This is a genomic window from Pseudomonas sp. MWU12-2020 (assembly GCF_023100605.1).
In the GTDB taxonomy this organism is placed as follows: domain Bacteria; phylum Pseudomonadota; class Gammaproteobacteria; order Pseudomonadales; family Pseudomonadaceae; genus Aquipseudomonas; species Aquipseudomonas fluorescens_H.
The window spans coordinates 50536-107875 of sequence record NZ_JALMEX010000015.1 but is presented as its reverse complement, the minus strand read 5'-3'; the positions used below and the strand labels follow the sequence as shown (position 1 = coordinate 107875).

The following is a 57340-nucleotide window of genomic DNA, read 5'->3' as shown; positions in this document are numbered from 1 at the left end:
AGGCCGGGTTGATTGGCAACGCCGCTGCCGGTGCCGAATTATTGCGCGAGTTGCAGAACACCAGCCTGTCCGGCACCTACAGCGCCTACAACTACTACCTGCAATCGGCGATCGACGCCGGCACCCTCGGCGGTGTCGAGTCCCAGGTCGGTGGCCAAGTTCACGCCGATGCCGCCAGTTACCTGCTGCGCCAGAATGCAATGATCGAACAAGCCGCCGCACCGTACGCCAGCGGCTCCGATCTGAAAGTCGGGCAATACCGTTTGTGGACCACCGCGCTCGCCGGTTACCTCGGCACCGACGGCTCGTCCCACGCCGAGAGCAGCAACGAACACAGCCAGGGCCTGATGGTCGGCATCACACAGCGCTTCTCCGAACAACTCAGCGCGCGTGGCGGTTTCGGCTACAGCAAAGGCACCGTCGGCGGCGCGGGTGGCGAGGCCGATACCGACTTCACCTTCTTCAACCTCGGCACGCGCTACGGCTTCACCAGCCTGGAACGGGGCTTGTTCGTCGACGCCAACGCCAGCGCCGGCTACGTCGATTACGACAGCAAACGCGAACTGGGCGGCGGCCTCGGCACCGCCAAGGGCGACACCCACGGCAACCTCACCGGCGCGACGCTGGCGCTGGGTTACCGCGCACCGGTCAACGGCATGATCCTCGAACCAAGCCTCGGCCTGCGCCTCAGCCACCTAGACCTCGAAGGCTTCAAAGAGAAGGGCAGCGAACTGTCCCTCGACGTCGACGACAACACCGCCACCCGCCGCAGCGCCGTCGCCAACCTCAACGTGGCGTTCGCCCCGGTCACGATGGGCGCCTGGCAACTGGTGCCGGGCGTACAAGTCGGCTACGAACGCACCCTGGGCAACAACGACGTCAACAGCCAGAGCCACCTGCTGGGCCTCGACATCGAACAGCGCGCCGCCTTCGACAACCGCGACCAGTTCAGCGGCGGCGTCAACCTGATGGCCAGCCTCGGCGCCGTCAGCGTCGGCGCGGAAGTCGGTGCCAGCGGCGGTGGTGACAGCCACGGTTTCAGTGGCAGCCTGAAGGCCAGTTACGCGTTCTAAAGAGGGGAGGACTAACAGGTCAAGGATGACCTCAATCCTCAAGGCACGCCAAAAACAGAAGGTATCCCCCGAACCTGTGGCGAGGGAGCTTGCTCCCGCTGGGCCGCGAAGCGGCCCTGAAAACAAGCCTTGTCAAACACACCCAACCAGCTCACCGACCTGACCATTCAGTACCGCAATCCCCCCATACCGCTCCCCAACAAACCCCAAAAACTCCCCCGCAGACATCGGCTTGGCAAATAACCAACCCTGCCCGAAATCCACGCCACGACTGCGCAGATAATCCAGCTGCGCCTCCGTCTCAATCCCTTCAGCCACCAGCTTCAAACGCAAACTCTTGGCCATGTCGATGATATGCGCGGTCACCGAACTCGCCTCCGGATCACGCCCGATAGTGTCGACAAACGACTTATCGATCTTCAACACATCCAGCGGCAGCTGCTGCAAATGCTGCAGGCTGGAAAACCCGGTGCCGAAATCATCGATGGCTGCCAGATGCCCCGCCTCGCGTGCCTGATTCACTGTCTGCCGCGCCGATTCGATCTGCACAAAACCGCGCTCCGTGGCCTCCAGCCAGATCTGGCTCGGCCACACATCAGCCTTGCTCATCGCCGACTTGAGCCGTGGCAGAAAGCGCCCGCTGCTGATATCCGCCGCCGCCAGATTGATCGCCACATGCAGGCTGCGTTCTTTCACCAGCAGCGGCCCGAGATCCTGCATGACGTGATCGATCACCTGATCAGTGATCGGCAGAATCAGCCCACTCTGCTCAGCCAGCGGAATGAACAGATCTGGCCGTACCAGGCTGCCGTCCGGATGCCGCCAGCGCACCAGCGCTTCGGCCCCGACACAAGCGCCATCGCTCAAATCAATGATCGGCTGATAGTGCACGATGAACTCACGATTGCGCACCGCCAGTTCCAGCTCGGCCAGTGGCGACAACCGCTTGCGCGTACGCCGCACAATCACCAGCGCAAGCATCCCGGCAATCAACCCGCCGATCGGCAGCAACAGCATCTCCCGGCGCACCAGACCCAGCAGCAACTCATGGCGCGACACCGCCGCAATCGCCACCCAATCACCGCTGTGCACCAGCGTATACAGATAACCGTCCTCCAGCGCCGAAGCGGGGCCCCGGTGCACCCGACTCATGAAGCGCTCCGCCCCCGGCCGCGACACGCCGACCAGTTGCCCGGCAGCGGTGCCGACCATCAAATGCACATCGTCCTCAACCAACACCTGCAAAAACTGCTCAGGGTCGACCAGCACATTGAACGCCGCATACTGCAGCGCCATCATCGGCTTGGCCGGCACAATCCGCGCCTGCACGCCGAGCGACACGCGCACCCCGTCAGCGGTGACAAAATCTTCCTTCCATGGCGTCACCCGATGGCCCACCGGCCCCCACGAACCGCAGGCATAAACCTCTTCCTCGACATAGCCGATCGACTTCACCGCAAACGTGTTGATCGTCAGCAGACGCATCTCGTCGATGCTCTCCGGCGTACACGGCGCAAGGCTCGACGCGGCGACGCTCTTCAGCACTCCGGCGGCTTCTTGGAAAGTATTGTTGGCGCGGCTGGATGCCACGCTGGCCAGCGATTCGAGACGTTGCTGCGCCGCTGCCAGGTTCAACACCCAGGCGACGTAACCCATCAAAAGTACTGGAAGCAAGACACACGGAAGGCCCAGGAGAATGCTCCCCCAGACAATGCGTTTTTTGTTCATTTGACGCCACCTTGGCCCACGGCCCGTGACGTGCGGCTGCACGGCTGTTTAATCAGCGACTACAGATTAGCGCTGGCGCCATCGGCCGATCTTGCCGCAGATCAATACTTCTGACGCCTACGCCTGTCAGCGTCGCGGGCGCGCGCCCGAACGCAAATCCGCCGGACTGACCCCATACGCCTGCTGAAAATACTGACAAAACCGTCCGACATTACTGAAGCCAAAGCGCAGCGCCACCTCCGTCACCGACGCCGAATGCCGCTGCCTCAGCGCCTCGAAAGCGCGCTCCAATCGCACCTGCCGCTGATACGCCACAATCGACGTCCCGACAAACCGCCGAAACCCCTCCTGCAATGCGCGCTGACTGACATTGCTCAACCGCGCCAACTCAACCCCACTCACCAACTGTTCGGGATGCGCCTGAATAAACTCCACCGCCAACTTCACATGCCGCGGCGCCACCCTCGGCGCGGGCTGGCGCAACGCCTCGGTAAAATTGTGCGGCCACGCCTCCAGCACCGCATCAATCAACATCTCGCGCAACCGCGACGGCATCAGCGTGCCGCTGTTGAGCAACAAATCAAACTCCGTCCCCGTCGCCAGATCAATCAACGCCTTGATCCCCTGAAACGCCGCCGAGTGCAGATCCACCACCGGCTCAAACACAATTCTCTGCACAATCGGCCGCCCCAACAACGCCGCCAACCGCTCCGTGAGCTGCCCCCGATTCACCGAAATCCCGTGCTGCGCATGATTGTCGAGAAACCGCATCGAACGGATATCCGCCTTATCAATCGCCAACCCCACCTGGGCCATGCCGACGGACTCGGTGCGGTGGTTGAACACAATCTTGCCCGCCGTGGGAATCACGAACGTGATCTCATCCTGCGGGTCGGGGAAGGTGACGGTGAAATCGCCGTGGTAATGCATGCGCCGGAAACTGACGCCGTCGTGTCTGCCGTAGACGCCGCCGATGATGATGTTGGAGGGGAGTGGCGGAGAGTCGGCGTAGCGATTGCCGAAGAGCCGGGAGAAGAGGGCGCCGAAGTCTTCGGAGTGGAGGTTTTCGGAGCGGAGGATGATTTTTTGGTGGGGTGGGGCGACGGAGTACACCTTGGGGCACCTTTTGTTGGGGCTCTTGGGGAGGAGGCGCAGGGAGGTTAGCAGGTTGGGGGTGACAGGTTTGTGACGGAAGATTGAGTCACTGGAGGCAGGTTTCCTTTCGACCAATAACCCCCAGGTATATCCAGCAGCAGTGGGCAGATACTTCAGGTTGTTCTTGCTTAGGTTTTATCTAAGGGTTTTTAAATATCTGTTCTGTCATTTTTTTGGTTGGAATGATCAATGACTTTGTGTAATAAGTTTTATATCCATGCGCGGTAATGCGTACCTTGCAGGGTATGAAAGCTTTATTGGCTAGTAGCGGTCGGACGGCTCCGTAATCATTCAGATCGAGTTGCGTCCCATCGGGTCTTGTATTGTAAAAAACAAGTTCTAAATCCACTGTTGAAGTAAATTTCACAGTGAAAAGATTATTTCGTTGTTCTTGCTAATTTTTCTGCATTCTGGGGCTAATACCATTAGTAAGATAAGATATAGCAGTTATGACGAATAGATATAAAAACCTGTCAAATGTGACAGGTGTAGTAAGTCCTGAACTACGCGAGAATTGGCCTGTCGATTTTATCCACTAAGCTGCCAAGAGGATAAATGACCATCATCACTGACAGGTTGCGCTTGAAGTTAAATCTACGAAACGAAGGAGGATTTCATCGTGATAAGTATCAGTAGGAGTTTTTTTCGTAATCTTGGGTTTCTTGCGGTACCTGTCTTGGCAGTATCAAGTTACAGTCATGCAGGCGATGCTCAAAAAACATATACGAGTGAGCAGATTGAGAAACGCGTTCCTATGGAGGATTGCTTGCTGGAGCTTGAAGGAAAAATGAGAAATGTATATCCAAAATATATTGGAATCGGCCCCGAAAAGGCTGATTTCTTTAATGGATGCATTGGTAGAATATACCCGAACGTAAAAATTACGGGGGAAGAAACCGTTGATACTATAAGGTATTACCTAAGAAACGTGAGAATCGGTCCTGAACCTGAATATGTTAAATCCGATCGTCAAAAGCGCATCGAGGCAAGATATACAGTAACGCAGCGTGAAAAAGGAGTTCCTATCAGCGATTGCTTGCTTAGTTTTGAAGGGGATTGGAAATTTGATGCCGCGGCAGATAATGTTAGATCCGAAATTATTTATATAAAGTCCGAAAATTTTGATGCTATTGCTCAATGTATTAATGAATGGTATCTGAATGAAATGGAAATTCCGACGAAAGTTAAGGATAAGGATGTTAGTTCCGTCGAGACTGCTTCTTTTTATACTGGGGTTACTCTAAATAAACCGATTGGCGTTTTAAATGTGCTTGGTTATAGATATGAAAGGATACCCGCCTACCCACATATGTGTGATGAGGTTAAGGATCCCATATCCAAAAAATTCTGCACGGGAGAACTCAGTTTTACCGGTTACAAAAATATCTCACATACGTGTGTTAATTCTTTAGGTGACGAATGCGGTACTAAGTATATAAGGACACGTGCTGGTTACGTAATTAAGCGCTAATAATGTGTCTTTTCACTTATTCAGGGCGCTGATGGAAAGCAGCAAAAACATTCGCCATGAAATCCATGAAAACGATGGCTCGTTGAGGCAGCAGCCTATCAGCCAGGTATACGATTTGGATCGGGACGGGTGGTGCCGTACTAGATCACCCCCCGCAGCAGAAAAACAACCTGTCTCGACAGCGCGAACAAAACAGCTCATCAGTAACAACCGGTCCATCACGCCCCTATTCATGCGGATTTCGCATGAGATCTATTCCGAGTTTGTACATGCTGCTTCCTGCCCGGAAGCAGCAGTTGTAGAAATAACAATGGGTATCCAAATGTCGCAATCACAGCTCACGCTTGATAGCTACGGGGTTGTCCGTTTGTTCAGCGAGTGGCTGTCATTACTGAACTCAAGCCGAGAGAAACTCCAGGCTGTCGAGATTGATTTCGGCATAGATCTCGAGTTCGCGCTTGTAGAGGGATACTCTGGATACTCCCAGCTCAGATTGTAGAAAACCAACGAGTACCCTGAGACTTGAGTGTTTGGACATGCTTGTTGGATGCACCACGGTAGCCTTGCCGGGCTCATCGTCGTAGGTTCGGATCATAAAAGTGTCTTCGCCGTTCTGGATGACGTAGTTAACCCCACGGTATTTATAGCCAGCGTCATGGTCGACATCATCGAAACGAGTAGCGGTTGTTATTTTCAATGTAGATTTCCGTTGAAGTTGACTCGTGGCAGGTAGCTTTTCGAACCGTTCGTGTTGATGTCCATTAGCCAATACCCTCTGTGGCACCAGGCTAGCTAGCGGCCACAGAGGCCTTACGAGTTACTGCGTCGGCACAAAATTATCCAACGCCTGATTCACCGCCAGTTCCCCCAACATCACCACCTGCGCAATGCCCAGCAGCGTCTTGCGAATCGGCCCCTCAACCAGCGCCGCGACATCCCCCAACATCACCGTCGCCGAACCCAGTGATTCACTGGCGTTCGCCAATAATTCCTCGGTGGCAATTTTGGGGTTTGCAATGAACATCGCGTTGGGTGTGTAGGGCGTGGCCATGATTTGGCTGGCGGGGTTCAGGTAGTGGTCGAGGGCGCGCTCGGCGGCTTCGCTGAGTTTTCGGGAATCGGGGGATTCGTAAGGGGAGACCGTTTCGGTTACGGGTGGGTTTGGTGTGACTTTGAACATGATGTAACTCCTGGGAAAACGATTAAGGAGCCATCACGCTTCGCTACCAAACGAAGGGTGGCGGCCATGCACAGGTTGGTAGACCGGCCCAGGAGCCCGGCGCGCCCGAAGACGCCCTACGCATGACCACCATAAAACAGGGACGAAAAATCGACCTCTGCAAAAGGGGAATTATGCGACCTGGAAGTGCCGGGCTACCAAACCCGATCGCTGCTTTTCAGCGACCGACCCACGATAGAACCCGCACCCTGGGCGCACAAGCCGGCGGATTCTGGCGTAGTCGTAGGCAATGGCGCAAGGCGTTGTAGCCTTGGGGACGTAACACCGGGTGTCATATAAACAACTCTGTTTAAACGCGTCATCGCGCGCCATTGGTAGGGTCGCCCTCGGCCAGCATGTGTTTCATGTATTCGCGTTCTGGCGCGCCGGGCAGGACGCCGGTGGTGATAGCTTCGAGCACGGTGATGTGTTGTTCGTTGAAGACGCTGACTTCGGCTGTTGCGTGGCCTCGCTCGTCGATGCTGGTGATGAGCCAGTGGCAGGTGATGGTTTCGCCGGGATAGACGGGGCGCTTGAACTGGAGGTTCATGCCGGTGGCGAGCCAGCCGATCTGGCCGCCGATTTCGGTCATCAGGCTGGCCGTGAGCAGGCCGTGGGTGATCGGCGCTTTGAATGCTCGCAGTTGCGCATAGTGCGCGTCGCAGTGGACGGGGTTGTAGTCGCGGGACAGTTGCGCGAAGTGATGGACGTCGTCGGGTGTGAAACGGCGGACGACGTTGAAGCGGTCGCCCACCTTGAGGCCTTCGGCGGCGCGTTGTCTCGGGGTTTGCATGGGGGCCTCCTGCTGCTGGCGGTTGGTTAAAAGGTGTGTTCGGGGCCGGGGAAGGTGCCGGCCTGTACGTCGTCGGCGAAGTCTCTGGCCGCCGTTTGCAGGACGCTGCGCAGGTCGGCGTACTGTTTGACGAAGCGCGGCAGACGTCCCTGGCGCAGGCCGGCCATGTCTTGCCAGACCAGCACTTGCGCGTCGCACTGATTGCCGGCGCCGATGCCCACAGTGGGGATCGCCACCGCTTGAGTGATCGCTGCGCCAACGTCGCCGGGCACCATTTCGATCAGCAGGGCGAACGCGCCGGCGGCTTCCAGCGCTTTGGCGCTGTCGATCAGGCGCTGCCCGTCTTCGCCCCGACCTTGTACACGATAGCCGCCCAATTGATGTTCCATCTGCGGGGTGAAACCGATGTGGGCCATGACCGGGATGCCCGAGACGCTGAGCTTGGCGATGTGTGGCAGCAATTCGACACCGCCCTCGATCTTCACCGCATGGGCGCCAGCCTCCTTCATGAAACGCACGGCGGTTTGCAGGCATTGTTCGGGTGAAACCTGGTACGAGCCGAAGGGCAGGTCGGCGATGACCAAGGCCCGCCGGGTTGATCGGGTGACGGCGCGCACCAGCGGGAGCAGTTCGTCGACGGTCACGGCCAAGGTCGAGTCGTTGCCAAACACGTTGTTGGACGCTGAGTCGCCGACCAGCAGGACGGGAATGCCGGCGTCCTCGAAAATTACTGCGCTGTACATGTCGTACGCGGTCAGCATCGCCCATTTGCGCCCTTCGACTTTCATCTGTTTGAGCTGCGGGATGCGCAGGCGTGTTGCCGGCTTGGTTAGGGCAGTGGTGTCGTAGGGTGAGGTGTGTTCGGTCATTGGCAGATCTCGTCAGGAGGAAGAATCAGGCGTGCAGCTGTTCGATCAGCAGCCCCAGCGCAATCGCAATCATGATCAGCCCTGAAACTCGACTGACCCTGCGTGCCGCTGCAGGCCGGGCGCGCAGTACCACCTGTGAGCCAAACCCGACCAGCAGATAGATCACCGCGCAACTGGCGGTATGCACCAGGCCGAGCGCGACCATTTGCAGCGGCACGGGCCACGGCGCGCCGGCGTCGGTGAATTGCGGCAACAGGGCGAGAAACAGCAAGAACACTTTCGGGTTGAGCCCGCTCACGCAAAGACCCTTCAAGGCCCAGCGCGCCCATGAGTCGCTGGTCTGGCTCGCTGCGGCGTGCGGAGTGGAAGGGCGGGCGAACAGATTGGCGCCCAGCCACAGCAGGTAACCGGCGCCGGCTACGGTCAGTGCTGTCAGGGCCAGCGGATGTCCGGCGATCAGCGTGCCTACCCCGGCCGCCACAATCAGCGTCGCGAGTAAGTGCCCGGACAGCAGACCGCCCACGGCGGGGAGTACGACGCGGTGCTTCAAGCCTGCGGAAATCGCGTAGGCCCAGTCGGCGCCGGGGGTGATCACAAACAGAATCGATACCGCCCAGAAAGCGGCGAATACGCTGAAGGTCATGGCGTCACCCATGGCCGTTGACGTGGCGTTGCTTTGCTCATGTTGGTTTTCCATCAATCAAGTGCCGCGCCGGTTGCAGCGGTGCGGCAGTTTTTGGTTGAGGGAGAATAAGCAAACTCGGCTAGAATATTTTTCCAAAGATGGTCGTCATGGCGCATCAGATTAGAAGGTTTTATTGCGTGGACAGAACTGATCGGAAGATTCTTGCTGAGCTGCAAAAGGATGGTCGGCTGTCGGTCACCGAACTGGCCGATCGCGTGGGCCTGAGCCTTTCACCCTGCCACCGCCGCGTGCGGGCGCTGGAAGAGTCCGGGGTGCTGCTCGGCTACCGGGCAAAACTCGACCCCGCCGCGCTGGGCCTGAACTTTTCCGCGATGGTCTTCGCCACGTTGCGCGAAGGCGACCGGCAAGCGGTGGAGGCGTTCGAGGCGGCGCTGGTGGAGATTCCGCAGGTGGTGGATGCGCAACGGTTGTTCGGCGAACCGGATTATTTGCTGCACGTCATCGCTCAGGATTTGCCAGCGTTTCAGCGCCTGTATGACGAGTGCCTTTCGACTTTGCCGAATGTGCAGCGGCTGACCTCGACGCTGGTGATGAAGCGCGTGGTGCAGGATCGACCGTTGCCGTTGTAAACAGAGTGATACGATCGGGGCGTGCCTCCGACGCCACAGAGCAGAATCGTCCACCATGAAACCCAGTTTCGAAAAAATCCCCACCGAAGCCACTGCCTCCTGGACGCTGCTGAACCGGCGCCTGCCAGGGGCAATTCCGTTTGAGTGGCACCACCACCCCGAGTACGAACTGACGCTGACCTTGAACAGTCGTGGCCATCGCTATATCGGCAATGACGTCGCGGCTTACGATGACGGCGATCTGATTCTGGTCGGGCCGAATGTGCCGCATAGCTGGTCGTCGGCGGAGCGGGTCGACGCCGGGCAACCGCATGTGGCGTTGGTGATCTGGTTTTCGGCGGCGTGGGCGGAGTCGCTGGTGACGTTGTTTCCGGAGATGGGGTCGCTGCGGCAATTGCTTGTGGCGGCGCGGCAGGCATTGAGTTTCAGTGCGGCGGCGTCGCGGGAGATTCGGCCGCTGATTGAGGCGATGGTCGAGCAGGAGCTGCCCGAGCGTTTGATCGCGCTGCTGACCGTGTTGAGCAAACTGACACGGGACGTTGATGCCAGGCAAATCCTGTCGGCGCCGGACTCTCAGATTGGCAGTCAGATCGTTGAGGATCCCCGTATACATCGGGTTCTGGATTACGTGCATGGACACTACGCCGAAGCCATCAGCATTCCGGCGTTGGCTGAGATGGCGTGCGTCAGCGTGTCGGCGTTTCATCGAATGTTCCGTCGGCATACGCGCTGCACGGCGCTGGACTACATCGTACGGCTAAGAGTCGGACATGCCTGTGCGCTGTTGATGCAGGGACATTCGACGGTTTCGCTGATTGCCGAGGCAGTGGGATATTCGTCGCTGGCGCTGTTCAATCGGCAGTTCAAGGCGTTGAAGGGGCTGACGCCTTCGGAGTTTCGTCGTCAGCACGGTCATCACTTTCAGTAAGCAGCGCGCCGCTACAACGCCACAATCGTATTACTCGACGCGGCAATTCAGGCTGCCGCCGACACCATCGGAAGTGGTCCCATACCTGCACCAACAACAAGGTCTGCAGGTCCCCCGATGAGCAAATATCAAGCATTCGAGAGCGCAACGCTTCCGGAGAGTTACCGCGACAGTATCGTAAAAATGAAACGCACCTTGCGCGCGCAGATCGGCGATGTGCAGGGGCTGTTCGCCGAGGTCAGTGAGTTTATTGCCGGCGAGATTGCGTCGGTCAAAGCCCAGGAGGCGCAGACCGGGTCGGGCTGGCCGGTGCTGGAGTTCGCTGATATCGCCGCTGACACAGTGACTGCCGAGCAGTTGGCTTTGATCAAGCGTCGCGGTTGCGTGGTGATCCGCAATCACTTCCCCCGCGAGCAGGTGCTGCAGTGGGACCAGGGCTTGCTGGATTACCTCGACAGGAACCGGTTCGATGCGGTTTACCGTGGGCCGGTCGACCAGTTTTTTGGCAACCTGGAGGCTTCGCGGCCGGAGATTTTTCCGATCTATTGGTCGGCGTCGCAAATGCAGTTGCGTCAGCATGAGCGGATGGGCACGGCGCAGGCGTTTCTCAATCGGTTGTGGAAGACTCATTCGCACGGTAAGGACTGGTTCAATCCGGACATCAACGCGCTGTATCCGGATCGGGTACGTCGGCGTCCGCCGGGCACGCACTCGAAAGGCCTTGGCCCGCACACCGATTCCGGGGCGCTGGAGCGCTGGCTGCATCCGGCGTATTTGAAGGTCTTCGACAAAATCTACAGCAACGACTTCGCGGCCTACGACCCGTGGGATGCGGCGTTTCGTACCGAGGTCGATGAATACGCCTACAAGGACACGGTGAAGTGTTCGGCGTTTCGCACGTTTCAGGGCTGGACTGCGCTGTCGGACATGCAGGCCGATCAAGGCGTGCTGCACACCGTGCCGATCCCCAAGGCGATGGCGTACCTGCTGCTGCGGCCGCTGCTCGATGACGTGCCCGAAGACGAGTTGTGTGGGGTGGCGCCGGGCAAGGTGCTGCCGGTATCGCGGCAATGGCATCCGCTGCTGATCGAGGGGCTAAGTCCGATTCCGGATGTGCAGGCCGGCGATTCGGTTTGGTGGCATTGCGATGTGATCCATAGCGTCGCGCCGGTGGAGAATCAGCAGGGCTGGGGCAACGTGATGTACGTGCCGGCGGCGCCGATGTGTGCGAAGAATCTGCGCTATGCGCGGGATGTGTTCAGGGCGTTTGAGCGGGGTGCTTCGCCGGATGATTTTCCGCGGGAGGATTATGAGCGCTCGTGGGTGGAGCGTTTTCCGGTGGAGCGTCTGAATTCGCTGGGGCGTGCGGGGCTTGGGCTGGAGTAGGTGAGTTTGGGGTTTGGGGCCGATTCGCGGCCCATCGGGACGGTGCGACGTATCGCTAAACCTTTCGCCATGGGTGTTGTGTTGTCTGATCGCTGGCGGTGGTCTCGGGTAGTTTGTTGGCTGAGCTGGCGCCTTCGCGAGCAAGCCCGCTCCCACAATGGTCTTGCGGTGTTCGCGAATGTGGTGGCGGGCACAAAACCTGTGGGAGCGAGCCTGCTCGCGAATCGGATATCCACGGTACTCAAGTCTATTCATTACCCTTTTGGACACAGTGTTTGTCCAGCCGACCGATTTTTGCCGAGCGCTGCAACCCCTAACATCGTCTCCACTCCGTGAACAAACACGGTTCCCCACGAGACGGTGAACATCATGAAACTTGCAAAGATCGCTCTTCTTCTGGTCCTTGGCGGTATCGGCGCGCAGGCGTTTGCGGCTGACGAGACCGCGCAAGTCGAGGCCTACAACGCCGCCGCTCAAGCAGACATCGCCCACGTGGTGTCGATCTCCGAAGCGGCCAATCAATGCGGCGCGGTGCCGGTGCAGATGACTTATGAAGACTCGACCGGTGCGCGGCATGTCGTGCAATACCAGGTGATGGGCAGCGGTTGTTCCAACGGTTGATGTCGGTGCCGGCGCTGGAGGGTCGACACTCCAGGTCTGCGGCACTAAGCGTTGGCGAGTGGTCTCGCGCCGGCCATGTCTTCATCGGATGCCAGCAGTTGCGGGATGGCATTTTTCAGGAACTCCACCCAGGTCTTGATTTTGGCGTCGACGAATTTGCGCGAAGGGTAGATCGCGAACAGGTTGTATTCCTCCAGGCGGTACTGCGGCAGTACCCGCACCAGTGTGCCTCCGACCAATCCTTCGACGGCTGATGCCAGCGGTTGAATGCCGATGCCCATGCCATTTCTGATCGCCGTGGCCATGCCGTCGGCGGTGTTGATGTGGAACGGCGAGTCGGGGATATTCTGGGTTTCCATGCCTTGTGGCCCTTCGAACACCCAGTTTTCTGCGGGCATCACCGTGTTGACGATGCGCAGGCAGTCGTGCGCGGCGAGGTCGGCGGGTGTGGCGGGGTGGCCGCGTTTGGCCAGGTACGACGGCGAGGCGCAAAGGATGCTGTAAGTGGTGCCCAGGCGTTGCGCGACGAAGCCGGAATCGGGCAGGTCGCGGGCTAGCACGATGGACATGTCGTAGCTTTCTTCCAGCAGGTCGGGCAGGCGATTGCTCAGGGTCAGGTCGAACATCACCGTCGGGTGAATCTCGCGGTAGCGGGCGATCGCATTGATCACGTAGTGGTTGCCGATGGCGGCCATGGCGTGGATCTTCAGACGCCCGACCGGCAGGGTCTGGGCGGTGCCGGCTTCTTCATCGGCTTCGCGCAGGTCATCGAGGATTTTTTCGGTGCGCTGCAAATAACGCACACCGGCTTCGGTCAGGGCGAGGCGGCGGGTGGTGCGGTTGATCAAGCGCGTGTGCAACCGGGCTTCGAGGCTGGAGACGGCTTTGGAGACGTTGGTCGTGGTGGTGTCGAGCACGTCGGCCGCAGCGGTGAAGCTGCCGCTCTGGGCCACGGCGACGAAGCAGCGCAGGGTCTGAATGACGTCCATCGTTGTGGTTGGCTCTGTGGCTGGGATGGCCATTCTAGGGTTTGCCGTGGGTGGTGGTGCAAATGTTTGCGAACGAGGGGCGCGCGCATGGCGGGTGAAGGGCTTGAAGACATTCTGGCGCCGGGGCTTTCGGTGGTGTTTTGCGGGATCAATCCGGGGTTGCTCGCGGCATTGCAGGGGCATCATTTTGCCGGCCGCAGTAATCGCTTCTGGCGCACCTTGCACCTGGCCGGGTTCACCCCGCATGAAGTGCGGGCAGAGGACGATCGAAGCATCCTGCAATTTGGCTGCGGGTTGACGGCGGTGGTCGAGCGGCCGACGGCGCGGGCGGATCAGTTGGCGGCGCAAGAGTTCGCCGCTGCGGCCCTGGGCTTTGAGCAGAAAATCAGCAGCCATGCGCCGCGCTATGTGGCGTTTCTTGGCAAGGCTGCGTATGCGGCGTTGTCGGGGCAGAAGGTGGTGGCGTGGGGGCGGCAGGAAAAGACCTTTGGTGGCGCGCACGTGTGGGTGTTGCCCAATCCCAGTGGGCGCAATCGGGCGTTCTCCCTTGAGCAGCTGGTAGCGGCTTATCAGGAATTGCATGGAGTCCCTGATCGCGAGCGGGTAAATCATGCGTCCAGCGTTTTTCGGTTGGCCAGCTACGATTGATGCAGTCAAATCGCCGAGGAGGACGCCCGCCATGAAGCCCGAAAACCCAAACATCGACGCCTCGGCGCTGATCGACGCTCGAATCGCCGAACTCGCCGATTGGCGCGGCGCCATCCTCGGCGAGATTCGCAAGGTCATGCACCAGGCCGATCCCGAGGTGGTGGAGGAGTGGAAGTGGCGCGGTGTTCCGGTGTGGTCCCGTGGTGGCATCATTTGCACTGGGGAGACCTACAAGGCGGCGGTGAAGATGACCTTCGCCAAGGGCGCGGCGCTTGCCGATCCGGCGCGGTTGTTCAATGCCAGCCTGGAGGGCAACACCCGGCGTGCGATTGATTTTCACGAGGGTGACAAGGTCGATGAGCAGGCCTTGAAAGCGCTGATTCGCGCGGCGATCAAGCTGAATTTGTCCAAGTGAATCGTGCCGTTTGCCCCGGCTCAGAAATAACTGGCTGTTTTAAAACAAATTTTTTTGCACTCGGGGCTTCCCAGATCAAAAAAAGGTTGGTAAATTGCGGCCCATTCTCGCAGAGCTTGTTACAGAGCTTGAGATACAGGGGCGTCGCCAAGCGGTAAGGCAGCAGGTTTTGATCCTGCCATGCGTTGGTTCGAATCCAGCCGCCCCTGCCATATTCAAAAAAAACGCCAGTCCGAAAGGGCTGGCTTTTTTTATGCGCGCGATTTGTGGCTGTTCTCATCGGGGCGTCAGGAGCAGCTCAGGTTTTGCTATAGCTGGGCGAAGCGGGAGGGTTCTCCCGACAGCCTCACGTTTCAATCATGCGTGTGACGGAGGCTCCCAACTCATCCTGAAAATCTCGCAGCTTCTGCGCTTTTGCCGATTCGAATCGATCACCGCACTCATTGATGGTTGCAGCGAAAGAGCTTAGCGCCGGGTTGTTGGCGATCAGCATCTCCTTGGCGGCGATATGTCGTAGCAGGGTTTCGCAAAGCGCCACGCCTTGCACAGTCTTGCCCTGATAAACGATGACGGTCGTTTCGTTGGACTCCAAGCGTACGTAGCGTATGTGTTGATCGTAGTCGTGGAATCGAGGATGAAACCAATCATCAATACTGCCTGGAAGCGGATACGTCATCCGTGCCGGATTAATGGTGCCCCAGATTTTGTCGGTCTTTTTGGCGTTGCAGTCCGTGCACGCCACCGCGAGATTCCAGAAGTGAAGCGAAAACTGGGCGTATAAGGCTTTTGGCAATACATGCTCAATGGGGCGGGCATACGCTGTGTTGACCAACCAACGCCGGCAGTAGCAGCAACGGTTTGCTTGCAGTTTGACCAACTGATCGCGCAACGCTGCCTTGATTTGAGATCCTGTTGCAATGTCTTCCTTGGGGTCCAGTGCGTCAAGGAGCGCCCAGCCATCAGCCAGGCCTCTTCTTGTTTTGCGAAACAGTGTGTGCAACAAATCGCGCGTTTGCGTATGAAGTTTTTTGGTTCGATGGGGGCGCGCCAGATAATCGGCAAGTTCTTTGCGCAAACGTATACGGATTGCGTCGCCACGGTTTGAAGGGGTCATGGCGTCAAAATCTCCCGCACGGCAGCGATAGCTTTGTCGACAAGTGTTCGATCCGATGCAACCCCGTGCACCATGGACTCGCTCAGCTTCTCTTTAAGTGACTCGAGTTCGCCCAGGAAGCGGCTGTCATCCCCCCAGACCTGTCCCTGTTCATCAGACTCACCAATGATTCTTGAGATGATCTCTGCGCAACGTTCCTGAATATGATGAGTGTAGGGCGTATAAGTCCGAAACCCTTCGAACAGGCTTGCCTCTACAGATTTGCGTGCATGAGGGCTCAACTCCTCCAGTTGACGTTTTGTCATCACGAAACAATGGTCGTGCACATTGCTGGCCGAAGCGATGACGATGGGCGAATGTGTGGCAACCACAAATGAGCAGTTAAGAACCTTGGAAAATTCTCGCAGTACATGTGGGAGCTTACGTTGCCAGGCCACATGCAAGCTGATCTCGGGTTCATCCAGAAGCACCGTGGTGCCGCGTTGTACGTTGGCGACGATTTTGATCACCATTGTCAAAATCTGTTGTTCTCCCGAACTCAAGGTATCGAAAACCACAATTTCTGGGGATTCATGCCGCATGACAGCGATTTTGTATGCGCCTTTTGCCAGTGCTCGACGCTGCTCCAGCTGTTCCTGCTCTCTTTCTGTTGTGCCGAGGTCGGAGAGCGGGTGAATGTCGGCCAATACCCGTTCCAGATGGTCTGAAGTGGACTTCATGGTGACGGGCACCAGATATTGTTTTGGCTGAAAGCCCAACTGATCCAGTGCCGTTTCAAAACAGCCCAGGCGCACGGGGTTATCAAAAATATCCTTGACCATGTCTCCCAATTCGCCAAGGAAGCGATTCATGTTCGGCCCGCCGCGAACATTGCGGGCGCCCGCGTAGGTGAAGTGGGTTTTCAGTGGTTCGGCATTCGCTGATCTGTCGAACCTGTCTGTCGTGCCGAATGACACACCGAAGGTGTCACGCCCCTTTAAGGCGAGTGCTGTCGCAATATCGCGCAACGCAAGGCTTTTGCCCGCGCCGTTGTCGCCTATCAGATATACCGATTGACTATCGGTGTCTGGACGAAGCTTCATCAGAATTGGATCGATATCCACTTCCGCACGCCACGCATCATCCTTGTACCTTTTGACGTAATCCTCGGCACGTAGCGAATAACCTTTTTCCTGCATTTGATCCTGACTGACGAAGCGGAGAAAACCGGGGATCTCGGTATCACTCTTGCCCAGTGCTTGTTCGATGAAGTCGATGATCCGTCTAGGAGCGCCCGACTCCTGCAGTATCGTTTGAGAGACCGGGCGCCCCTCCGTCCAGGTTTTCAGCAATGCACCCACCAGCGATGCGCAGGTCAAGATTTCGTCCGTCCTGGGGTTAAGGCGCAGTTGCGTTACGTCAATCTGAACGATTCGATCGGGATAGTCAGGAAAGGGCGGCGCGAAGTACCAGAGACTGTAAGTAGAAGTGGAAGTGGCCTTTGCAGTGAAACTGGTGAAGTCGATAACCGCGCGCAGTTCGTGATGAGCGATGAGCTCGTGACGCAGGTGCTCATCTTTTTTGTAGGTGTGACGATCTTTTCCTGTAACCACGACAAACATTGGTGGTCGGCTTTTGCGACGAGCATTCGCCAAACCCTCCAGTTTGTTCTCGCGCTCAAACCATATGGGATGGTTTCCATAGGCCGCTCTGTTGATCTTAAGACTTTTGTCAAAGAGCCACAGGTTAAACGCTCTTCCATTAGATGGATGGCCCTCAAACGGAATGTCATGCGCAGCGAGTCGCAGATTACGTAGAAACCGCAGGCGATGGTGCAGCTCGGGTGGCAGATCACTTTGGTGATTGAAGTTGACATCCGCACGTTCCGGCATCTGCGTTTGCGTGAATACTTCACCTGTCCCGGGTTGTAGCTCAGCAATTCCTTCAAAAAAATGAGCTAATGGCGTCACGTATCTGGCAACAAGCTCGTTATGCCTTTGCGATGTAGGAATGAGCCGGGCGAATAGCTTGTAAAAGAATGCATCCATTACATGTAGTCGGACGTTTTGGTCCAGATCGGTCAATTCATACATGAGCATTCCAGCAATGTGGCGGATCGCTAGAGCCAACACACCCGCCCCCCGAGTAACACCGACCCAGTCGCAATTCACAGCCTGGGCAAGCAGGCGCCTGAGGTGCTCAAACTCCTGTTCCAGCGTGTTCGGGTTGCCGACATCTAGAATACTTAAGATCAAATCGTCCAGATTTGATGCTCGATTGGGATACCCGTAGAGGTGCGTCCTGGATTCGCTTTGCAGGATCCATGCGCCCAACATGACGAAAGTAATATCCTCCAGCTCTTCTACTGAAACACCTCTGTTCCTCGAATACTTTTCGAGCTCGCGACAAATCCGCTCTACGCGAAGCGCACCCTCCGACAGCATGTGTTTCTCCTTGAGTCCTGCCAAATCAACATTCGAGCGCAGCAATAGTGGCGCATGGTCATCATTGCAATGTTACCTGAGCGGTTGGGACGCGTCTTTGCGACGTTCGGGCGGGTAAATCCGGTTGGTGTAAACTCCCCCGCGAAAAGTCCCGGCAGTCTGTTCGTCGGCGACCCTCAATCTCTCCAGACAAGAGACTTTCATGGCTAATCAAGACCTCAGCTTCACCCCTGATCCGGATGCAGATTCGATTTCCTCCGACGTTGTCGGTTTCAACGGCATTCTGGTTTCGACCCAGATCCCGACCCGCGCCGACGGCAGCCTGGAGCTGGGCGACATCACCCTGCAAAGCGAATGCACCCTGCAGGCGCTGAAAGTGGCGCTGGAGCGGGCGGGCAGTTCGATGGATCGGGTCATGCACCTGACCATCTACCTCACCGACATGGCTGACCGTGCGGCATTCAACGAAGTCTACAAGCGCTTCTTCGCCAAGCCATGGCCCGTACGCGCGGCTGTGGGCGTGGCGTCGCTGGCAGTGGAAGGCATGCGCGTGGAAGTCACCGCGATGGCGGCCAAGGCCTGACCGCCCCCCTGTAGGAGTGAGCCTGCTCGCGATAGCGGTAAATCAGCCACCATCAACGTTGACTGTGCCACCATCATCGCGAGCAGGCTCACTCCTACAGGAGACTCTCGTGTCGGATTGGAGCGAGGTCATCTGCCACTTGGCAGCACAGGCGTGCCGCCCGGGCGTTTCGCGGCTACAATGCGCGCCTTAACCGTGACAGCCTGACTAAAAAAACTATGTCCTTGCCCAAGCATCATCTGGAACTGCTCAGCCCCGCCCGTGACGTGGCGATTGCCCGCGAGGCGATCCTGCACGGCGCCGATGCCGTGTACATCGGTGGCCCGAGCTTCGGCGCGCGCCACAACGCCTGCAACGAGGTGAGCGAAATCGCCGAGCTGGTGGAATTTGCCCGCCGTTATCACGCGCGCATTTTCACCACCATCAACACCATCCTGCACGACAATGAACTGGAGCCGGCGCGCAAGCTGATCCACCAGTTGTACGATGCCGGTGTCGACGCGCTGATCGTCCAGGATCTGGGCGTGATGGAACTGGACATCCCGCCGATCGAGCTGCATGCCAGTACCCAGACCGACATCCGCACCCTCGAGCGGGCGAAGTTCCTCGATCAGGCCGGCTTCTCGCAACTGGTACTGGCCCGCGAGCTGAACCTCAAAGAAATCCGCGCCATCGCCGACGAAACCGATGCGGCCATCGAATTCTTCATTCACGGTGCGCTGTGCGTGGCGTTCTCCGGGCAGTGCAACATTTCCCACGCGCAGACCGGGCGCAGCGCCAACCGTGGCGATTGCTCCCAGGCCTGCCGTTTGCCGTACACCCTGAAAGACGAAAAGGGTGGGGTGATCGCCTACGAAAAACACCTGCTGTCGATGAAGGACAACAACCAGAGCGCCAACATCCGCGCGCTGGTCGAGGCCGGTGTGCGCTCGTTCAAGATCGAAGGGCGCTACAAGGACATGGGCTATGTGAAGAACATCACCGCCTATTACCGCCAGCGCCTCGACGACGTGCTCGAAGACCGTCCGGACCTGGCCCGCGCTTCCAGCGGCCGCACCGCGCACTTCTTCCTGCCGGACCCGGAAAAGACTTTCCACCGTGGCAGCACCGACTACTTTGTCACCGATCGCAAGATCGACATCGGCGCGTTCGACTCGCCGACCTTCACCGGTCTGCCGGTGGGCACCGTCGAGAAAGTCGGCAAGCGTGACATGCAGGTGGTGACTCAGGAACCGCTGTCCAACGGCGATGGCCTCAACGTGCTGGTCAAGCGTGAAGTCGTGGGTTTCCGCGCCAACATCGCCGAGCCGAAGGGCGAGTTCGAAGAAGACGGCGAGAAGCGCTATCGCTACCGCGTCGAGCCCAACGAAATGCCCGAAGGCCTGTACAAGCTGCGCCCGAACCATCCGCTGAACCGCAACCTCGACCACAACTGGCAACAGGCGCTGCAGAAGACGTCTGCCGAGCGCCGCGTGGCCCTGAGCTGGGTTGCTCGCCTGCGTGAAGAACAGCTGGAAGTGACTGCGACCAGTGAAGAGGGGATCAGCGCCAGCGTGACCCTGAACGGCCCGTTCGGTGTGGCCAACAAGCCGGAGCAGGCGCTGGAGCAATTGCAGGATCTGCTCGGCCAGCTCGGTACCACCCAGTACCACGCCACCGACATCAAACTTGATGCACCGCAGGCGTTCTTCATCCCGAACTCGCAGCTCAAGGCCTTGCGCCGTGAAGTGATCGAAGCCCTGACCGCTGCTCGCGTCGCCGCACACCCGCGTGGCAGCCGCAAGGCCGAAACCACGCCGCCGCCGGTGTACCCGGAGTCGCACCTGTCGTTCCTGGCCAACGTCTACAACCAGAAGGCGCGCGACTTCTATCACCGTCACGGCGTGAAGCTGATCGATGCGGCCTACGAGGCGCACGAAGAGGCTGGTGAAGTGCCGGTGATGATCACCAAGCACTGCCTGCGTTTCTCGTTCAACCTGTGCCCGAAACAGGCCAAAGGCGTGACCGGTGTGCGCACCAAGGTCGCGCCGATGCAGCTGATTCACGGCGACGAAGTGCTGACCCTGAAGTTCGACTGCAAGCCGTGTGAGATGCACATCATCGGCAAGATGAAAGGCCACATCCTCAACATGCCGCAACCGGGCAGTGTGGTCGGCCACATCAGCCCGGAAGACCTGCTGAAAACCATCCCGCGCGCGCCACACTGAGTGACGGGCGGGCGTGGCGCTACGGTGTCACGCCTGCGCGGGCTCGCGCTCCGCGAGTTCTTCGAGCAGGTCGGCTGACGGCACAAAGAACAATCCCCCGGTGACTGCGGTGCTGAAGTCCAGCAAACGGTCGTAGTTGCCGACGGGTTTGCCGACAAACATGTTCTCCAGCATCTGCTCGATCGGTTCCGGCGAACGCGCGTAACCGATGAAATAGGTGCCGAACTCGCCAGCCCCCGGACGACCGAACGGCATGTTGTCGCGCAGGATTTTCTGCTCCTGGCCGTCCTTGGTGATGGTGGTCAGGGCGCTGTGGGAATTGCTCGGCTTCAGTTCTTCACCGAGTTCGATGTCGGCCAGTTTGGTCCGGCCGATCACCTTCTCCTGAGCCTCCACGCTCAACGCATTCCAAGCGTCCATCTTGTGCAGGTACTTCTGCACCAGCACATAACTGCCGGATTCGAACGCCGGGTCTTCGTTGCCGATCAGGGTGAAATGGTCTGCCTTGCGGCCCACCGGGTTCTCGGTGCCATCGACAAAACCGATGATGCTGCGCATGTCGAAGTAGCGGAAACCCTGCACCTCATCCACCACCGTGATCGCGCCATTGAGTGCGCTGCACAGCTGCGTTGCCAGTTCGAAACACAGATCCATCTGGTCGGCACGGATGTGCAGCAGGATGTCGCCGGGCGTTGCGACGGCACGACGGCCCTCGACGCCGAACTCACGGAACGGATGCAGCGAGGCTGGGCGTGGGCTGCCGAACAGGGCGTCCCAGGCGCTGGCGCTAAAACCGCAGACACACGACAGGTTACCGCTGGGCACACGTTTGCCGACCGAGCGGGTAAGGGCGGCGATGTCGCCGCACCAGCCGCGTACCTGACTGGCGGCGTCGCTCCCGGGCAGCAGCGTGGCGACGATGAAGATCGCGCTGCTGGTGATCGGGTTGCAGATCGCTTGTGGCTCGGGAGTATCCATTGATGAGGTCATAGTCGGTTCCATATGCGCTGGGCGGGCAAGGTCGGCGCTCAGTATGAAACCAAAAACGTTTCATCGATATCTCAGAAGCGACCGAGTCGATAGGCATCCAGTGCCGGCAAGCCGGAGTTCGCTGAGGTTGATACCAGATGCGCGACCATCTCGGCAGTCACCGCCGCTTGAGTCAGCCCCAGATGCTGATGACCGAACGCGAGCAGTACCTTGCCGGCGCAGACCTTGTCGATGATCGGCAGCGAGTCCGGCAGCGACGGGCGAAAGCCCATCCACGGCGTCGCATCTTCAGCGTTCAAATCACGGCGAAACAAACCCTTGCTCAAACGATGCAACTGCCAGGCGCGTTCCATAAACGGCGGGCGCTCCAGACCGGCGAATTCGACGGTGCCGGCCAGGCGCAAGCCGCCGGCCATCGGCGTCATGATGAACTTGCGCTCCAGCGAGGTAACGGCGAACGGCAGTCGCTCGTGCTCGTGGGGCAGCATCAGGTGATAGCCGCGCTCGGTGTCCAGCGGCACGCGTTTACCGGTCAGTGCAGTGGTGAGTTTCGCTGAGTGCGCGCCACAGGCAATCAGCACCTGCCGTGCAGTAAAACGCCCCTGATCGGTGAGCAACGACACGCCATGCTCCTGTAACTGGCCGCCCTGAACCTCCTGCTCCAGGAACTGCACGCCGGCTGTTTTCGCCGCGCTCACCAGTTCACACACCACCCGGTAAGGGTCGAGAAAGTGCCCGGTGCGCGGGTAGAACAACCCGCCCTGAATCTGTTCGCTGAGCTGCGGCGCGCTTTCTCGCACGGCGCTGGCCGACCAGAAATCCACCGGCACCTGTTGCTGACGCATGCGCGCCTGCAAGGCGTCGATCGCTTGCCGCGACTCGGCGCGCTCGAACACCAGCAGCGAGCCGTCCTCCTTGAGCAGGTCGGGGCGGGCGATGCTCTGCAACAGGCGCTTCCAGGCATCGAGGCTGCTTTCGTTGAGCGCGCGCAGGCCGGCCACGGTGCGCTGAAACGGCGCCGGACGCAGGTTCAGCAACAATCGGCTGAACCACGGCACGGCGCGCGGCATGTACTTCCAGTCCAGGCGCAGCGGCCCCATCGGGTCCATCAGCATCGCTGGCAGACGCTTGAGGATCGACGCATCGGCAATCGGAAACACCTGCTCGGTGGCCAAGTGTCCGGCGTTGCCAAACGAGGCGCCATGACCGGGCGGCTGCTTGTCGATGACCACCACCCGCTGACCCTGACGCGCCAGCTGCAGGGCACAGGCGACGCCGATGATGCCGGCGCCGATCACCGCGATATCGGTGTTGTCTGCTTTGAGGTTGTCGGGCATGGTCAAGCTTCCCTCTGACCGTCGAGCAAGCGCCGCAATTGCAGCGGATTCGCTTGTTTCAGCGGCGGCGGCAACAGGCTGTCGGGGAAGTCCTGATAACACACCGGACGCAGGAAACGCAGAATCGCCGCCGTACCGACCGAGGTGCTGCGCGAGTCCGAGGTGGCCGGAAACGGCCCGCCATGCACCATCGCATCACACACCTCGACCCCGGTCGGCCAACCGTTGACCAGCAGGCGTCCAGCCTTGCGCTCCAGTGTCGGCAACAAGGCCCGGGCGCGATCCAGATCGGCGTCATCCAGGTGCAGGGTGGCGGTCAGTTGGCCTTCGAGGTGTTCGCAGACCTGACGGATTTCATCGTCGTTGGCGCACTGGACGATCAGTGATGCTGCACCAAAGATTTCACCTTGCAGGCGTGCGTCGGCGAGGAAGTCCTGCGCCGGAGTGACGAACAATTGCGCCTGACATTGGTTCGGCCCTTCAGCCGCGAGGCCGCTTGCCACGCGTTGCGCTTGCGGAAGCTCGGCCAGCGCGCCGACGCCAGTTTCATAGGCGCGGAAGATCCCCGGCGTGAGCATGGTCTGCGCGGGGCTGCGCTGGATCAGCTCGGCGGCCGCTGCGATGAAAGCGTCCAGTGCCATCCCCTGGCGAGCGATGACCAGCCCGGGATTGGTGCAGAACTGCCCGGCGCCCTGAGTCAGCGAGGCGACAAAACCCTGCGCCAACGCCTCACCGCGTGCGGCAAGCGCTGCGGGAAACAGCAGCACCGGATTGATCGAACTCATTTCCGCGTACACCGGAATCGGCTCTGGCCGTGCCAGCGCCGCTTGGCTCAGGGCGAGACCGCCACTGCGCGAGCCGGTGAAGCCCACCGCCTTGATGCGCGGATCGCGAACCAGGGCGATGCCGACCTCATTGCCCGAACCGAATAGCAGCGAGAACACGCCGTCGGGCAAACCCGATTTTTTCACTGCACGCGTCAGCGCCTGGCCCACCAGTTCACTGGTGCCGGGATGCGCGCTGTGCGCCTTGACGATCACCGGGCAACCGGCGGCGAGTGCCGAAGCGGTGTCGCCGCCGGCCACCGAGAACGCCAGCGGAAAGTTGCTGGCGCCGAACACGGCCACTGGCCCCAGCGCGATCTGCCGCTGGCGCAAATCAGAACGTGGCAGCGGCTGGCGCTGGGGTTGTGATTGATCGACGCGAACGTCCAGCCACTCGCCAGCACGCACTGTGCGGGCAAAGGTGCGCAGTTGCCCGCAGGTGCGTCCGCGTTCGCCCTGGATACGGGCGCGTGGCAGGCCGGTTTCGGCCACGGCACGGTCGATCAGCGCATCGCCAAGGGCTTCGATCTCATTGGCGATGGTTTCGAGAAATTCGGCGCGAGCGTTGAGGGAGGTCTCGCGATAACGATCAAACGCTTGCCACGCCAGTGTGCAGGCCTGTTCGACATGCTCGCTGCTGCCCCCGGCATAGGCCGGTTCCAGCACCGCGTCAGTGGCGGGATTGATCGCGCGGATCGCTTCACGGCTGCCGGCAATGGCTTGGCCGCCGATCAGCATGTGGCCTGTCAGAGTCATGGCGCTTCCTTGATAAAAAAGGTGAAGCCCCGGCACCAAACCGGGGCAGGGACTGCGGTCAGGCGAGGTTCTGTTCGGCGGACCAGTTTTTGTACCACTGGCGGAACAGCGCGTACTGGGTCTCGGCGTAACGGCGCTGGGCGTCGCTCAAAGCGTCGGTTTCGTTGAAGTGCAGGGCGTATTCGCGGTCGCCGTTGAGCACCATCAGGTGCTTGTAATACAGCACCAGATCGCAGCCCTCATCGAACGACGACAGCACTGCCAGCGCCGCTTCCAGTTCGCGCGCCAGACGTCGGGCCTTGGCATCGCCCTTGGCCGCTTGCTTGCTCAGCGCCACCAGTTGCAGCACTTCGCGGGGCAGGGCGTTGCCGATGCCGGTGATCGCGCCAGTGGCGTTGCAGTTGACGAAACCGTGCACCACTTGCGTATCGACACCGACCATCAGGGTCACGGCATCGTCCTGCGAGGTGATGTTCTCGGCGGCGTAGCGCAAATCGGCGCCACCGCCGAACTCCTTGAAGCCGATCAGGTTCGGGTGTTCACGGCGCAGTTCGAAGAACAGCTCGGCGCGGGTGGCGAAGCCGTAGTAGGGGCTGTTGTAGATCACTGCCGGCAGGTTCGGCGCGGCGTTGAGGATCGCGGCGAAGTGAGCTTTTTGCGCGGTGGCCGAGGCACCACGGGACAAGACGCGCGGAATCACCATCAGGCCATGGGCGCCGACTTTCGCCGCGTGTGCAGCGTGGGATACCGCTTCACGGCTGTTGACCGCGCCAGTGCCGACGATGGTCGGAACCCCGGCGGCCACCAGACGCGCCACGCCTTCCTGACGCTCGGCCTCGGTCAGCAGCGGCCAGTCGCCCATCGAGCCGCAGTAGACGACGGCGCTCATGCCGATATCGATCAGCTCGCGACCCTTGGCCACCAGGGCGTCGAAGTCGGGTTTACGCGCGGCGGTGCACGGGGTCATCAGCGCGGGAATGCAGCCAGTGAAGATGTTATCGCTCATTGTTGTAGCTCCTCGGGACATTCATTCGGATCGGTAGAAAAGCGGGGCACTCAGATGCCCCACGCGAAAGGGTCCTGCTCGTCGATCAGCAGAGTGGCGTCGGCGGTCATGTAGGCGCGGCCGGTAATGAACGGGCGCACGCGCTTGCCATGCCATTCGAAGCGGCCTTCGAACTGGCTGCCGGTGATGCTGGCCTGGGTCCAGACCTGGCCTTCGGCGAGTTTGCCGTCGGCGGCGAGGCAAGCGAGTTTGGCGCTGGTGCCGGTGCCGCAGGGCGAGCGGTCGTAGGCCTTGCCCGGGCACATGACGAAGTTGCGGCTGTCAGCCTTGGGGTCGTCGGCAAACAGCTCGACGTGGTCGATCAGCGCGCCGTCCTCACCGTGAATGCCTTGGGCTTCCAGAGCCTTGAGCATCGCCCAGGTGTAATCGGTGAGGGCTTCGACGTTGCTCATCTGCAGGTCCTGGCCGTGCTCGGAGACGAGGAAAAACCAGTTGCCGCCCCAGGCGATATCGCCGACCACGCGACCGTAACCGGGCACGTCCACCGGCACCTGTTTGCGGTAGCGCCAGGCCGGGACGTTGCCCAGGGTTACCGCGCCGTCCTCGTGCAGGGTGGCGCTGACCGGGCCGACCGGGGTGTCGATCTTGTGCACGCCCGGTTCGATGCGGCCCAGGTAATGCAGCGAGTTGACCAGGCCGATGGTGCCGTGGCCGCACATGCCGAGATAGCCGGCGTTGTTGAAGAAGATCACCCCGCAGGTGGCATCCGGCGAGACCGGCGCGCAGTACAGCGCGCCGACCAGCACGTCGTTGCCACGCGGTTCGAGCAGGCAGGCGCGGCGCCATTGATCGTGGCTTTCGCGCAGGGCGTCGCGCTGCTCGGCGATGCTGTTGCCGGGCAGCTCGGGGAAGCCTTTCATCACCAGGCGCGTGGGTTCACCGCCGGTATGGGAATCGATGATGTGCAGTCGTTTCATGAACGGGTCCCTTCAATCAAAGTCAGGCGTGAGCAGGGCGCTGGCCCTGTGCCGAATGGGTGGAGGATTCAGCGGCTTCGCTTTCGTCGTCTTCGGTTTCCAGACGAATCAGGTGTGCCGGTACGCCGGTGGCGGCGCCCCAGTAGTAGATGCCCAGCGCGCAGACCGCGACGATCACGGTGTCGAACGGATGGCTGAGTACGCCGATACCGCCGAAGCTGCCGAGTTTGGAGAGGACGATGGTCACCGCGTAGAAGCCGATCAGCCACGCCGACGAGCGAACTTGCTGGCCGAGGTTCAAGTGCGCGGTCGGCACCATGCGCCCGCACAACAGATAGATGACGAACATCAGGATCTGCAAACCGAGCAACCACGACACGGTGCCCCAGCCCGACCAGTAGACGATCAGCGCGGCGATGATGAACGACAGCGGCCCGAGCACACGCATGCCCTTGACCCGGAACGGACGCGGCATGTCCGGCGCGTTGCGGCGCAGTGCGGCCACCGTCACCGGAGCCACCGCATAGCTCAACACCAGCGCGGCGGAGACCACATTGATCAGCGCTTCCCACGACGGGAACGGCAGGGTCCAGAACACCGACAGGCCAAAGGTCAGCCACAGCGCCGGGCGCGGAATGCCGGATTTTTCATCGATGCGGGTGAAGATCTTGAAAAAGGTCCCGGTCTGCGCCCAGCCGTAGATCACCCGTGGCGTGGCATTCATGTAGATGTTGCCGCAGCCGCTGGGCGAGATCACCGCGTCGGCCACCACCAGATACGCCAGCCAGCCGACGCCCAGTGCCAGGGCGATGTCGCGATACGGCAGGGCCAGTTCCTTGGCGACGCCGGCCCAGCCATTGGCGAGCATTTCGGTCGGAATGCCACCGAGGAAAGCGGTTTGCAGCAACACGTAAATCGCGGTGGACAGCAGCACCGAAAGGATCAGCGCAATCGGAATCGTGCGTTGCGGGTTCTTCACTTCGCTGGCCACGGAAATGATCGGCGTCAGGCCCAGATAAGCGAAGATCACCCCGCCGGCCGACACGGCCATTTCGATGCCGGACAGGCCGAACGGCGCAAAGCCGTGCACCTGGAAGTTGGCCGGTTTGAAGAAGGTGAACAGCACGCCGATCACCAGCAGCGGCACGATGAACTTGAACACGCTGACCAGATTGTTGGCCATGGCGAAGGTCTTCACGCTGCGGTAGTTGAGCAGGAAAAACAGGCACAACAGCCCGAACTGCACGAACCAGCCAAGCACGGTCGGGTCGCTGGAGCCGACCTTGGTCAACTCGGGAAACCACGCTGCCGCATATTGCCGCGAGGCAACCACTTCGATCGCCACCAGACTGGAAAACGCGATCAGGGTGATGAAGCCCATCAGGTAGCCGAGCAGCGGGCCGTGGGAGTAAACCGGGTAGCGCACCACACCGCCGGCACGGGGCAGTGCGGCGCCCAGTTCGCAGTAGACGATGCCCAGCAGCAACACGGCGAAACCGCCGAGCAACCAGGAAAAGATCCCTGCCGGGCCGGCGATGGCCGACACGTGACTGGCCGCGAACAACCAGCCCGAACCGAAGATCGCCCCCAGTCCGATGAACGTGAGGTCTATCAGTGAAAGTTGTTTCTTGAACTTGCCTTGGCCTGTCATAGCGTCGCCTTCTTGTTGGTTGTTGGAGGGGCGTGCAGTGGCGCTACAGTGAACTCATCAGGCGATGCGCGATTGATGTTTTTTGCCGGTGACGATGACGAAATCAGCACAATGGCCAACGGCAAAGGCCCGGCTCGACAGGCTGTCGGCCATCGGGCAATCTGCGCGCAAGCCAATGCGCACCGTGGGGAGTGACAGTCATGACGCAGAACGCGTTTGCGATCCTGAGCCAGCAGAACGAGGCGAGCCGACCGCAGAGCCTCGACGATCTGCTCGCCAGCATGGCGCTGCTGTTGCCCATGCTCGACGTGATTCCCAACGCGGCGATCTTCATCAAGGATCTGCAGGCGCGCTATGTCATGGCCAACCAGACGCTGGTGCAGCGCTGCGGTTTGAAAGACCTGCGACCGTTACTGGGCAAGACCAGCGCCGAGGTGTTTCCGGCGCAATTGGGGCCGGGCTATACCGAGCAGGATCGGCGGGTGCTGGAAGAAGGGTTTGTGTTGGAGGATCAGTTGGAGCTGCATCTGTACGGCAGCCGCGAACCGGGTTGGTGCCTGACGCACAAGCGCCCGCTGTACAACCGGGATAATCGGATCATTGGCCTGGCGGGAATTTCCGTCGACCTGCAAACCGCCAGCGAAACCCATCCGGCGTATCAGCGCCTGGCGGCGGTGGATGAATACATTCGGGCGAATTTCAATCGCCGGGTCAGCCTCGGCGAACTGACGCGCATCGCCGGGATTTCAGTGGCGCAACTGGAACGTTACTGCAAGCGCGTGTTCCACCTGACGCCGCGCCAGATGATCCAGAAAGTCCGTCTTGAGCATGCGCATCGGCTGTTGCACGGCGAGTTGCCGATCACCGAAGTGGCGCTGCAGTGCGGCTATACCGACCACAGCGCATTCACCCGGCAGTTCAAGGCGTCGACCGGATTTACCCCGCGCCAGTATCGGTTGGCGACGGCGCAGTGATGGCGCCTGTCAGGCCTTGACCCAGCGCTGCCGGCTCCACGCACTCAGCGAATCCACGCCCAGCACCAGAATCAGCATCGCCAGAATCACCGTACTCGCCTGCGCTTCCTGAAACAGGCTCAGGCTGACATACAGCATCTGCCCCAAACCACCGGCACCGACAAACCCCAGCACACTGGCCATGCGAATGTTGTTTTCCCAGCGATACAGGCAATACGCGAGCAATTGCGGAGCGAGGTTGGGCAGGGTGCCGTAGCAGAACGCGAGCACCGGGTTGCCGCCCTGCAAGCGGATCGCTTCGGCAGGTTCCGGCGGGGTGTTTTCCAGCGCTTCGGCGAACAGCCGGCCGAGCACGCCGGTGGTGTGCAGCGCCAGCGCGAGGGTGCCGGCGTTCGGGCCGAGGCCGGCGGCGAGCACCATCAGCGCCGCCCACACCAGTTCCGGAATCGCCCGCAGGCCGTTGAGCAGCAGGCGCGAAGCGCTTTGCAACGGCCAGCCGAAACGCCCGGCCGCGGGCAGCGCGAGGAGAATGCCGAACACCGCCGCGAGCAGGGTGCCGAGGGCCGACATGGCGAGGGTTTCCAGCGAGCCCTTGAGGATCGCCTGCAAATGCGTGGCGCTCAGGTCCGGGCTGAGAAAGCGCTGCGCGTAGGCACCCATCTGCTTGAGGCTGGTGGCGCTGCCCAGTTCACCGAGATCGAGTTCGAGGTAACCGAACGAGGCGATGACTGCGACGCCAATGCCAACGATCAGCAACAGATTGATCAGGCGATTCATGTCAGCCTCCAGCGCAGCAGGCGGCTAAGTTGGTCGGCACCGAGCACCAGAATCAGGAACGTCAGCAACATGCTCGCCACTTCACCGCTGGCGAACATGCGCAGTGACAGGTCGATCTGTTGGCCGAGGCCTCCGGCGCCGACAAACCCCATCACCACCGACGCACGAATCGCGCACTCCCAGCGATACACCGTGTACGACAGCAGCTCGGCCGCGACATTCGGCAGAATCCCGTAGGCGAACGCCGCGAGTCGTCCGCTGCCGGCCTGCATCAACGCGTGCGCCGGGCGTTGGTCGGTGGATTCGAAAATTTCCGCGTAGACCTTGCCGAGCATGCCGCTGTAGGTGATGGCGATCGCCAGCACACCGGCTGCCGGGCCGAGACCTACGGCACGCACAAATAGTAGCGCCCAGACGATCTCCGGCACGCTGCGCAAGAAGATCAGCAGGCCGCGTACCGGCCAGCGCAGCAAGCGCCCGACCCGACTGGGAATGCCGCCGCGGGACGCGGCGGACAACGACAGTGCGCGGCTGGCAATCAGGCTCGCCGGCACCGCCAGCAGCAGCGCCAGAGCCATGCCGGCGGTGGCGATGGCCAGGGTTTGCAGGGTGGCTTTGAACAGCAACTGAAGAAAATCGTGGTCATGCGCCGGTGGCCAGAATCCGGAGATGAAACGGCCCATTTCGGTCTGGCTGTCGCTGTGCAGCAACACCCCCAGATCCAGTTCGCTGAGCTGGATGCCCGGCCACAGCAAGGCCAGCGCCAGCAGGGTCAGCAGTAATCGCGGCGCGGCGGCCGGGTCGCGTGAATCAGCCCTCAGCATCGCGGGATCTGCACAATCAGCGGCGCACTGGGCGTCGTCGGGCTTTGCAATTGCTCGTTGGCGTACAGCGTGTCGAGCATTTCGCGGCTGACCTGTTCGGCAGGGCTGTCAAACAGGATCTGGCCGTCGCGCAGGCCGATGACCCGCGGGAAATGTGCCAGCGCCAGTTCCACCGCGTGCAGGCTCGCCACCAGTGTGACGTTGTGCGCCCGCGCGTGCTGCGCGAGGATCGACAGGGTGTGCCCGGCGAGCACCGGGTCCATCGCCGACACCGGTTCGTCCGCCAGCAGAACCTCCGGCGCCTGATACAGCACCCGGGCGATGCCTACGCGCTGCAATTGGCCGCCGGACAATTGCTGGCAGTAAGCGAAGAGTTTGTCGCCCAGATCCAACCGGGCGAGGGCCGCACGGGCGCCGGGAATGTCCGTGGGATGCAGCAGATTCAGCAGGCTTTTGCCCAGGCTCCACTGCCCGAGTTTGCCGGCCAGCACCGCCGTCACCACCCGTTGGCGCGGCGGCAGCGGCGGTGCTTGGTGAACCAGGCCGATGCGCGCACGCAGGCGTTGCCGTTGATGGGCGGATAGGTGCCAGGGACGCTCGCCCAGCACCTCGATTTCACCGCTGCTGGGGCGCAACGCGGTGGCCAGCAGATTCAACAGACTCGACTTGCCAGCCCCGGAAGGGCCGATGATCGCTACCTGTTCACCCACGCCAATCTGCAGGTCAACGCCGCGTAACGCGTCGACCCCGTTGGCGTGGTGCAGGCTGGCGTGTTTGAGGCTCAGGGTCATTTCAGCAGGTCGGCAGCGCGAGCGGCTTCCTCGATGCCCTTGTAGTTCTCGGGTTTGGTGTCGATGAAGCGGCTGGCCGCCTGCAGATCAAGAATCTTCTTCTGCTCAGGGTTGGCCGGATCGAGGTCGAGGAAGGCTTTCTTGATCTTCGCCGCCAGCGCCGGGTCGAGGGTGCCGCGCACGGTCCAGTTGTAATCGAAGTAGGCCGGGGTGGTGGCGAACACGTGGACTTTGCTGGTATCGACCTTGCCGGCATCCACCAGTTTCTGCCAGACGCTGGCATTCAGCACACCTGCGTCGACTTTACCGGCCTGGACCCAGGCCACGGTGGCGTCATGCGCGCCGGAGTAGGCGACGCGGCTGAAATAGGCCTCAGGCTTGATGTTGTCGTTCTTCAGCATGAAATAACGCGGCATCAGGCTGCCGGACGTCGACGACACCGAGCCGAAAGCGAAGGTCTTGCCCTTGAGGTCGGCCAAACTCTTCACGTTCGGGTCGGCGGTGATGAACTTGCTGGTGAACTGCGCATCCTGCTCACGCTGCACCAGCGGGATAACCGGGGTGGTGGCGTCGGTCTTCAGGCGCGCCTGAACAAAAGTGAAACCGCCCAGCCAGGCCATGTCGAGGCGATCGGTCGCCAGCGCTTCAACCACCGCCGGATAGTCGGCCACGGGAACGAACTGCACTTTCATGCCCAACTGCTGCTCCAGATACGCCCCCAGCGGCTCGAACTTGCGCAGCAATTCGGTCGGGGCTTCATCGGGAATCGCGCTGACCCGCAACACATCGGCGGCATGCGCCACCAGAGCAGAAAAAGACAGGGCCAGACCAGCAGTCAGTGCCAGGGTTCGTTTGAGCATGGAAATCTCCGTTTCATGAGCGTCGCATTCTAAGTGCCAGGGCGCGAGGTGTCGCGCTCGGGCGCTCAATCAGGTTAGACGAAACGGCGAGGTTATACGCAGCCGGGCAGTCAAAGGCCAGCGCGGGTATCCGGGGATGTTTTGCTCCACGTTTCATGCCGGCGGTTGGGGCTGAGATGCAACAACTGATTCAGGATCGCTCGGTGCCGCTTTGGCGGTCGCTGATGCGCTGTCGGGTGTCTTGGTCGATCAGCTCGCGCAGGGTGGCGAAAACCGGGTCGGCGCTGGTGTATTTCTTGCCGTAGCCCAGATTGAAACCGTAATCGAAATCCGCCGGGTTCAAACCTTGATTGTGCTGCAACAAGGTCTCCAGCTTATCCAGTGCCTTGACCGCTTTGGCTTCGGCGGACTGCGCATTTTCGTAGTCGTCCCACAGCGCCAGAATCTCGTTGCGCAGTGCTTCATCGAGCGACCGGGTCAGCAGCAGAAGGTCGTTGCGCTCCTGTTCGCCCTTGTCGGGGAACGCGGCCTGATTGACCGCAGGAATATCGCCATTGATGGCTTCGCCCAAATCGTGAATCACGCACATCCTCAGGACTTTGAGCAGGTCGAGGCCGGCCAGTTGATCGGCGAAGACAATCGCCACCAGGCACAGGCGCCAGCTGTGTTCGGCGGTGCTTTCGGTGCGGCCGCTGGAGGTGTGCGCGCTGCGCAGGACGTCCTTGAGTTTTTCTGCTTCGCGCAGAAATTCAAGGCGGCCCTTGATGATTTCGAGGTTCATGTGTCTGCCTGGCTGAATACGCCGAAAAGCTCAGCCTAGAACTGAAGACACTTGGCGTCCACGCATAAAATATGCGTTCAGAGGGTTTCCACCAGACGCGCGGCGCTACCGTCAGACAGCGCAATGCGCGTCCAGCGGCACAGGCTGGGACGAATCGGCACTAGGTCGGAGGCATTGCTGCCGGTGCTGAATTCCACGGCCGGCGGCGCCTGAATCTCGTGCCAGCCACGGCTCGTCAGGGCCGACTCGCTAAGCACAATTTCCGGCGTTGCGAAGCGCCACAGCGACTGTCCCAGCAACGTACTCAAGGGGTGGGTGAACTCGGCAGCACGCGCAGGAGAGCAGGCCAGCAAACGGTGGGTGAGGTCGCAGATCAGGTGCATCGGCCGCTGACTTTCCCCGATCAGACGCGCCAATACCTGATCGGCCGCGCTGTCCAGGCGCGCAGCCAGCAAGCGCTCCAGCTGTTGCTGTGTGGCAGGCTCCATCGCCTGCACACCGCTTTCCCAGCGAGAAATGGTCGACTGGGTGACGTTGAACAACTGCGCCGCATGCGTCTGTTTGACGCGATGCAGCAGGCGCCAGCGTCGCAAGGCGATACCGGGCAGGGCGGGCTTCAATAGAAGGTCTGACATGGCGGTTGTAGAAAATGGGTAGGCGGGCCGGACAGTCTGAAGACTGCCGACCCCCGGTGCAAATCCGCCAGACGATCAGGCCGTTTCGCGCAGCCTGGCGATTACCTTGATCTCGAACTGAAACCCGGCCAGCCAGGTCACGCCCACCGCAGTGATCGTCGGATACGGTGCGCTGCCCCAGAACTCCGGCACTACTTCCCAGATGGTTTCGAAGGTCGATTGCGGATCGACCATGAACACCGTGACGTCGACCGCGTCAGCGAAGCTGCAACCGGCGGCGTCGAGAATCGCATTGAGGTTGTTGAAGGCCAGGCGCACCTGGTCCTGCAGATCCGGCTCGGGCGAACCATCTTCACGGCTGCCGACTTGTCCCGAGACGAACAGGAAGCCGTTGGAACGAATCGCCGGCGAATAGCGATGACGCTCGTAAAGCGCATGGCGGGCTGGCGGGAAAACGACGTCGCGCTGGGTCATGGGTGTCTCCATCATTGTTTGGTCATTGACGATGGGGTGACTTTAGGTACTTGCGCAGCCGCGATAAACGCGCAACCTTGGCGTTCACTGTTTGCAAAATCCAAACAATCCGAGGGCGAAAAGTGGACCGTTTTGATGCAATGCAGGCGTTCGCCCGGGTGGTCGAGGCGGGGAGTTTCACCAAGGCTGCCGAGACCTTGCACATGAGCAAGACCACCGTGACGCAACTGGTGCAGCAACTGGAGGCACGGCTGCGGGTCAAGTTGCTCAACCGCACCACACGCAAGGTCAACGTCACTGCCGATGGCGCGATTTACTACGAGCGAGTGATCAAGTTATTGGCCGATATGGACGACGCTGAAACCAGTCTGTCCGGCGCCTCGGCGTTACCCCGAGGGCGCTTACGCGTCGATGTGCCAAGTCCGCTGGCGAGGCTGATCCTGATGCCGGCGTTGCCTGAGTTTCACGCGCGTTACCCGGATATTCAGATCGACATGGGCGTCAGCGACCGCATCGTCGACATCATCGATGAGAACGTCGATTGCGTGGTGCGCGGCGGCGAATTGCTCGATCAGTCACTGATGGCGCGGCGGGTTGCCGATCTTCAGCTTGGGGTCTTCGCCGCGCCGAGTTATCTGGCCCGCGCCGGCACGCCGCTGCATCCACGGGAGCTGGAAGACTCGCATCATCGGGTGGTCGGCTTTCTCTGGGCGCGCACCGGCAAACCGGTGCCATACGCCTTGCACCGTGACAGCGAACACCTGCAGGTCAAGGGGCGTCACGTACTGGCGGTCGATGACGGCAATGCCTACCTCGCGGCAGGTCTGGCCGGCATGGGCGTGCTGTGGTTACCCAGGTACATGTCGGACGCACATCAGGCCCGGGGTGAGTTGGTGCCGCTGTTCGAGGACTGGCAACTCGAACCGATGCCGCTTTATGTGGCATATCCGCCGAACCGGCATGTCAGCCTGAAACTGCGGGTGTTCATCGACTGGATCATCGAGCTGATGGCGCAGCATGCACCGGTCATCGAGCGCCGAGGTTTTTGATCAGCCACTCGCTGAAGCATCGCGCCATCGGGTCATTCTCGCTGTCGCGATGCGTCAGCAGCGCCCAGTTCGGGCCACGAATGGTTTGCTCGACCAAGGGTTGCAGCAACCCGTTTTCCTGCGCCTGACGGCTGAGCAACTGACTGACCAGCGCAATCCCCAACCCCGCCGCAGCGGCATCGAGCAACAAGCCCGGATCGGAAAAATTCAGCCCCTGATCCTGCTGCCCGACATCGACGCCGGCCTCCACCGCCCAGTGGCTCCAATCCATTTCCCGTTCACCGTGCAGGGTGGTGCGCTGCGCGGCAGGTTGCGCCAACACGCTGGGATGACACGCCGGAAACAGGCGGTCGGCATGCAGCACCTTGAAGCTGCATTCGGCCTGGGAGCTGATGTCGTCGCGCACCGCCAGATCGATGGTTTGCGTGGCCATGTCCGGCACTTCATCGGTGCTGAAAATCCACAGATCGACCTGCGGATGCTGGCGCCGAAAATCCGCCAGACGCGGCAGCAGCCAGTGCCGGGCAAACGCCGGCGTGGTGTTGAGCACCAGTTGATTCGGCTTCTGATATTGCCCCAGACGACGGATGCCGACCGCCAGTTGCTGCAGCATCGCCTGCGTGGTGCTGAGCAGATCGTGGCCGGCATCGGTCAGCGCGACGCTGCGACCGCTGCGAAAGAACAGCGGCTGTTCGAGGTACGCCTCGAGGCTGCGGATCTGCTGGCTGATCGCCGATTGGGTGAGGCTCAGCTCATCGGCGGCCTTGTGAAAACTGCCGAGGCGCGCAGCCGCTTCGAAGCCGCGCAGGGAGCTGAGCGGCGGCCAGTGCTTGAGCATATCGATAAGTTCCTCTAATCAGTTGTGTGCTAAATCCATCGTTTGTTGGCGCGGTTTCAGCTCAGTAGCATTCACCTCAAGCCAAATCACGGCAATTTCCATTGAACACAATGGCTTAATCGAGAGGTGCTTGTCATGCCGCGCAACGAGAATAACAACAACGCTTGGATGATGCCTGCCGAATGGGTGACGCATGCCGCGACGTGGATGGTCTGGCCGCATAACCAGGCGCTGTGGGAATCGGGATGGCGCGTGACCTTGCCGCTGGTGCAAGAGGATTTCGCCCGGGTCGCCAACGCCATCGCACGCTTCGAACCGGTGAAAATGGTCGTTGATCCGTCGGCGCTAGCGAGCGCCAAAGCCCTGTGCGGGCCGAACATCGAGCTGATCCCGCTGGCGGTCAACGACAGTTGGTACCGCGACTCTGGCCCGAGCTTCGTCTGCCACCCGCAACAAGGGCTGGCCGGTGTCAGTTGGCGCTTCAACGCCTGGGGCGGCAAGTCGGCGCATGAGCTGGACGAAAGCCTCGCGCGGCGCGCACTCAATCATCTGGGGCTGGAATGCTTCGGTACACCGTTGAGCAACGAGGGCGGGGCGATTCATGTCGACGGCGAGGGCACGCTGATCACCACTGAGTCGGTGCTGCTCAACCCCAATCGCAACCCGGGGATCGGCAAGGTCGAGATGGAAGAAATCTTCAGCCGTCTATTGGGCGTGAAGAAAACCATCTGGTTGCCGGGCGATCCGGATTACGTCACCGGCGACATGACCGACGGCCACGTCGATGGTGTCTGCGCCTTCGCCCGTCCCGGCGTGTTGCTGGTGGATGCGACGCATGATCAGAGTTCGGTGTACGCCGAAGTGGTGCGGGAAAATCGCCGCGCATTGGAGTTGGCGACCGACGCCCAAGGGCGCAAGTTCGAGCTGATCGAACTGTTCGAAGCCAGCGAAGCGGTGGACAGCGAAGCCGAAGTGTTCTGCGCCTCGTACACCAATTTCTACATCGCCAACGGCGCGATCATCATGCCGGCCTACGGCATCGAGGCCGACGAGGTGGCGGCCAAAGTGCTGGCGCAGGCGTTCCCCGGACGCGAAGTGGTGCCGGTGCGCATCAATCATCTGGCCCATGGCGGCGGCGGGGTGCATTGCATCACCCAGCAGCAGCCCGCCTGGCCGGTGGAGGGTTGAGCGATGAGCCATCTGACCATCGCCACCACCCAGATGCCGTGCACCTGGGATCTGCCGCGTAATCTCGATCAGGCCGAGCAACTGGTGCGTGAGGCGGCCGCGCAGGGCGCGCAGGTGATCCTGTTGCAGGAGCTGTTCGCCACGCCGTATTTCTGCATCGAACAGAGCCACAAGCATCTGGCGCTGGCCGAGGAATACCGCGACAGCCGCGTGCTGCAGCGTTTCGCTGCGCTGGCCAAAGAGCTGGGCGTGGTGTTGCCGCTGAGCTGGTTCGAGAGGGCCGGCAACGCCTTCTTCAATTCGTTGAGCGTGGCCGATGCCGACGGGCGTCTGTCGGGGGTGTATCGCAAGACCCACATCCCCAACGCCATCGGTTATCAGGAGAAGGAATATTTCAGCCCCGGCGACAGCGGTTTCCGAGTTTGGGACACCGCGTTCGGTCGCCTCGGCGTGGGTATCTGCTGGGATCAGTGGTTTCCCGAGACTGCGCGTTGTCTGGCGTTGATGGGCGCTGAAGTGTTGCTGTTCCCCACGGCCATTGGCTCTGAGCCGGGATGCACGGGGCTGGATTCCCGCGATCACTGGCAGATGACCATGCGCGGTCATGCTGCCGCCAATCTGCTGCCGGTGGCGGCGGCCAACCGGGTCGGGCGAGAAGTGGCAACCACCGATTCGTCGCTGCAAATGAGCTTCTACGGCTCGTCGTTTATCAGCGATCACAAAGGCCAGTTGCTCGCCGAAGCCGATCGCGACAGCAGCGGCGTGCTGGTGCACCGCCTCGATCTCGACGCGATGCGCGAAGAGCGCCTGAGCTGGGGCATCTACCGCGACCGCCGGCCGGACATGTACGGCGCGCTGCTCAGTCAGGACGGCCGCCACCTCCATGCACGCTGGAACACTCAAGGGGTTTGAACATGGCTACGCACCACAAAAGACTGCTGGGCGCGCTGGGTCTGGCGCTGACATGCGTGATCCCGTCGCTGCACGCCGAGGACAAAACCCTGCGGCTGTACAACTGGGCCGATTATTTTGCCGAAGACACCCTCAGCCGCTTTACCGCGGAAACCGGGATCAAGGTGATTTACGACGTCATGGACGGCAGTGAAACCCTCGAAGCGAAGATGCTCTCTGGTGGCAGCGGCTATGACCTGATCTTCCCCGGCGACACCGTCGCCGAGCGCCTGATGCGGGCCGGCAGCCTGTTGCCGCTGGATCAATCGAAGCTGACGGCGCTGGCCGACATCGAACCCGGTTTGCAGAAATTGCGCAGCCATTACGAACACTCCAGCCAGGCCACCGTGCCCTACACCTGGGGCACCATCGGCCTGACGTACAACGCGGCGCAGATCCAGCAGCGCATGGCCGACGCACCGGTCAACAGCCTGGACATGCTGTTCAAACCGGAGCTGGCGGCGAAGTTCGCCGACTGTGGAATTTCGCTGATCGACTCGCCGGATGAAGTGCTGGCAGTGGTGCTCAATTATCTGGGCCGCGATCCGCGCAGCGCGAAACCGGCGGATCTGGCAGCGGCCAGTGAGGTGCTGATGAAGCTGCGGCCTTACGTGCGCAAGTTCCAGTCGCAACCGGTGACCGATCTGGTCAACGGCAACCTGTGCCTGTCGCTGGGTTACAGCGGTGACATGACCCAGGCCCAGCGCACCTCGGACAGCGCCGGCAAGACCACCCGATTCGAATACCGCATCCCCCGCGAGGGCACCACGGTGTGGATGGACACGATGGCGATTCCGGTCGATGCGAAACACCCGGAATACGCCTACGCGTTCATCAACTTTGTGATGCGCCCGCAGAACATGGCGGCGATCAGTAACTTCACCGGTTACCCGACTTCCAACGTCAAGGCGCGGGCCAGCGTCGATGCGGCGATGCGCAACAACCGGGACATCTACCTCGATGAGGTGACCTACGCTCGATTGATCCCGGGCAAGGACATTCCTCAGGCCGATATGCGTGCACGGATGCGCACCTGGACCAAATTCAAAACCGCCACTCAGCCATGATTCAACCGCCGGCGCCCGGTCGCCGGCCCTTTTCAGGAAAACCAGATATGTCGACGCGTCGAGAGTTCATCAAACAGGTATCAGTCGCCGCAGGTGTCAGCGCCGCGGTCATGGGCCTTGGCCTGACGCCGGGCAAATTGCTGGCGGCCAGCGCGGGGGATTGGTTCATGCCGGACGAGGGCGACAAGCACGAGCGCGCCTTCATCGCTTTCGGCGCACAGGATGCGATCTGGGAAGATTTCACCGCGGATGTGCAGGCTGCGCTGGGCCGCATCGCCCGCACCATCGCCCGTTATGAACCGCTCACGGTGTTCTGTCGCAGCGGCGAACGCAGCCTCGCCGAAGAGTATTGCGGCACCCGCAACGTCACCTACGTGACCGCCGCGCTCGACGACATCTGGATACGTGACATCGGCGCCAATTTTGTCATCGACGACAGGGGCGGACTCGGCGCCGTGGACTTCAATTTCAACGGTTGGGGCGACAAGCAGCGGCACAGCAAGGATGCAAAAATCGCCGCGCGAGTGGCCGCCGACGCACAGGCGACTTACCTGCGCAGCGAGCTGGTGGGCGAGGGCGGCGGCATTGAAGTCGACGGTCACGGCACCGGGATCATGACCGAGAGCAGCTGGATCAACAGCAACCGCAATCCGGGCTGGAGCAAGGCCGAGGTCGAAGCTGAATTGAAGGCGCGTCTGGGTCTGCGCAAAATCATCTGGCTGCCGGGGATCAAGGGCAAGGACATCACCGACGCTCACGTCGATTTCTATGCGCGGTTCATCAAGCCCGGTGTGGTGATCGCCAACCTCGACAGCGACCCTGAATCCTACGATCACCAGGTCACGCTGGCGCACCTGGAGATTCTCAAGAAAGCCACCGACGCTGATGGTCGCAAACTGCAGATCCACACGATTTCGCCGCCGCTCAAGCCGCGCAAAAGCAAGTTCAATCAGAACAACCCGGATTTCGCTGCCGGTTACATCAACTACTTTGTGATCAACGGCGCGATCATCGCCCCGGAATTCGGCGACAAGGCAGCCGACCAGAAGGCTTACGACCTGCTGTCGAAGCTGTATCCGGAGCGCAAAGTCGAGTTGCTGAACATCGATGCGATTGCTGCCGGTGGCGGCGGGATTCACTGCGTGACCAGTCATCAGCCGCAAGCGTGATTGACTCTTTGGCCCGGCAAGCCAACTATCGGCGGATAACAACATGACCGATGGGCCAGACCTTGATCGAACGACGTCAATTCAGCGGAGGCATGAAGGGCAAAAACCTCCGCTATCTGAATGAGCAAGCCGCCGAGACCCGCATCACCCGCACCGGTTTCCTGTTGCTGGAGCACTTTTCGCTGCCGGCCTTCACTCAGGCGCTGGACACGATTATCACCGCCAATCTGTTGCGCAGCGGACTGTTCAGCTCGCGCACGTTCGGTCTGGGCGAGGGAGAGGTGATCAGCGATCTGGGGCTGGTGATTCGTCCGGACGCGCGTATTGCCCCGGCCAGTCTTGCTCAGCTGGATCTGCTGGTGGTGTGTGGCGGCTACCGCACCGAGCTGAAGGCCAGCGAGGAGTTGATCAGCCTGTTGCGCTGCGCCGCAGAGCGCGGTGTCGGTCTGGCCGGATTGTGGAACGGTTCGTGGTTTCTCGGCCGCGCTGGGCTGCTTGATGGCTATCGTTGTGCGATCCACCCGGAACATCGTCCGGCGCTTACGGAGATTGCCAAAGCCACCCAGGTCAGCAGTGAGCCGTATGTGATTGATCGTGATCGACTCACCGCGTCGAGTCCGTCCGGGGCGTTCCATATGGCGCTGGACTGGATCAAAGGCCTGCACGGCAAGGCGCTGGTCGAAGGCATCGAGGATATTCTGGCGTTCGAGGAGTCGCGGTACCGGCGGATCAAACCGGACGAAAACCTCTGCGTCAGCGCACCCTTGCGCGAGGTGGTCAAACTGATGGATGCCAACCTCGAAGAGCCGCTGGAGCTGGAGCAATTGGCGGTGTACGCCGGTCGCTCGCGGCGGCAGCTGGAGCGCTTGTTCAAGGAGCAGTTGGGCACCACGCCGCAGCGCTATTACCTGGAATTGCGCATCACCGAAGCCCGGCGCCTGCTGCAACACACCGAGCTGTCGCAGATGGAAGTGCTGGTGGCCTGTGGTTTCGTTTCGCCGAGCCATTTCAGCAAATGCTACAGCGCGTTCTTCGGCTATCGACCGTCCAGGGAAAAACGCCTGGTCAAATAACCCGCGCTGTTTCTACTGCCAGCCACAGACCTACCCCTGTGGGTGGTGTCAGGTCCACTGGCTTAGCGCAGACCAATGTGGGAGCGGGCTTGCTCGCGAAAGCGGTGTGTCAGTCAGCATATGCAGTGCCTGACACGGCCTCTTCGCGAGCAAGCCCGCTCCCACAGTTTTAATTGGGTGGTGTCAGAGCCACTGGCTCAGCGCAGACCAATGTGGGAGCGGGCTTGCTCGCGAAAGCGGTGTGTCAGTCAGCATATGAATTGGCTGACGCGGCCCCTTCGCGAGCAAGCCCACTCCCACAGGTTTAACTGGGTGGTGTCAGAACCATTGGCTTAGCGCAGACCAATGTGGGAGCGGGCTTGCTCGCGAAGGCGGTGTGTCAGTCAGCATATGAAGTGGCTGACGCGGCCTCTTCGCGAGCAAGCCCGCTCCCACAGGTTTAATTGGGTGGTGTCAGAACCACTGGCTTAACGCAGACCAATGTGGGAGCGGGCTTGCTCGCGAAGGCGGTGTGTCCTTCAGCATATGAAGTGCCTGACACGGCCTCTTCGCGAGCAAGCCCGCTCCCACGGTTTTAATCGGGTGGTGTCAGGTCCACTGGCTGAGCGCAGACCAATGTGGGAGCGGGCTTGCTCGCGAAAGCGGTGTGTCAGTCAGCATATGAATTGGCTGACGCGGCCCCTTCGCGAGCAAGCCCGCTCCCACAGGTTTAATTGGGTGGTGTCAGGTCCACTGGTTTAGCGCAGGCCAATCAAGCTATAGGCCAGTGACGCTTCATCGGGCCCGTAGCAACTTGCGGTAATCCACCGGCGAGATCCCGCGTGCCTGTCGGAAGGAGTGGCTGAAAGAGCTGGCCTGCGAGTAACCCAGCATCAGGGCGATGTTCATGATGCTGGTCTCGGTCCGGCGCAGGTAATGGTCGGCCAGTTCCATGCGCATGGTTTCCAATACTTGATTGAAGTTTTCCCCTTCGGCCGCCAGTTTGCGCTGCAAGGTGCGCGGTGAAATCGCCAACTGCCGGGCCAGGCTTTTCAAGCTGAAATCGCCGGTCGGCAATTGTTCGGTGAGCAATGCACGCAAGCGATCGGTTACGGAAAATGCCGGGTACGTCAGACACAACTGCCAGTCGGCCTCCAGCAGCATGCTGCGATGCATGCGCGGGTCGGCGCCCTGGATTCGCGTCGAGAGCGTCGACTCGGCAAACACCAGTGCATTGCTCCCGGCCTCGAACTGCACCGGACAGCCAAAAAAGTCTTCGTACAGCGCCGGTTCGCCGACCGCCGGATGCATCATCCGGACCTCCAGCATCGGCTGGTTACTCGCGATCAACCAGCGGCCGAACGCTACCCAGCCGACCATCAGAGCTTCCTGATGCAGGGCGCAGTAAGGCTCCAGTTCACTGATGCGCTGATCTTCGAGGGTCACGCGACCGTCGCCGATGACGATCCGGGTCTGGCTGGCAGGGCTGTCGTAAACGATCTTGCCGAAGCGCAGAATCATGTTCAGCGATTCGCCGAGCGTCGCGCTGGTCATCAGCACATAACCCAGCACACCGTAGGTGCCCGGGCGCACGGCGGTGCCGACCAACAGACCGAAATGCGGCAGGTTGCTGCTGAGCGCCGCCAGTTCCAGCAAGGCACGCAGTTGGCGCATGGGAATGCGCACAATCGAGTCGGACAACTGCTCGCGTGAGAGTCCGGTCTGCTGCAACAGCCAATCGCCATCGCAGCCGTATTGTTCGGCGACATCGAGGACGTGGTTAACAAAAGCAGCGCTGGAAGTGGCGGGTCGCATGGGGGGAGGGGAAGTCCGGTAATCCGGTGATCTTGCTTTTCCGAAAGGTGAAGAAAGCGACGTCGCCAAGGCGCGCGGCGTCAATAGACCCTACATGCGCCCGATCACCGGAATGCCGGTGCCGGTGACGGCCGACGCTTGTTCCGAGATCAGAAACAGAATGACCGCCGCCAGTTGCGCCGGTGTCACCCAGCGCTGATGTTCGGCGTCGGGCATGGCCTCACGATTTTGCGGGGTGTCGAGAATGCTCGGCAGCACGGCATTGACCGTGATGCTCATGTCCTTGAGCTCTTCGGCGAGGCTTTCGGTCAGGCGCAGTACGCTGGATTTCGACGCAGCGTAAGCGCCCATGCCGAGCCCGGCTTTGGCCGCCATGCTCGCACCGATGTTGACGATGCGTCCTGCCGAGGATTGCAGCAGCAATGGCAGCAGCGCTTTGCTGGCATTCAATGCGGTTCGAAGGTTCAGCGAGTAGAGCCGATCCCAGGCCTCTATCGCACCGCCCAGCAACGGCTCCCACGCATAGCCGCCGGCGCCGTTGACCAGCGCATCGAGGCGACCGAAATAGCGATTGATCTGATGGGCGACTTCCTGGCAATCGGCAAAGGAAGTCAGATCAATCCCGGACAGGACCAGTCGATTGTGCGAACTGGGCAGCGTAATCATCGCCCGATCGATCAGCACCAGATCTGCGCCCTGGGCTGCGGCCATGTCCGCCAGGGTCTCGCCGAGATTCCCCAGGGCGCCGGTAATCGCCACAACGCGCCGTGAGAGTGACTGAGTCATCAAGAGTCCTTTCCTTTTTAAGGGCGCATACTCTAATGATATCGGTGACCCGTGGCATGCTTTTGGATGTCAACTTGTTGTGCAAAAGTGCCAAAATTTTATGCCTGGCAAAACAGGCGAAAAGGGTCGTGAAACAGGCGTCAGAAAGTTGGCTTTGGGGTTGCGCAGCCCTGTCAAATCTTGAAAGCCTGGCGACGGTTTGGACTGGCATTCTTGTCGTGGTTTTTGCGCTACATAATCTATCCACCGTTGCTTGTATTCTTGTTCAAAACAAGGACAAATGACCGCCGCCATTGCGTCGATCCACCAGTCGTTGAAACGGAAAACCGGACTTTCCCAAAGGTAGTAATGTGAAGCGTGATACCCACCTGGTTGTGCTTTTGTTGTTGGTGATCGGTTGTTCCCTCGCGTCACTGACGGTGTGGAAAGTGTTGGCCTCCCGAGAGCGGGCACTGGAGGAAGTCAACGTTCATGGCTTGAACCTGACCCAGGCGCTGGCGACTTACTCCGAAGGGATCGTCCGCCAAAGTTCGCTGCTGCTGCTTGGACTCGTCGAACGCCTGGAAACCGAAGGTAGCGGCCCTGCGCAGATCCAGCGTCTGAGCGCGCTGGTCAATCGTCAGGAACCGCTGATGCCACAGCTCAGCGGCATCACCATCTACGACAATCAGGGCCGATGGTTGATGTCGTCCAACCGACCGATTCCGGCCGGGGCCAACAGCAGTGATCGTGTTTATTTCATCCATCACCGTGACGATCCAAGCCGCGAGACTTTTATCGGTCCGCCGATCCAGAGCCGCTCCAATCAGGAATGGGTGATTACCGTCAGCCGCCGTTTCAATGATGCGCACGGCGAGTTTGCCGGGGTGGTGGCGGTGACCCTGGGCGTCGAAAACTTCCTGCGTCTGTTCGGCAAGATCGATGTGGGGCAGGAGGGCGCCATCGGCTTGTCCTACACCGACGGTACGTTGCTGGTGCGCTATCCCTTCCGTGAGCAGGACATGGGGCGCAACTTTTCCAAATCGCCGATCTACGAGAAGTATCTGGTCGATCGATCCGTCGGCACCGCGTCGTTTACTTCCAGCCTGGATGGCGTCGATCGGCTCTATGCGTTCCGCAAGAGTGACCGGCTGCCGCTGATCACCACCGTCGCACTCGGCAAGCGCGAGGCCCTCGCTGCGTGGCGCATGGAAGCATGGCTCTCGGCAGTAGTCGTCACGGGGCTGCTGGGACTTACCGGGCTGATCGGCTGGTTCCTCATTCTGGATATCCGCAGGCGTACCAGGGCTGAAGATCAATTGCGCGGTACGCAGCAGCAATTGCTCGCATCCAATCGCCAGCTTGAGTTGCTGGCGATGAAGGACGCGCTGACTGGTCTGGCCAACCGGCGCTGCTTCGATGAAAGCCTCGCCATGGAAGCACGGCGCGCGCAGCGTGACGGCACGACGCTGGCGTTGCTGATGATCGATATCGACTACTTCAAGCTGTTCAACGACTCATTCGGGCATGTCGCCGGCGATGCCTGCCTGCAGAAGGTCGGCAGAATCCTTGAGGGATGTGTGCGGCGCCCGTCGGATCTGGTGGCACGTTACGGCGGCGAGGAGATGAGCGTGATCATGCCGGCCACCGACAGTGAGGGTGCCGCAGTGGTGGCTCAGTTGATCCTCGAGCGCTTGCAACAAGAGAACATCTCACATCCGTCCAGTCCGTTCGGACGGCTGAGTGTGAGTATCGGCATCGCTACGGCCACGGGCGCGCAACTGGAAAGCCTGCAAGGGGTGATCGAGGTCGCAGATCAGGCGTTGTACAACGCCAAGACGCTGGGGCGTGACCGGTTTGTGCAGGGACTCTGGTGATCTGCGTCGTTGCCGACCCGATGAACTCGTCGATCTGGATTTCGTCATGGTGCATGACTAAAACCGTTGGTCAGCTTTCAATGCAACCTGACTGCCTAGCGACTACTTTTGTGGCTCGGTCGTTAAAGTGACAGGAGGTACCACACAGTATTTAAACGTTGATTCAGTTGGCCTCAATGACGTTGATTTCAGGAAGGATCTTGAATAAGGCGCGGTGCATCGCTCTGGCGAATGCGTATCCAGACTCCCGGTCTGTAACGCAGTGCCCGCCACCTTTTGCTTGTTAAGGAGAACACAGATGGCAATCAGCCGAGTACCCGAAACATCCGATAAAAGCGCGCTCGTCGAAGCAGAGGTATACCGTTGGTACAACCTCTTTTTCCCGTGGTCACGCGGTGTGGCTTCGCAATCCGAGGGCGCCATCAAACCCTTGTACGATGCGCTGGCGAGCGACTTCCGAGTGGTACTCACGGACGGTCAGATCATGGATCGGGCGGACTACTGGGAGCGACTTTGGGGACTGTACGGGAAGCGTGTTGGCAGCCCCGAATCGCACATCATCAATCTTTCGATCACGCCTCTGCCGGGCGACCTGTTCCTCACGGTTTTCGATCTCGTCAAAGACGGAATCACCAAGAAGAAAGTCGATTCGGCGCTTATGCGTCTGGACCCCACATCGCCTTCGGGAATCTCGTGGGTTTATGTTCATGAAAGCGAGCATGAGAGTGCGGCTGCGTAGTGGCTGAGGACGCACTAGCCATTCTGATTTGCCGCCATCCAGATGCGCCTGGCAGAAACCACAAAGCCCTGATTATTCAGGGCTTTGTCGTATATAGATGATGTATGCGATGGGTTTTTACGTTAAGTATTTCTAATCATCGATGAAATCTACTTCGTTTTACTTCTTTTAAATATGGATCTGTCCAATCATGTCCTATGCCGCCTCGATAAGGCAATACGGCCCCTCTCTTCGCCTCGAGCCATAGGTTTCCGGGTTCTCAAGAGTTTCATGTTTAGTTCAAGGTCTGCGCAGTCGAATGCTTCTGTTAATTCGAGGGCTGTTACCTGCGTGGGTTTTGAGCAGGGAAATATATTATGGACGTTTGTCTCCAAGGGATTTTAGAGATTGAAGTTGTAAAGGTGTTGCAAAATGAAAACCGAAAAAGTGCTGGTCCTGAGAACATGCGCCAATAACATGGCCGACCACTGTGGTCTGATATGGCCCGTTTCAGGACCGGTGGAATGCAGGTTTTGGGAGCCGACGAGAAAACTTGAAAATGGGCTGGCTGGCTTGCTTTGGGGTCAAGGCACAAACGCCCATTTGAGCATGCAGGCGGATGCGCGATGGGTTGTGTGCGAAGTGGCGGTACGCGACTTGATATTTCTCGAGGACGACGAAGGCGTCAAGTTTTGCCGTGCAGAAGTCGTTCACGTGGGGACGCGAAATAGCGCATTGGATTACATCGCCGATAATGCGGCTGATTATGAAGCGTCGACGAAGAACTTGATTGAGACTTTTGAATTTCCTGAAGTGCAATCCGAGACAATCGAGACACTTCCCGGGCTCCCGGTTATTGCTGGCAGTCTTCCCGATGTCATCAGTCACCGTACAACTGTAAGGGCCACGCAAAAACTCGAAACAGCGGTTTATGGCAGTACGCTCACTGGCGCCAGCCAGAGCCAGCTCATTGCAGGCTACGGCAGCACTGAAACCGCCGGCGATAGCAGCACGCTTATTGCGGGATACGGCAGTACCGGGACTTCGGGGTCCGACAGTTCGATCATTGCAGGGTATGGCAGTACACAAACCGCCGGAGATGAAAGCTCGCTGATGGCGGGTTACGGCAGCACACAAACAGCCAAGGCAGGTAGCGATCTCACCGCTGGCTACGGCAGCACCGGCACCGCCGGCTCCGACAGTTCACTGATTGCCGGCTATGGCAGTACGCAAACTGCCGGTGGCGAAAGTTCTTTGACCGCTGGGTACGGCAGTACGCAAACGGCTCAGGTGGGTAGCGATCTCACCGCCGGTTATGGCAGCACCGGCACCGCTGGCTCCGACAGTTCACTGATCGCCGGATATGGCAGCACCCAGACTGCCGGCGGAGAAAGCTCCTTGACTGCCGGTTATGGCAGTACGCAAACCGCCCAGGAGGGCAGTGATCTCACCGCCGGCTACGGCAGCACAAGTACCGCCGGTTCGGACAGTTCGCTCATAGCTGGCTATGGCAGTACACAGACTGCCGGTGGCGAAAGCTCTTTGACCGCTGGTTACGGCAGTACGCAAACGGCTCAGATCGGCAGTGATCTCACCGCCGGCTACGGCAGCACCGGCACCGCCGGTTCCGACAGCTCGCTGATTGCCGGCTACGGCAGCACACAGACTGCCGGCGGAGAAAGCTCGCTGACTGCCGGTTATGGCAGCACCCAGACGGCCCAAGAGGGCAGTGATCTCACCGCCGGTTACGGCAGCACCAGCACCGCAGGCTCCGACAGTTCGCTGATCGCGGGTTACGGCAGCACGCAGACGGCCGGCGGAGAAAGCTCCCTGACCGCCGGTTATGGCAGCACTCAGACAGCCCAAGAGGGCAGTGATCTCACCGCCGGTTACGGCAGCACCAGCACTGCCGGCTCCGACAGTTCACTGATCGCGGGCTACGGCAGCACCCAGACTGCGGGGCAGGAAAGCTCGCTGACCGCCGGTTACGGCAGTACGCAAACCGCGCAGATCGGCAGTGATCTCACCGCAGGCTACGGCAGCACTGGCACCGCCGGCTCCGACAGCTCACTGATCGCTGGCTACGGCAGCACGCAGACTGCTGGGCAGGAAAGCTCGCTGACCGCGGGTTACGGCAGTACGCAAACTGCCCAGGAAGGCAGTGACCTCACCGCCGGTTACGGCAGCACGGCCACCACTGGCCCCGGCAGCATGGTGACTGCCGGTTACGGCAGCTCGCAAACCGCCGGTCACGGAAGTGCGCTGATTGCAGGCTACGGCAGCACCCAGACTGCCGGTTACAAAAGCATTCTGACCTCGGGTTATGGCAGCACTCAGACCGCCCAGGAAAGCAGTGACCTGATTACAGGCTACGGCAGTACCGAAACCGCTGGTTACGACAGCTCGTTGATCGCCGGTTACGGCAGTACGCAAACTGCCGGACACGGCAGCATCCTGACTGCCGGTTACGGCAGTACACAGACCGCACAGGAAGGCAGTTCGCTCACAGCCGGATATGGCAGCACGAGCACCGCCGGCCCTGACAGTTCGCTGATCGCGGGTTATGGAAGCACGCAGACCGCAGGACACGAAAGCACCCTGACCGCGGGCTACGGGAGTACCCAGACTGCTCAGGAAGACAGTTCACTTACTGCGGGATATGGCAGTACCTCGACCGCTGGATTCAACAGTTCGTTGATCGCAGGTTATGGCAGCACTCAAACAACGGGATATGAAAGCACCCTGACTGCCGGATACGGCAGTACACAAACCGCGCAGGACAATAGCTCACTGACCACTGGCTACGGCAGTACGTCGACGGCCGGCTATCAAAGCTCGCTGATTGCCGGTTACGGCAGCACCCAGACCGCAGGCTACGAATCCACGTTGACGGCGGGTTACGGCAGTTGCCAGACAGCTCAGGAGCAAAGCTGGTTAACGACCGGCTACGGCAGTACCTCGACCGCTGGCTACGAAAGCACACTGATCGCCGGTTATGGCAGTACGCAAACCGCTGGCTATGGCAGCACCCTTACCGCCGGCTACGGCAGTACGCAGACCGCCCAGGAACAAAGTTCGCTGACCACCGGTTATGGCAGCACTTCAACGGCAGGCTATAGCAGCACGCTGGTTGCCGGTTATGGCAGCACGCAAACCGCCGGTTTCAATAGCAGCCTGACGGCAGGTTATGGCAGCACTTCGACCGCAGGGTACGAGAGCACCCTGATCGCCGGATATGGCAGCACCCAGACCGCGGGGTACGACAGTATCCTGACGGCGGGGTATGGCAGCACACTCACTGCACTCGACAGCAGTACCCTGACCGCTGGTTACGGCAGTACGGAAATCGCAGGATTTGGCAGTTCGCTGATGGCCGGCTATGGCAGTTCGCAGACTGCCGGTTACGAGAGCACGCTGACGGCGGGTTATGGCAGCACCCAGATGGCGGCGCGCGATAGCACACTCACCGCCGGGTATGGCAGCACCGGGGTTGCAGGGCAAGACAGCTCGCTGATCGCTGGCTACGGCAGCAGTTTGACCAGTGGCGTTCGCAGCTTTTTGACCGCCGGTTACGGCAGCACGCTGATCAGTGGACTGCACAGTGTCCTGACTGCCGGGTATGGCAGCAGCCTGACCTCCGGAATGCGCAGCAGCTTGACGGCCGGATATGGCAGCAACCAGATCGCCAGTCATAAGAGTTCCCTGATTGCGGGCCATGAAAGCACGCAGATTGCCGGGCATAAAAGCATGTTGATCGCCGGCAAGGGCAGCTCGCAAACAGCGGGTTCTCGCAGCACGTTGATCGCCGGTGCCAACAGCATTCAGATGGCGGGCGATCGCAGCAAGCTGACTGCCGGTGCCGACAGCACCCAGACAGCCGGCGACCGCAGCAAACTCCTGGCCGGCAGCAACAGTTACCTGACGGCTGGCGATCACAGCAAACTCACCGCCGGTGACGATTGTGTGCTGATGGCAGGAGATCGCAGCAAGCTGACCGCCGGCAAAAACTGCGTGTTGACCGCCGGTGCCGACAGCCGACTCATCGGGAGCCTCGGCTCAACGCTTTCAGGCGGGGAGAATTCAACCCTGGTTTTCCGCTCCTGGGATGGCAAGCGCTACACCAACGTGGTCGTCAAGACCGGGATCGACGGAGTAGAGGCTGACGTTCCGTATCAGATTGACGAGGACAGCAATGTACTGGTCAGGGCTGAGGACAACGATGATAGCGGGGTCGAGGCTTCGCGGATTCCAACATAAAATCTTGCTTGGTTGCGGGCGTGAAGATGTCAGGCCTTTGGGTGATAACAAGGTACAGCTCAATCTCGACCTGAAAAACCCGTTCGACCGTGATTATGAAGAGGGCACATTCGGCAGCGCCTACGCCTGTCCGGGGGCCCCGCGAACCGTGCAAGTGGGTGTTGCCTACACCTTGTAGAAGGGCAAATCTCGCACGCCGGAAATGAAACAGCCCTGAATATTCAGGGCTGTTTTTTAGTTATTCGCTAACGCCTTAGCCGTCCTTGCTGTAGCCGCTGCCGGCCTCTGTCAGATTCGAATAGAAGATGCAGCCGATCAGTCTCGCGAACAGGCCTAACGTGTCCGCCAGATCCGGGTCGTCGAAAATGACGGCCCTCGAGTCCAATGCACACAACGCGCCCCAAAGTTGTCCGTCAGGAAGAAAAATAGGCGCCCCTGCGTAGCTTTCAATCAAATATTGCTTCACCACAGGACGTGTCGAAAACCTGCCGTCGCGACTTATTTGTGGTACGAAAAGCACCTGCGGGTCTCTGCGAAACTCACTGCAAAGTGTGGTCTCGAGTTCCAAGGTGTCGCCGGTGTTGATCCCAAGCTCGATCGGATCGTAGGCGGAACAGACTATCCAGTCCGTCTCGGTGAATTTTGCGATCGCCGCGAACCGCGTTCCGGTCATGCGTGTGACGAGCTGCAGAATATTGGTTGTAGCTTCAATTTCAGCGATAGAGGAACGTTCCTCTGCGCTTAGCAACGCTCTGTGAATGGTCTCACTGAGAGGCATGCATTGTTCTCCGGTAATGAATGATCGAGCTGGCGACTGCTAAACGCGCTTGAAACTGCCCATTTTGATTCTAAACATAACGGAGTCGTTCACTTGAAAGGTTCCTGATGGCTGCCATAGCGAAGGATCATTGGCATCAGGCTCCAGGCACCATCACCAGCGTTTTAGCTTTGATCAGGCGGGTAATGTTCGGTAATTTATTGGATGTCACACTGAATATAAGGGTGAGGACGTGGAAGGCGTAGTGTTGAACGAAAAGATGCGGCGTGAAGCTGATCGGCTTCTGGCGCAGATTGTCCGGGCAGACTCGATGATCATCGCGGTGAAGGCGGGGGCTCGCGCAGATGGCTTCGTGCTTGGGTTGGAAACCAGTGGGGTTTTGCGTGCCGGCGATGCTGAAAAGCTGTACGTCATTTTTGAAGCGGCGTTGGTAGAGCGTCTGAAAACGCTTTCACGCCCTTGAGCTGCTTGTCAGCCATCAGCTTGAACTAAAAAATGACCGGTTAGTCATGGTAGTTGTCTGCCACTTTGATTTTGAGGTCATCCATGCACAACTACACGATCCAATATCGATTCAACGGCGAGTCCCGCACGCAGCAACTTGAACTGCAGCAGCCCGAACTCTCCGTTCAGGATGCTGCCATGCATGTGCTGGAACTTCATTTCGGCGATGGTGAAAACAGTCTGATCATGCCGACAGCGGACTCAACTGCTGAGGAGATCCTGGAGCAAGCCCGTCTGGTTGGTATTTCCAAAATCGAAGTCAAACAAGCAACTCATGGATCAACTGAGATGGGCTGACAGTTTTTAGACCCTCAGAAACATCATTGCCTCTGTAGCGGCTGTCAAATTCGTTGAGCCGAGACGTACTGTGCGTACATCAAGAAAGGAGGTTAGGGAGGGAGTGTAGAGGTGAAATTGTAGAGCTCCGGGCGAAGCTCTACGATGAATGCAAATTGCTTTTAGCCGATCAGGACGGTATTGATTTTTTTCGAGACAGGGTGATCGTTGAAGAAATGTGGCTGTATCTCTTGAAGTGTCGCTTCCAGAATCGCCACGCGGCGCTCTGCAGCCTTGAGCTGATCGAACAGTGCTTTGATTTCAAATCCACGTTGCCTGGCCAGACGTCCTTTGATCACTACGCCACGAGCGTCCATGAGCGTTTCGTGAGGAGTGGAAGTCGGCGCTCTTGTAGCGCTGATGACTTTCAATTCGGTAGTGACAGGCCTTAATTCCTTGGTAGTTGATTGCATCCAGCTATCTCCGATTTCTTATTGCGCTTGAGCATTATTAGTGAAAAGCCAGGCTCAGCCAACAAGGGTAGCTCATCTTATTATATGGCGGCCAGAAAGACACAGACGTCGGTCGCTCAAACCGACGAGTAGCAATTCTTAGTTATTTGCTGCTTCCGGTGTAGCTGCGCCAAGGCATCGTCATGCCGGTTACGAAAAAACCAGTCACCGCGCCACTTTTCGGTGATGAAGAGACGCTGCTACGTGCCATCCGCGCCGGATGACGACCGTTTCGCGCGGGAAAGGTCGCTCGGCCGCTACGGCAAATGCGTTTGCGCACGGCGTCGTTGTGATTTCCGGATTTCCTTGAGCTTACGGCGATAGTTTTCTTTTCCGGAGTAATTATGCTCAAGACAGCCATGCCCGGGGAGTGATGTGTGAACAGGCTTTTGACGCTATCAGCAGATGAGATGCCAAACGCTATAGAGACAGATCATTTTGCTGCCGCGCGCTTTTGTATCGTTTCCACTTTCTCTCCAATTCTTCACTCAGGTACTCGCCGTTTGGAGTTCTGGAGAGATTCACTACTCCTCCTTTCCGTAGCGTTTGTTCGTATTCCTTGCGATAAGAATTGATGATTTGCCTGGATGGCGACAGCCGATCCAGTACTGCAATTAGTTTCATTACCTTCAATAGCATGGGTAACCTTAAAAAAAACAGGGGCGAGCAAGTACCCAATTTTGGAAAGGCATCTCTTTGACTTTTCAAGGGTTGAATTTCATCTGACCTACGGAGATACCTGTAAATTGGGCTCGCAACGTATCGGTGTGCGAATCAATATCCTTGGATCCGACTATTTTGCTAAGCAGTAATTCCAAGAAAATGGGCAGATCGTCAGCTCGGAGCTGTTTCGATCCCGAGCAATGCGAATGGCGTCCCGATGTGCTGCTCGACATCACCGATGTCTGGAACAAGAAGTACGCGGCCATCCATGCCTGGCCGGTCAGGAGCACGACCACCACAACTGTTGCGGGTCGAGTTGATCCCTACATTATGCTTGGCATGCATACCGCATTGCAGGACGACGCGCGTGTAGTACTTCCACAAGTGACTTTCTAGCCGACGATTTACCGCAAGAGCCTGCGCTGTGCGACCCGCGTGCTGCTGGTCCGTTCGCCATCGAGCGCGGGTTGGTGCCGGTGACGCGGACATCACCCCAGTGCGGATCTACATGGAAAACACCGGACAGGTTGCCATCGCCCATGTGCCGCCATCTGATGGTGAGGCGTGCTACCACGGTGACGCTCGTATTGACGGAGTGCCTGGGCATCGATTGTCGAATTCGAGGAGATCGCCGGCGCCAGTTGCGGTGCCTTGCTACCGATCGGCAACCCAAAGGACCTGATCAACGGCGTCGAAATGACCTGCGTCGATAACGGCATGCCTGTAGTGCTAATCCGCGCGCAAGAGCTGGGCTGTAGTGGGTTGAGAGTCCCGCGCAACGCGACGCCAATGCTTCAGTGAAACAGCGTCTGGAGTCAATTCGACTGCAAGCGGGACCGCGTATGAACCTGGGATATGTGAGCCAGCGCAACGTGCCGAAGATGTGCCTGATTGCACCGCCGCAGATAGTTGGGGCCATCATTCGTTTCGTCAGGTCTTTGGCGTGATAGGCCAACTCGTTAGTTTTGAACGTCCATTTGAGATCAATCAAGCGATCCTGTAGACATGGTTGTGAGTTTTGGTTGCGGAAACCGAAGAAATCATGCGGAAAGGATTTACGAAATCCGCGATTACAACCGCTTACCCAGAAACGACAAAGCCCTGAATAATCAGGGCTTTGTCGTATCAAATATGCCGGAGGCGATGGGATTCGAGCTCATGGACCTGTTACAGTCGACCGTCAAGACCGCTATGAAAAGCCGCTGAATACGCGGCCTCAGCCGCTTTTTCGTTCCAATACTTCTGTTTTGCAGCACCTCTACAGACCGCATTCTACAAGGGGTGCGATTTGAGTTATGGAACGCATTTTTTGCCTATTTTGATGGTTTGGAGATGGCGCCGACGCGGCGATAAACCCGCTCTGTAATGTCGCCTTTCGTGTGCCCGAGCAGCAGGCTGGCGTCATGCCTACTAAACGTTAGGTCTGGGGTAACTCCCGAATATCCACTGTACCGCCGGCCTCATAAACTGGATTTCCGACAAGTAGATTTTTAGCCTTATCGAGATTCTCTGCGCGGACTCGAATGAATCCACTTATTTGAGTATCGCTAGGCTGACCTAAGTGACCGTTGCGTAGACGCTCCCCTTGACCAATCGAGCTGCCGCAATCCGCGATTGCATTTGACGCAATGGAACGGCGGGGGCTCATAACAGGTGCTGAGTGGAGGCAACTCATCCGCTACGCTGGGGCGATACTTGATCGCGCGGATGGAAAATCGGAGGGAGGGACTTCTGAGATCAGGCACTCTGAGGGCTTGATCGATCTTCGGGCCTTAGACTGCGAAGACCCGAAGATTGGAGCTTTTTTAGATCCGATGGATCTGAGTGATGTGCGGCTTGCCATTAATTGGCGCGTAGATTTCTACGATCGCTTGCCAGCCGTTTGGCGAACCCGGAAGCGTAGCTTTCGACTTGTAGCGATAGTTGGTGCCATTAACGACTTGGCTGGAAACCTCTTCGGGCGTGTAGCTCACGCCAACGAAGCCGGCCAGTGCTTCTTTGAAGACTTCCTGATCCTTGGGAGTCAGTTTGTGGTAAGGGGTCCATCCACCAACAAGATGTTCTTGAGCTGTCATGAATTAAATCTCCCTATTTAAATTCCTACTCGTTTGGCTTTTCGGAGTACGCCCCGTTTATTCAATGGTTTCCGGAATCCATTTCCTGAATAGTTTTCCGTGCATCCCTGACTGCATTGAGATGATTGTCCAGGAAAACACCGATACGAGCTTACTGCCGGTGCCGGGGAGTGTAGGTGAAGAGGGGGGGAGGTCAAGGCGATTGCAGCGAAGAGGTCAGGGCGGCGTCTTGTAAAAAAGGCAATCGGAGCTGGCATATGTCGAATTGGTATTAGCGCTAACCGCGAGCGTCTATTAGGAAAGCCTTTCCTCCCAAGAGGAAGGGTTAGCGCATGACAGACAACTATCAAAACTCCTCGAGCCACGAACTTTTCATCGCACAGCTCGTGTTCAAAAAACCAGTCCGGGTGGTGGTTAACGATGCGCTTCAGCGCCAGGTGCACTTTTCCGGCACCGGTTTCAAAAAGTCGAGGCGATTGCCTGGGCGAGCTGCATGTCGGTCATCAAAGGCGAGCCGTACGTCGAGCGGTAGTATCGAGACGCCTGCTCAATTGAGCGCCGCGGATCTCGCCATCTGAGCCAATGAATGCAAGAGCATCAGCCTTCGCAGGCTTGAAGTTTCTTGTCGCCAACTCAGACAGTCCAGTAGTTCCTGACAGGAGGAATGTTGGAGCCATCGTTATCATCATCATCGAGTTTTCGTACGAGCCCTTATCTTCCGCAAGGGCTTTGGTGCTGATCAGTGCGATAGTGATGATGCCGAAGGCTTTCCATGAGTTCATCTTGCAACCGCTTCCTTGCTGTCTAATGTGATGGCGCAAAGATAGCAGAGTAGGGCGTTTGCTAGAAACGAGAAGCCCGGCGCTGGGCGGGGCTTTCAGGAAAAAAAATTAGGAGCTCAACTGCGTTTTATTTGTGTAAGCGGAAATCGCAAATTGGGCGACGGACACGGGGAGCGCCTTTCTTACGGCTTGAGGAATATACAAGTGCCCGCATTCCGATGTCTGCTTCTGGCCGATAGCGCTCACTCGGGCGCCATCAAAACGGCCAAGGTCATCTTGATGAACTCCTCGTTCTAGTCGATCGTCCAGAGTGCGCCGTGCACGTTCTCGGCGACATCTGCCGATCCGCGCTGCTCGACCCAGTTGGACAGCTCCATGATGGCGGCTTCGAGGGCGAGTTGGTTTTCGTTGATCTTGAAGAGCAGAGAAGGGAGCAGGTCGGAGTTGGAC

The 57340-nt window shown here is 59.5% G+C and carries 54 protein-coding genes, 1 tRNA gene and 3 pseudogenes (2 of these 58 running past the window's edge); 26 read left to right on the top strand and 32 right to left on the bottom strand.

Going from position 1 to position 57340, the window contains the following annotated elements; all coding sequences use genetic code 11:
- A protein-coding gene (locus M0814_RS26095) for a tyrosine-protein phosphatase (protein ID WP_103485911.1) crosses the window boundary here: on the top strand, positions 1-1073 show its 3' portion. The gene continues 847 nt to the left of window position 1, outside the view; only the last 1073 of its 1920 coding nucleotides appear in the window; its start codon lies off the left edge, out of view; the stop codon is at positions 1071-1073.
- A gap of 132 nt (positions 1074-1205) precedes the next feature.
- On the opposite strand, the gene M0814_RS26090 is transcribed toward M0814_RS26095, so the two are convergent.
- Positions 1206-2729 (bottom strand): EAL domain-containing protein, encoded by a 1524-nt coding sequence (locus M0814_RS26090; RefSeq protein ID WP_247868535.1) that lies wholly within the window; start codon positions 2727-2729, stop codon positions 1206-1208.
- A gap of 198 nt (positions 2730-2927) precedes the next feature.
- Positions 2928-3914, bottom strand: coding sequence for an AraC family transcriptional regulator (locus tag M0814_RS26085; protein WP_103485913.1), 987 nt, complete (start codon positions 3912-3914; stop codon positions 2928-2930).
- A 661-nt stretch (positions 3915-4575) separates the two neighbouring features.
- Between M0814_RS26085 and M0814_RS26080 the strand changes: the two genes are divergently transcribed.
- On the top strand, positions 4576-5427 hold the full coding sequence (locus tag M0814_RS26080; RefSeq protein WP_146774721.1) for a hypothetical protein: 852 nt from the start codon (positions 4576-4578) through the stop codon (positions 5425-5427).
- Between the two features lie 397 nt (positions 5428-5824).
- Here M0814_RS26080 and M0814_RS26075 read toward each other — a convergent pair whose 3' ends face one another.
- From M0814_RS26075 to M0814_RS26055, 5 genes are all read right to left on the bottom strand, one after another.
- Positions 5825-6124 carry a hypothetical protein gene (locus M0814_RS26075; protein ID WP_103485914.1) on the bottom strand — a complete coding sequence of 100 codons (300 nt, stop codon included), beginning with the start codon at positions 6122-6124 and terminating at the stop codon, positions 5825-5827.
- Between the two features lie 120 nt (positions 6125-6244).
- Positions 6245-6607 carry a hypothetical protein gene (locus M0814_RS26070; RefSeq protein ID WP_103485915.1) on the bottom strand — a complete coding sequence of 121 codons (363 nt, stop codon included), beginning with the start codon at positions 6605-6607 and terminating at the stop codon, positions 6245-6247.
- A gap of 358 nt (positions 6608-6965) precedes the next feature.
- Positions 6966-7439 carry a MaoC family dehydratase gene (locus M0814_RS26065; RefSeq protein ID WP_098968367.1) on the bottom strand — a complete coding sequence of 158 codons (474 nt, stop codon included), beginning with the start codon at positions 7437-7439 and terminating at the stop codon, positions 6966-6968.
- A 26-nt stretch (positions 7440-7465) separates the two neighbouring features.
- Positions 7466-8308, bottom strand: a complete 843-nt coding sequence (gene panB, locus M0814_RS26060) for a 3-methyl-2-oxobutanoate hydroxymethyltransferase (RefSeq protein WP_003224363.1) — start codon at positions 8306-8308, stop codon at positions 7466-7468.
- A 25-nt stretch (positions 8309-8333) separates the two neighbouring features.
- Positions 8334-8951: a LysE family translocator gene (locus tag M0814_RS26055; RefSeq protein ID WP_098968506.1), complete on the bottom strand. Its 618-nt coding sequence runs from the start codon at positions 8949-8951 to the stop codon at positions 8334-8336.
- Positions 8952-9130: 179 nt separating this feature from the next.
- Between M0814_RS26055 and M0814_RS26050 the strand changes: the two genes are divergently transcribed.
- The 4 genes from M0814_RS26050 to M0814_RS26035 all read left to right on the top strand — a co-directional run bounded on the left by M0814_RS26050 (position 9131) and on the right by M0814_RS26035 (position 12518).
- Positions 9131-9583: an Lrp/AsnC family transcriptional regulator gene (locus tag M0814_RS26050; protein WP_045122414.1), complete on the top strand. Its 453-nt coding sequence runs from the start codon at positions 9131-9133 to the stop codon at positions 9581-9583.
- Between the two features lie 55 nt (positions 9584-9638).
- A complete protein-coding gene (locus tag M0814_RS26045; RefSeq protein WP_103485916.1) occupies positions 9639-10511 on the top strand; it encodes an AraC family transcriptional regulator in 873 nt (290 codons plus the stop codon).
- A gap of 117 nt (positions 10512-10628) precedes the next feature.
- Positions 10629-11897 (top strand): DUF1479 domain-containing protein, encoded by a 1269-nt coding sequence (locus tag M0814_RS26040; protein ID WP_103485917.1) that lies wholly within the window; start codon positions 10629-10631, stop codon positions 11895-11897.
- Positions 11898-12266: 369 nt separating this feature from the next.
- Positions 12267-12518, top strand: a complete 252-nt coding sequence (locus tag M0814_RS26035) for a DUF2790 domain-containing protein (protein ID WP_103485918.1) — start codon at positions 12267-12269, stop codon at positions 12516-12518.
- 44 nt (positions 12519-12562) lie between these two features.
- On the opposite strand, the gene M0814_RS26030 is transcribed toward M0814_RS26035, so the two are convergent.
- A complete protein-coding gene (locus M0814_RS26030; RefSeq protein ID WP_103485919.1) occupies positions 12563-13507 on the bottom strand; it encodes a LysR family transcriptional regulator in 945 nt (314 codons plus the stop codon).
- Between the two features lie 87 nt (positions 13508-13594).
- Between M0814_RS26030 and mug the strand changes: the two genes are divergently transcribed.
- The 3 genes from mug to M0814_RS26015 all read left to right on the top strand — a co-directional run bounded on the left by mug (position 13595) and on the right by M0814_RS26015 (position 14782).
- Positions 13595-14155: a G/U mismatch-specific DNA glycosylase gene (gene mug, locus M0814_RS26025; protein ID WP_103485920.1), complete on the top strand. Its 561-nt coding sequence runs from the start codon at positions 13595-13597 to the stop codon at positions 14153-14155.
- Between the two features lie 31 nt (positions 14156-14186).
- Positions 14187-14570: a DUF1801 domain-containing protein gene (locus M0814_RS26020; RefSeq protein ID WP_103485921.1), complete on the top strand. Its 384-nt coding sequence runs from the start codon at positions 14187-14189 to the stop codon at positions 14568-14570.
- Between the two features lie 137 nt (positions 14571-14707).
- A tRNA-Gln gene (locus M0814_RS26015) sits at positions 14708-14782 on the top strand.
- A gap of 134 nt (positions 14783-14916) precedes the next feature.
- Here the strand turns inward: M0814_RS26015 and M0814_RS26010 are convergent.
- Both M0814_RS26010 and M0814_RS26005 read right to left on the bottom strand, forming a co-directional pair.
- On the bottom strand, positions 14917-15684 hold the full coding sequence (locus M0814_RS26010; RefSeq protein WP_103485013.1) for a hypothetical protein: 768 nt from the start codon (positions 15682-15684) through the stop codon (positions 14917-14919).
- Complete coding sequence (locus tag M0814_RS26005) at positions 15681-18107, bottom strand: AAA family ATPase (protein ID WP_103485014.1); 2427 nt, start codon at positions 18105-18107, stop codon at positions 15681-15683. Before M0814_RS26005 ends, M0814_RS26010 begins: the two co-directional genes overlap by 4 nt.
- Before the next feature lie 202 nt (positions 18108-18309).
- Here M0814_RS26005 and M0814_RS26000 point away from each other — a divergent pair, with 202 nt between their 5' ends.
- Positions 18310-18690: a RidA family protein gene (locus tag M0814_RS26000; RefSeq protein ID WP_003224376.1), complete on the top strand. Its 381-nt coding sequence runs from the start codon at positions 18310-18312 to the stop codon at positions 18688-18690.
- Between the two features lie 218 nt (positions 18691-18908).
- Positions 18909-20897, top strand: coding sequence for a U32 family peptidase (locus M0814_RS25995; RefSeq protein WP_003224378.1), 1989 nt, complete (start codon positions 18909-18911; stop codon positions 20895-20897).
- A 27-nt stretch (positions 20898-20924) separates the two neighbouring features.
- On the opposite strand, the gene M0814_RS25990 is transcribed toward M0814_RS25995, so the two are convergent.
- The 6 genes from M0814_RS25990 to M0814_RS25965 all read right to left on the bottom strand — a co-directional run bounded on the left by M0814_RS25990 (position 20925) and on the right by M0814_RS25965 (position 28438).
- Entirely contained in the window at positions 20925-21887 is a 963-nt protein-coding gene (locus M0814_RS25990; RefSeq protein WP_103485015.1) for a Dyp-type peroxidase, read from the bottom strand.
- Positions 21888-21958: 71 nt separating this feature from the next.
- Positions 21959-23224, bottom strand: coding sequence for an FAD-dependent oxidoreductase (locus tag M0814_RS25985; protein ID WP_103485016.1), 1266 nt, complete (start codon positions 23222-23224; stop codon positions 21959-21961).
- A gap of 2 nt (positions 23225-23226) precedes the next feature.
- Positions 23227-24804, bottom strand: a complete 1578-nt coding sequence (locus M0814_RS25980) for an aldehyde dehydrogenase (NADP(+)) (protein ID WP_103485017.1) — start codon at positions 24802-24804, stop codon at positions 23227-23229.
- Positions 24805-24862: 58 nt separating this feature from the next.
- Positions 24863-25810, bottom strand: coding sequence for a dihydrodipicolinate synthase family protein (locus M0814_RS25975; RefSeq protein WP_041072540.1), 948 nt, complete (start codon positions 25808-25810; stop codon positions 24863-24865).
- Between the two features lie 50 nt (positions 25811-25860).
- Positions 25861-26787: a 4-hydroxyproline epimerase gene (locus tag M0814_RS25970; protein ID WP_103485018.1), complete on the bottom strand. Its 927-nt coding sequence runs from the start codon at positions 26785-26787 to the stop codon at positions 25861-25863.
- A 22-nt stretch (positions 26788-26809) separates the two neighbouring features.
- Positions 26810-28438, bottom strand: coding sequence for an APC family permease (locus M0814_RS25965; RefSeq protein ID WP_103485019.1), 1629 nt, complete (start codon positions 28436-28438; stop codon positions 26810-26812).
- A gap of 200 nt (positions 28439-28638) precedes the next feature.
- On the opposite strand from M0814_RS25965, the gene M0814_RS25960 reads away from it, so the two are divergent.
- Positions 28639-29412 (top strand): AraC family transcriptional regulator, encoded by a 774-nt coding sequence (locus M0814_RS25960; protein ID WP_103485020.1) that lies wholly within the window; start codon positions 28639-28641, stop codon positions 29410-29412.
- Between the two features lie 9 nt (positions 29413-29421).
- Here M0814_RS25960 and phnE read toward each other — a convergent pair whose 3' ends face one another.
- The 7 genes from phnE to M0814_RS25925 all read right to left on the bottom strand — a co-directional run bounded on the left by phnE (position 29422) and on the right by M0814_RS25925 (position 34554).
- Entirely contained in the window at positions 29422-30189 is a 768-nt protein-coding gene (phnE, locus tag M0814_RS25955) for a phosphonate ABC transporter, permease protein PhnE (protein ID WP_003224391.1), read from the bottom strand.
- On the bottom strand, positions 30186-31013 hold the full coding sequence (locus M0814_RS25950) for an ABC transporter permease subunit (RefSeq protein ID WP_103485021.1): 828 nt from the start codon (positions 31011-31013) through the stop codon (positions 30186-30188). The genes phnE and M0814_RS25950 overlap by 4 nt, the downstream gene beginning before the upstream one ends.
- Entirely contained in the window at positions 31007-31804 is a 798-nt protein-coding gene (locus M0814_RS25945; protein ID WP_003224395.1) for an ATP-binding cassette domain-containing protein, read from the bottom strand. The genes M0814_RS25950 and M0814_RS25945 overlap by 7 nt, the downstream gene beginning before the upstream one ends.
- The gene (locus tag M0814_RS25940) at positions 31801-32664 is read right to left on the bottom strand and encodes a putative selenate ABC transporter substrate-binding protein (protein ID WP_041072554.1); all 864 of its coding nucleotides are present in this window, start codon (positions 32662-32664) and stop codon (positions 31801-31803) included. Before M0814_RS25940 ends, M0814_RS25945 begins: the two co-directional genes overlap by 4 nt.
- A gap of 190 nt (positions 32665-32854) precedes the next feature.
- A complete protein-coding gene (locus M0814_RS25935; protein ID WP_103485022.1) occupies positions 32855-33445 on the bottom strand; it encodes an HD domain-containing protein in 591 nt (196 codons plus the stop codon).
- Between the two features lie 77 nt (positions 33446-33522).
- The gene (locus M0814_RS25930; protein WP_103485023.1) at positions 33523-34080 is read right to left on the bottom strand and encodes a helix-turn-helix transcriptional regulator; all 558 of its coding nucleotides are present in this window, start codon (positions 34078-34080) and stop codon (positions 33523-33525) included.
- Between the two features lie 75 nt (positions 34081-34155).
- Complete coding sequence (locus M0814_RS25925) at positions 34156-34554, bottom strand: RidA family protein (protein WP_103485024.1); 399 nt, start codon at positions 34552-34554, stop codon at positions 34156-34158.
- A gap of 122 nt (positions 34555-34676) precedes the next feature.
- Here M0814_RS25925 and M0814_RS25920 point away from each other — a divergent pair, with 122 nt between their 5' ends.
- The gene (locus tag M0814_RS25920) at positions 34677-35603 is read left to right on the top strand and encodes a LysR family transcriptional regulator (protein WP_103485025.1); all 927 of its coding nucleotides are present in this window, start codon (positions 34677-34679) and stop codon (positions 35601-35603) included.
- On the opposite strand, the gene M0814_RS25915 is transcribed toward M0814_RS25920, so the two are convergent.
- The gene (locus tag M0814_RS25915; RefSeq protein WP_103485026.1) at positions 35581-36441 is read right to left on the bottom strand and encodes a LysR substrate-binding domain-containing protein; all 861 of its coding nucleotides are present in this window, start codon (positions 36439-36441) and stop codon (positions 35581-35583) included. The two genes, M0814_RS25920 and M0814_RS25915, sit on opposite strands and share 23 nt — an antisense overlap.
- A 135-nt stretch (positions 36442-36576) precedes the next feature.
- On the opposite strand from M0814_RS25915, the gene M0814_RS25910 reads away from it, so the two are divergent.
- The 5 genes from M0814_RS25910 to M0814_RS25890 are packed head-to-tail and all read left to right on the top strand — an operon-like array spanning position 36577 to position 41889.
- A complete protein-coding gene (locus M0814_RS25910) occupies positions 36577-37629 on the top strand; it encodes an agmatine deiminase family protein (protein WP_103485027.1) in 1053 nt (350 codons plus the stop codon).
- A gap of 3 nt (positions 37630-37632) precedes the next feature.
- Entirely contained in the window at positions 37633-38541 is a 909-nt protein-coding gene (gene aguB / locus M0814_RS25905; RefSeq protein WP_103485028.1) for an N-carbamoylputrescine amidase, read from the top strand.
- 2 nt (positions 38542-38543) lie between these two features.
- Positions 38544-39647, top strand: coding sequence for an extracellular solute-binding protein (locus tag M0814_RS25900; protein ID WP_103485029.1), 1104 nt, complete (start codon positions 38544-38546; stop codon positions 39645-39647).
- Positions 39648-39694: 47 nt separating this feature from the next.
- Complete coding sequence (locus tag M0814_RS25895; protein ID WP_103485030.1) at positions 39695-40816, top strand: agmatine deiminase family protein; 1122 nt, start codon at positions 39695-39697, stop codon at positions 40814-40816.
- 50 nt (positions 40817-40866) lie between these two features.
- Positions 40867-41889, top strand: a complete 1023-nt coding sequence (locus M0814_RS25890; RefSeq protein ID WP_103485031.1) for a GlxA family transcriptional regulator — start codon at positions 40867-40869, stop codon at positions 41887-41889.
- Positions 41890-42663: 774 nt separating this feature from the next.
- Here the strand turns inward: M0814_RS25890 and M0814_RS25885 are convergent.
- Positions 42664-43683 carry an AraC family transcriptional regulator gene (locus M0814_RS25885; RefSeq protein WP_103483300.1) on the bottom strand — a complete coding sequence of 340 codons (1020 nt, stop codon included), beginning with the start codon at positions 43681-43683 and terminating at the stop codon, positions 42664-42666.
- Positions 43684-43773: 90 nt separating this feature from the next.
- A complete protein-coding gene (locus M0814_RS25880; RefSeq protein WP_003224415.1) occupies positions 43774-44469 on the bottom strand; it encodes an SDR family NAD(P)-dependent oxidoreductase in 696 nt (231 codons plus the stop codon).
- A 350-nt stretch (positions 44470-44819) separates the two neighbouring features.
- On the opposite strand from M0814_RS25880, the gene M0814_RS25875 reads away from it, so the two are divergent.
- The 4 genes from M0814_RS25875 to M0814_RS25860 all read left to right on the top strand — a co-directional run bounded on the left by M0814_RS25875 (position 44820) and on the right by M0814_RS25860 (position 51478).
- A complete protein-coding gene (locus tag M0814_RS25875; RefSeq protein WP_103483301.1) occupies positions 44820-46325 on the top strand; it encodes a sensor domain-containing diguanylate cyclase in 1506 nt (501 codons plus the stop codon).
- Between the two features lie 298 nt (positions 46326-46623).
- A complete protein-coding gene (locus tag M0814_RS25870; RefSeq protein ID WP_003224418.1) occupies positions 46624-47064 on the top strand; it encodes a hypothetical protein in 441 nt (146 codons plus the stop codon).
- Between the two features lie 411 nt (positions 47065-47475).
- Positions 47476-51300, top strand: a complete 3825-nt coding sequence (locus M0814_RS25865) for an Ice nucleation protein (protein WP_103483302.1) — start codon at positions 47476-47478, stop codon at positions 51298-51300.
- Positions 51301-51337: 37 nt separating this feature from the next.
- Positions 51338-51478, top strand: a complete 141-nt coding sequence (locus tag M0814_RS25860) for a hypothetical protein (RefSeq protein WP_158547278.1) — start codon at positions 51338-51340, stop codon at positions 51476-51478.
- A gap of 75 nt (positions 51479-51553) precedes the next feature.
- On the opposite strand, the gene M0814_RS25855 is transcribed toward M0814_RS25860, so the two are convergent.
- On the bottom strand, positions 51554-52078 hold the full coding sequence (locus tag M0814_RS25855) for a GAF domain-containing protein (protein ID WP_003224422.1): 525 nt from the start codon (positions 52076-52078) through the stop codon (positions 51554-51556).
- A 244-nt stretch (positions 52079-52322) separates the two neighbouring features.
- Here M0814_RS25855 and M0814_RS25850 point away from each other — a divergent pair, with 244 nt between their 5' ends.
- Together M0814_RS25850 and M0814_RS25845 are read left to right on the top strand one after the other, a co-directional pair.
- Positions 52323-52541: a hypothetical protein gene (locus M0814_RS25850; RefSeq protein ID WP_332307558.1), complete on the top strand. Its 219-nt coding sequence runs from the start codon at positions 52323-52325 to the stop codon at positions 52539-52541.
- An 83-nt stretch (positions 52542-52624) separates the two neighbouring features.
- On the top strand, positions 52625-52879 hold the full coding sequence (locus tag M0814_RS25845; protein ID WP_103483303.1) for a hypothetical protein: 255 nt from the start codon (positions 52625-52627) through the stop codon (positions 52877-52879).
- A gap of 161 nt (positions 52880-53040) precedes the next feature.
- Here M0814_RS25845 and M0814_RS25840 read toward each other — a convergent pair whose 3' ends face one another.
- Positions 53041-53331, bottom strand: coding sequence for a hypothetical protein (locus tag M0814_RS25840; RefSeq protein WP_146774722.1), 291 nt, complete (start codon positions 53329-53331; stop codon positions 53041-53043).
- An 894-nt stretch (positions 53332-54225) separates the two neighbouring features.
- Here M0814_RS25840 and M0814_RS25835 point away from each other — a divergent pair.
- Positions 54226-54323 (top strand): annotated as a pseudogene (locus tag M0814_RS25835) (PIG-L domain-containing protein); the annotation flags it as partial.
- 13 nt (positions 54324-54336) lie between these two features.
- On the opposite strand, the pseudogene M0814_RS29210 reads toward M0814_RS25835, so the two are convergent.
- Positions 54337-54426, bottom strand: a pseudogene (locus tag M0814_RS29210) (PIG-L domain-containing protein); the annotation flags it as partial.
- A 50-nt stretch (positions 54427-54476) separates the two neighbouring features.
- On the opposite strand from M0814_RS29210, the pseudogene M0814_RS25825 reads away from it, so the two are divergent.
- Positions 54477-54953, top strand: a pseudogene (locus M0814_RS25825) (PrpF domain-containing protein); the annotation flags it as partial.
- 885 nt (positions 54954-55838) lie between these two features.
- Here M0814_RS25825 and M0814_RS25820 read toward each other — a convergent pair.
- From M0814_RS25820 to M0814_RS25810, 3 genes are all read right to left on the bottom strand, one after another.
- Complete coding sequence (locus tag M0814_RS25820; RefSeq protein WP_103483306.1) at positions 55839-56108, bottom strand: hypothetical protein; 270 nt, start codon at positions 56106-56108, stop codon at positions 55839-55841.
- A 503-nt stretch (positions 56109-56611) separates the two neighbouring features.
- A complete protein-coding gene (locus M0814_RS25815; protein ID WP_347359909.1) occupies positions 56612-56890 on the bottom strand; it encodes a DUF2388 domain-containing protein in 279 nt (92 codons plus the stop codon).
- A gap of 293 nt (positions 56891-57183) precedes the next feature.
- On the bottom strand, positions 57184-57340 hold the 3' portion of the coding sequence (locus M0814_RS25810; protein ID WP_177434778.1) for a hypothetical protein. It continues 2 nt past the right edge of the window; the window shows 157 of its 159 coding nt (coding positions 3-159); its start codon straddles the right edge of the window (only 1 of its three bases is visible, at position 57340); the stop codon is at positions 57184-57186.

Coding starts and splice junctions, on each gene's coding strand:
- M0814_RS25815 (WP_347359909.1), bottom strand. CDS start 56,890: ATGAACTCATGGAAAGCCTTCGGCATCATCACTATCGCACTGATCAGC.
- M0814_RS25890 (WP_103485031.1), top strand. CDS start 40,867: ATGGGCCAGACCTTGATCGAACGACGTCAATTCAGCGGAGGCATGAAG.
- mug (WP_103485920.1), top strand. CDS start 13,595: ATGGCGGGTGAAGGGCTTGAAGACATTCTGGCGCCGGGGCTTTCGGTG.
- M0814_RS25990 (WP_103485015.1), bottom strand. CDS start 21,887: ATGACCTCATCAATGGATACTCCCGAGCCACAAGCGATCTGCAACCCG.
- M0814_RS26010 (WP_103485013.1), bottom strand. CDS start 15,684: ATGACCCCTTCAAACCGTGGCGACGCAATCCGTATACGTTTGCGCAAA.
- M0814_RS26070 (WP_103485915.1), bottom strand. CDS start 6,607: ATGTTCAAAGTCACACCAAACCCACCCGTAACCGAAACGGTCTCCCCT.
- M0814_RS25845 (WP_103483303.1), top strand. CDS start 52,625: ATGCACAACTACACGATCCAATATCGATTCAACGGCGAGTCCCGCACG.
- M0814_RS26055 (WP_098968506.1), bottom strand. CDS start 8,951: ATGACCTTCAGCGTATTCGCCGCTTTCTGGGCGGTATCGATTCTGTTT.
- M0814_RS26020 (WP_103485921.1), top strand. CDS start 14,187: ATGAAGCCCGAAAACCCAAACATCGACGCCTCGGCGCTGATCGACGCT.
- M0814_RS25870 (WP_003224418.1), top strand. CDS start 46,624: ATGGCAATCAGCCGAGTACCCGAAACATCCGATAAAAGCGCGCTCGTC.
- M0814_RS25960 (WP_103485020.1), top strand. CDS start 28,639: ATGACGCAGAACGCGTTTGCGATCCTGAGCCAGCAGAACGAGGCGAGC.
- M0814_RS26040 (WP_103485917.1), top strand. CDS start 10,629: ATGAGCAAATATCAAGCATTCGAGAGCGCAACGCTTCCGGAGAGTTAC.
- panB (WP_003224363.1), bottom strand. CDS start 8,308: ATGACCGAACACACCTCACCCTACGACACCACTGCCCTAACCAAGCCG.
- M0814_RS25945 (WP_003224395.1), bottom strand. CDS start 31,804: ATGACCCTGAGCCTCAAACACGCCAGCCTGCACCACGCCAACGGGGTC.
- M0814_RS26065 (WP_098968367.1), bottom strand. CDS start 7,439: ATGCAAACCCCGAGACAACGCGCCGCCGAAGGCCTCAAGGTGGGCGAC.
- M0814_RS26035 (WP_103485918.1), top strand. CDS start 12,267: ATGAAACTTGCAAAGATCGCTCTTCTTCTGGTCCTTGGCGGTATCGGC.
- M0814_RS26045 (WP_103485916.1), top strand. CDS start 9,639: ATGAAACCCAGTTTCGAAAAAATCCCCACCGAAGCCACTGCCTCCTGG.
- M0814_RS25865 (WP_103483302.1), top strand. CDS start 47,476: ATGAAAACCGAAAAAGTGCTGGTCCTGAGAACATGCGCCAATAACATG.
- M0814_RS25900 (WP_103485029.1), top strand. CDS start 38,544: ATGGCTACGCACCACAAAAGACTGCTGGGCGCGCTGGGTCTGGCGCTG.
- M0814_RS25895 (WP_103485030.1), top strand. CDS start 39,695: ATGTCGACGCGTCGAGAGTTCATCAAACAGGTATCAGTCGCCGCAGGT.
- M0814_RS26030 (WP_103485919.1), bottom strand. CDS start 13,507: ATGGACGTCATTCAGACCCTGCGCTGCTTCGTCGCCGTGGCCCAGAGC.
- M0814_RS25925 (WP_103485024.1), bottom strand. CDS start 34,554: ATGACCCAGCGCGACGTCGTTTTCCCGCCAGCCCGCCATGCGCTTTAC.
- M0814_RS25855 (WP_003224422.1), bottom strand. CDS start 52,078: ATGCCTCTCAGTGAGACCATTCACAGAGCGTTGCTAAGCGCAGAGGAA.
- M0814_RS26000 (WP_003224376.1), top strand. CDS start 18,310: ATGGCTAATCAAGACCTCAGCTTCACCCCTGATCCGGATGCAGATTCG.
- M0814_RS25820 (WP_103483306.1), bottom strand. CDS start 56,108: ATGACAGCTCAAGAACATCTTGTTGGTGGATGGACCCCTTACCACAAA.
- M0814_RS25970 (WP_103485018.1), bottom strand. CDS start 26,787: ATGAAACGACTGCACATCATCGATTCCCATACCGGCGGTGAACCCACG.
- phnE (WP_003224391.1), bottom strand. CDS start 30,189: ATGAATCGCCTGATCAATCTGTTGCTGATCGTTGGCATTGGCGTCGCA.
- M0814_RS26090 (WP_247868535.1), bottom strand. CDS start 2,729: ATGGGTTACGTCGCCTGGGTGTTGAACCTGGCAGCGGCGCAGCAACGT.
- M0814_RS25915 (WP_103485026.1), bottom strand. CDS start 36,441: ATGCTCAAGCACTGGCCGCCGCTCAGCTCCCTGCGCGGCTTCGAAGCG.
- M0814_RS25985 (WP_103485016.1), bottom strand. CDS start 23,224: ATGCCCGACAACCTCAAAGCAGACAACACCGATATCGCGGTGATCGGC.
- M0814_RS25950 (WP_103485021.1), bottom strand. CDS start 31,013: ATGCTGAGGGCTGATTCACGCGACCCGGCCGCCGCGCCGCGATTACTG.
- M0814_RS25975 (WP_041072540.1), bottom strand. CDS start 25,810: ATGAGCGATAACATCTTCACTGGCTGCATTCCCGCGCTGATGACCCCG.
- M0814_RS25965 (WP_103485019.1), bottom strand. CDS start 28,438: ATGACAGGCCAAGGCAAGTTCAAGAAACAACTTTCACTGATAGACCTC.
- M0814_RS25885 (WP_103483300.1), bottom strand. CDS start 43,683: ATGCGACCCGCCACTTCCAGCGCTGCTTTTGTTAACCACGTCCTCGAT.
- M0814_RS25980 (WP_103485017.1), bottom strand. CDS start 24,804: ATGACTCTGACAGGCCACATGCTGATCGGCGGCCAAGCCATTGCCGGC.
- M0814_RS25935 (WP_103485022.1), bottom strand. CDS start 33,445: ATGAACCTCGAAATCATCAAGGGCCGCCTTGAATTTCTGCGCGAAGCA.
- M0814_RS25840 (WP_146774722.1), bottom strand. CDS start 53,331: ATGCAATCAACTACCAAGGAATTAAGGCCTGTCACTACCGAATTGAAA.
- M0814_RS25880 (WP_003224415.1), bottom strand. CDS start 44,469: ATGACTCAGTCACTCTCACGGCGCGTTGTGGCGATTACCGGCGCCCTG.
- M0814_RS25995 (WP_003224378.1), top strand. CDS start 18,909: ATGTCCTTGCCCAAGCATCATCTGGAACTGCTCAGCCCCGCCCGTGAC.
- M0814_RS25930 (WP_103485023.1), bottom strand. CDS start 34,080: ATGTCAGACCTTCTATTGAAGCCCGCCCTGCCCGGTATCGCCTTGCGA.
- M0814_RS25940 (WP_041072554.1), bottom strand. CDS start 32,664: ATGCTCAAACGAACCCTGGCACTGACTGCTGGTCTGGCCCTGTCTTTT.
- M0814_RS25910 (WP_103485027.1), top strand. CDS start 36,577: ATGCCGCGCAACGAGAATAACAACAACGCTTGGATGATGCCTGCCGAA.
- M0814_RS26005 (WP_103485014.1), bottom strand. CDS start 18,107: ATGCTGTCGGAGGGTGCGCTTCGCGTAGAGCGGATTTGTCGCGAGCTC.
- aguB (WP_103485028.1), top strand. CDS start 37,633: ATGAGCCATCTGACCATCGCCACCACCCAGATGCCGTGCACCTGGGAT.